Below are 55983 nucleotides of genomic sequence, written 5' to 3' on the forward strand. Positions count from 1 at the left end.
GGCGTTGCATACTCCCGGTCATTCGCCGGGGTCGAGTTGTCTGTATCTGCCCGAGGCGGGTCAGTTGTTCTCGGGGGACACGTTGTTCTCCGGTGGGCCCGGTGCTACGGGTCGGTCGTATTCGGATTTCCCGACGATCATCGGCTCGATCCGGGATCGATTGTTCGCGTTGCCCGCCGAGACCCGAGTCAACACCGGGCACGGAGACGGAACGAGTATCGGGGACGAGTCCCCGCACCTCGAAGAATGGATAGCCCGCGGGAACTGAGGTTCGATGTTTCGCAGCACAGTGTCACCCATGCCCAGCAGCACAGTGTCAGCCATGCCCAGCTTGGGAGAAGTCTCTCCCGGCTGCCGGGGCGAGTCAGCCGGGGTTTGTCGGTGGCCCGAAGTAGGGTCCTGTCCGTGATCATCGTGAGTACGGACGGCTCTTGTCTGCGTAACCCCGGCGGAGCAATCGGGTGGGCGTGGGTCAATCACACGGGTCCGAGCAACTCCGGCGGCGAGCCCTCGGGCACCAACCAGGTAGCCGAGCTCCGCGCCTTGCTCGAGGCAGTGCTGGCCCACCCCGGCCCGGAGCCGTTGCTGATCGAATCGGACTCGCAGTACGCCATCAAGTGCGCGTCGGAGTGGCTGGCAGGCTGGAAGCGCAAGGGGTGGAAGACCGCGGGCGGCACTCCCGTGCGCAACCTCGATCTGGTGCAGAGCATCGAGCGAGCCATCACCGAACGCGAAGGGCCGGTGCGATTCCGGTGGGTTCGCGGCCACGTCGGCAATCACTTCAACGAAGCAGCCGACGCGCTGGCGGGCGAAGCCGCCCGCGCCATCGCGGCAGCCGGAGCGAACGCGGTGTCCGCACCGACCGAGGCTCGCAGCGGTCCCGTTCCACAGAAGGCATCCGTCCCCGCTGCGCCGCTCCCGTCCGAGCCGGAGATCGCCACCCTGTTCTGACGGCCGAGCCGCGCGCGGGCGTTCCGGATCAGCCGCGAGGTCTCATCCGTGCGTTGGGTAGTTCCGGTGCGTGCAACCTGGGCCCGGGGTAGCCCTCCACGGTGCCGAACTGACCGTTCTCGGCCTCGTACGCGGCCCGATACTCCACCACGTCCTCGTGGCTGCGGCCGACGAAGTTCCACCACATGACTATCTGTTCGCCGAACGGCGGACCGCCCAACAGGAGGATTCGAACCGGTTCGCGGGCGGGATTGTGGAGCTGCATCGACCGGTGCCCGGGTTCGAGGTAGCCGAGTTCGGCTGCGCCCAGATCGGTATCGTTCAGCGTCACCGCTCCCTGGTCGACGACAACTCCGTGTTCGTAGGACTCGTCGATCTCGACGCTGACCCGCGCCCCGGCGTCGAGCACGATCTCCGCTCCGAGCAGTGGCGTGTACGTCGACACCGGCGAGGTCTCGCCCAGAAGCGATCCGAGAAACACCCGAGCGGTCAGGCCGGGCCGGGTGATCGACTCGGGAACGTAGTGCTCGAAAGTCGGTGCCACGAAACGAGATACGGAGGGCAGTGCCACCCACAGCTGCATCCCGTGCAGGATGTCGGTGTCGGGTGTCGACACCTCGGAGTGGCTGATGCCCTGCCCGGCCGTCATCAGGTTGAGCTCCCCGGGCCGCACCATCGCATGAGATCCGACGCTGTCGCGATGTTCGATCTCACCGGAGAACAGCCAGCTGACGGTCTGTAGGCCGGTGTGCGGGTGCGGTGCGACGTCCATGCGCGAGTGCTCGGGCCCGTAGTGGTCTGCGAAACACCATGCGCCGATAAGGGATCGGTTCTTGTGCGGCAGGGTGCGGCGCACCTTCATGGCACGAGGGCCACCGAGTGGAACCTCGCGTGGGGTGAGGACCTGGATCATCAGTGCTCCCGAATGTCGGTCTGGGCGAGTCTGAGCTTGGTGCACAGACTGTCGAGTGTCCTGAGCTCGTCGGTGTTCAATGCATCGCCGACGTAGCGCCTGATGCGGGCGGCGTGTTTGCGTCCGATCGAGGCCTGCAGGTGCGATCCCGCGTCCGTCAGGCAGATCACGGTCCCGCGTTTGTCCGACGGATCATGTTCTCGGACAACGTAACCCATCGCTTCGAGCCGGTCGCACATCCGGCTCAGCGACGGTTGGCTGAGCAGGATCTCGTCGTTGAGTCGACGCAGTCGGAGTCTGCGGTCCGGGCTGGTGCTCAGGGTGAACAGCACGTCGTATTCGCGCATGCCGATCGGATCCCAGATGTCGTCGGCGGCGAACCGGCGCATCAGGGAGACCTGGGAGCGAAAGAGCGACTCCCAGGCTTTCACCGCCACCTCCGTGTCAGACGGCAACTGCTGGTTCCTTCGCAGCGCCCGCGGCCTTTTCTGCCAGCATCGAGGCGTGAGTCGGAGGATTCTCCGGAACGCCGGCCGGGCGTCGGGCAGCGAATTCCTTGCGCAGAACCGGTACGACGTCCTCGCCGAGGATGTCGAGTTGCTCGAGCACTGTCTTCAGCGGCAGGCCGGCGTGGTCCATCAGGAACAGCTGACGCTGGTAGTCGCCGAAGTAGTCTGCGAATGCGAGCGTCTTCTCGATGACCTGCTGCGGAGATCCGACGGTCAGCGGAGTCTGCTCGGTGAACTCCTCCATGCTCGGTCCGTGGCCGTAGACGGGTGCGTTGTCGAAGTACGGTCGGAATTCGTTCACCGCGTCCTGGCTGTTCTTGCGCATGAACACCTGACCGCCGAGACCGACGATGGCCTGGTCGGCGCGGCCGTGGCCGTAGTGCTCGTAGCGTTCCCGGTAGAGATCGATGAGCTGGATGTAGTGCTCTTTCGGCCAGAAGATGTTGTTCGCGAAGAAGCCGTCACCGTGGTAGGCGGCGATTTCTGCGATCTCCGGGCTACGGATCGACCCGTGCCAGACGAACGGCGCGATGTTGTCGAGCGGACGGGGAGTGGACGTGAACCGGTCGAGTGGCGTCCGGAAGTTTCCCTTCCACGTGACGACGTCCTCGGTCCACAGGCGTCGCAGCAGCTGGTAGTTCTCCAGAGCCAATGGGATGCCCTGACGGATGTCCTGTCCGAACCACGGGTAGACCGGGCCGGTGTTGCCGCGACCCATGATGAGGTCGACGCGTCCCTCGGACAGATGCTGAAGCATCGCGTAGTCCTCGGCGATCTTGACCGGGTCGTTCGTCGTGATCAGCGTCGTCGACGTCGACAGGATCAACTTCTCGGTGGTGGCCGCGATGTAGCCGAGCATGGTCGTCGGTGACGAGGGTACGAACGGCGGATTGTGATGCTCGCCGGTCGCGAAAACATCCAGGCCGACGTCCTCGGCATGCTTGGCGATGGCGACCATCGATCGAATGCGCTCGTGCTCGGAGGGCGTCGTCCCGGTGGTGGGGTCGGTGGTGACATCTCCGACGGTGAAGATTCCGAACTGCATTGCGTGCTCCTACCCGAACGACAAGTTCATGCGTTTGCATTGACTATGCCGTACAACCGGGGTGCGGTCCGGGTTATTTCCGTGGCGGTCACTGCACGAGCGACGCGGTTCCGGTGAGCAACCGCACGTCGTACGACTCGGTCGGGCCGTGCTGCTCGGTGGTTCCGCCGTGCACGGTGTACAGCACTGCGTACGAGGTGAACGTGACGTCCTGGCCGTCGTCCGTATCGATGTTGACGCAGGGCAGAACGACGAGCAGGTGGGTCCGGTTACCGTCCGAGAGGGTCTCGACGACGGTCCGCACCTCGAATCCCAGATCGGATCGGGTGACGTCGGTGGATTCCAGCGTCTCTCCACTGAGGACGAGCTGCGCCGCCCACACTCCGGCGGAGCGATGGGCGTCGACGGTTCCGGTGAGGTCGTCACCGCTGAAGTCGTAGTGGTTCGCTGCTGTGAAAGGCATGGTCACAGGCTATGCCTCGGTCGGTGAAAAAACTTCGAAAGAATTTCCCATCCGCTACCCATCCACCCGGCGACGGGCCCCGAATGGTCAATGAGACACCCGCTACTGCTGTCGCCCCCGACCGCCGTCAGTAGTGGGTGTCTCCCTTTGTGTTGCGTGGGTTTGTCGCATGGGTTTCAACGACACCGGTGACAGAGTCCCTTACCCCCTTGCTCCCCAGGAGCACGAAGTTGTGATGACCAAACTGCCTGCTGCGCGACCGTAGGCCCGTATTCGAGTTCGTTGGATGCACCGACGTGCCGCAGTTCGAATCGAGCGCGCGTCTAGGATTCGGAGATGCCGGCATCCAAGACCGAACTGTCCGCCGAACTTCGAGCGCTGCTGGGGCGAGACCGTCGCGATCTTGCTGCGGCACTGCTCACCTCCGCCTTCACGCCGGTCCTGGACGACATGTATCCGTGGGTGACCGGATCTCGGCTGGGTGAGGCGCTCGCCCGAGACGCCGGAATCCGAGTCAGTAACTGGTCGTGGAGCATCGGCCGCAATCCCGACGCCACTCTCGCGCGGCTGATTCTCGAGCTCGTTCTGCTGTGGGAAGGAGCCGGCCTGGCGTGCCGTGGGCTCGCGCTCGACGGTAACGAGGTCGTTCTCCTCGCTCGCGGTGAAGAGCTACTGCGAGCCGGGGATCCTGACTCTGTCCGCCGCGCACTCGCGTGACCGAGAGCCCAGTTCGCTGAGTCGACTGATCAGTCTGTCGGTATCGAGTCCGCTACGTCCGACGGCGAATTCGGTCAGCGGCACCACGCTGTGGAATTCGGTACGCACATCGCGGTCGTACAGGACATCTACGAGATTCGCGAAGCGCTGAGCCGCGAAGTCGTCCACGCTCGCGAGAGCCGGAATGTCGGTGATCGTCAGCTGCGGTGCTTTCTGGAGCATCTCGAGGTAATCGCCCGTCGAGCGGGCAGCGCAACACAGCTCGGCAAACGTTCGACCACCCGAGACGGGCTCCACGGTCCATGTCCCCGAGGCGAAGCGCGATCCACTGGCGCCGGCGGCGCGGTAATCGACGGGGCCGTCGACACGGACCACGTCGAGGCACTGCTTCAGTTTCTCGATGGTCGGGACGAACGCCGGGTGGAACAGCGGATTCGGTAGCAATTCGTCGGGCGCGTAATTCGAGGTGACGACCAGGACGACGCCACGGGCAAAGAGTGCGTCGAGCATCCGCGTGATGAGGCGGGCGTCTCCGATGTCGTGGACGTGAAATTCGTCGAAGCACAGCAGTGCCGCCGGAGCCGATCCTGTCGACAGGACATCGTCGATGGCTGCGTCGATGGAAAACCCGTGGCGAAAGTACGCCGCGTGGAGATCGCGGAAGAAGCTGTGGAAGTGCACGCGCTTCTTCGCAGAAGTGTCGGCCGCGGCGAAGTAGCTGTCCAGCAGCCAGGTCTTGCCACGCCCGACCGGACCCCACAGGTAGACACCTCTGTCGCCGGGTGTCGACAGCATGTCTGCCGCTGCGGCCTGGGCGTCGTCGAGCGTGAATGCAGCGTCGAAGACGTGTCGCGATGCGGTCGGCCTCATGTAACGAACCGTACGCCCCGCGACTCTACATTTGTAGAGTGCGTGTGTAGGGTCACTGCTGTGGACCGCCGCACCGCCATCGCCGACGCCGCACTGGGTGTCATCGCCCGAGACGGCTTGCGCGTGTTGACGCACCGGTCGATCGATTCGGTGCTGGACTTTCCGGCAGGGTCCACGTCGTACTACTTCCGCACCAAGGCCGATCTGCTCGCCGCCGTGGCTACCCGCCTGATCGAGCTCTCGCGGGCATCGTTTCTGGAGATCGTCGGAACCGAAACCGATGTTGCGACGGTGATCGCACGCTATCTCGACGCTGCGATCACCCATCGCATGGTCGAGCTCCGGGCCCGCTACGCGCTGATGCTCGATCCTGCGGTCCCGGCCGACATCAGGGCCGACTTGGCCCGTTCGTTCTTCTCACTCGAACGGGCCAGAGAACTGTTCGACGATCCAGCCCACGGAGACGGCTTGGTCTCGCTGTGCGAGGGACTGATGGCCGACGCGATTTTCGGCCGTGGAACCGCGAAAGGGGCTGCGGGACTATGGCTTCCGATATCGGTCTATCTCGCCGGGATTGCGTCTCAGAACGGGTAGCCGACTCCGGTGAGTTTCTCGCTGGCGTCCCACAGCTGGGCTGCGAGTGCGGGATCCTGGGCCATCTTGGTCATGCTCGCCGGGCCCGGCTTGCCGCGGGACTCGAACAGTGATGTGGGACCGCTGTAGGTACCGCCGCCTGCGACGTCGACTGCATAGAGTGTGGGAAGCGCTCCGGCACGGGCGGATTGAGATATGAACTTCAGTCCGATCGGTGCCAGGGCTGCCAGGATCTTGTTGCTGCCCAACCCGTCCGGGCTCGAGTAGAGCTCGGTCGACGAGATGCCGGGGTGTGCCGCATTGCTGGTGACCTTGGATCCGGCCTTGTCGATCCGACGCTGCAGTTCCAGCGCGAACAGGATGTTCGCGAGCTTGGAGTTCGCGTATCCACGTTGCGCGTTGTAGCCACGCTCGAGCTGGAGGTCGTCGAAGTCGAGCTTGGGGCGCTGACGGTGCGCGACCGAGGCGACGGTCGTGATCTTCGCGTCAGCGGCGAGCTTGGGGAACAGCAACCCGGTCAGCGCGAAGTGGCCGAGGTGGTTGGTGCCGATCTGGAGCTCGAACCCATCCTTCGTTTCGGTTCGCTTCGCCGGCATCATGACGCCCGCATTGTTGATCAGAATGTCGATCGATTCGGGAGCCGACTCGGCGTACTTGCGGACCGAACCGAGGTCGGCCAGGTCGAGGGTGGCCGTGTCGACAGTTCCGTTCGGGGCCTCCGCGCGGATCTTCGCCGCTGCGGCATCGGCCTTGTCCTGGTTGCGGCAGGCAAGCGTCACGTGATCGCCGCGCTTGGCCAGCTCCAAAGCTGTGTAGTAGCCGATACCGGTATTCGCTCCGGTGATGACAACGCGTTTCTGCTTGGTTTCGGGCACGGCAACAGGCTACCGGTCTGTTTTAGAATGCGCCGGTGAGTACAACAGAACCCGTTTTTCCGACGGGGATCGGAAACCCCGCGATGCGGGCATTGCGAGCTGCGGGATATACCGGTCTCGACGACCTGGCCGGGTTGCCCGCTGCCGAGCTCGCATCACTGCACGGAGTCGGACCGAAGGCAGTGAGGATCGTTCAGGAAGCGCTCGAGCGCACCGGCAGGTCACTGAGCTGAACGGTCACGTCCAATGTCCGGGACGGGTCAACGCCTCGGGTAGCTGTGTCGATCTGTCACCGAGCGCCGCATTGATCTGGAATTGCGTCGCGAAGATCGTCTCGCGCAGATTCGCACCGCGGAGATCGGCACCGCGAAAATCGGCCCCGATCAGGTCGGCCCAGCGCAAGTCGGCACCGCGCAGATTCGCCCCGATCAGGTACGTGCCCCGCAAGCTCGCACCGCGGAGGTCCGCACCGGCCAGCTTGGCCCCGATCATGTCGCGTCCGCGGTAGTTCTTCTTCTTGCCCGACACCTCTGCGCGCACCAGATCGCTTGCATCGAGCAGCGCCTCGTTGACCCGCGAGCGCACTGCGAAGACGTCGACCGACAACAGGACCTCGGGAGTCTCCGACGTGAGAGCGTCCAGCTCCTCGTACTCGTGGGTAAGCCGGCTGTGCAGGGATGCGGTCGATGTCCGGCCACGTGCATCTGCCAGGTACCAGAGCAACTCGTGCAGATCCCGCATGATCGGGAACACCGCGAACATCTCCGACGAGTTCGACGGCGTTTCTCGCCAGTCCCGTCCCGCGAACGTCGATTGCGACACTTTCTGCCCCGCACCGAAACAGTCGTACACCGTGCATCCGGGAAAGCCCTTCTCCCGAAGCGACGAGTGGATGCCGCAGCGCGAGTCCTGCTGAAGGTTGCGGCACGGTTCCCCGGCGGCTTTGTCGACGGCGAAATCCGACGACTTGGCGAAGGGCAGAGCAACGCAACAGAGTCCGAAGCAGCTGCCGCAATCGGCGAGCAGATTTTCGGGTGGGCTCATGTGCTCACTCTGTCCTTCGGGCGGCCGCAGCGTCAAACGAGAATCGTCACTCCGGACGTCGGAGGAGTGCGACGAGCTTCTTCGGGGCCCGGGTGCAGTAGCTCTCCGTGATCAACTCGCCGAGTTCCGTTCGATCCACCGACTCGTCGAGCAGCATGCCGATGATCTCGGGTCCCCAGCCGGGAGCGAAGAAGCCATCCCGCTTCGACAACGCGTCGAGTTCTATTCCGGAGGAACGGAATACGAGGACATGCGCCGGTCCGTCGGTCCCCGCCGCTGTTGCGAATGCCGGAGGAGTGCCGTCGACAATGTCGAGGACGTGGGCGAAGGTGCGGCCACGTACCCGCCATCGAGTACCGACCCACGCCTGCTCCTCGTAGGTCTCGGGCAACGCCAGACACATCTGTCGGACCTCGGGTTCCCAGTTCATTCGACTCCCTGTGACACATGCCGGGCTACAGTATTTCAGCGCGGGGCAGTTGGGCGCAGGCACTTGGAGGAGGCTCCATCCATGGTGAGACCCGAGTACGACGAGGTCGTGTCCGGTCTGCGCGGGGCCGGCTGCGTGTTCGCCGAAGAAGAAGCCGGCATTCTGATCGAATCTGCATCGGACAGCGACGATCTCGCCGCCCTGCTCGCTCGCCGTGTCGCAGGGGAACCGCTCGAACACATCGTCGGCTGGGTGTGGTTCTGTGGTCGACGCGTCGCCGTCGAACCGGGGGTATTCGTGCCCCGTCGGAGAACCGAATTCCTGGTGAATTGCGCTGCAGCACTTCAGCCGTCGCGACTACTGGACATGTGCTGCGGATCCGGTGCGGTCGGGCTGTCGGTCGGTGGCGTCACCGAACTACATGCCGCCGATCTCGACGAGGCGGCCGTGGAATGCGCCACGCGCAACCTGGCTCCCGTCGGGGGCGCGGTGTACCGCGGCGATCTGTACGACGCCTTACCACCGGAGTTGCTCGGATCCTTCGATGCGATAGTGGTCAACGCGCCGTACGTCCCGACGGCCCACATCGAACTGATGCCGCGGGAAGCGCGACTGCACGAGCCACGCATCGCGCTCGACGGCGGCGAAGACGGTGCCCGATTCCACCGTCTCGTGGCCGAGGGGGCGCCTGCATGGTTGGCCCCCGGCGGTCACTTGCTGATCGAAAGCAGTGCAGCACTGGCTGATTCGACTCTGCGGGCAGTGCGCGACTGCGGATTCCACGCGCGGGTGAACGCATCGGACGAATTCGACGCGGTGGTCGTGATCGCTTCGCGTACGTGACGAGACGAGTGCCATACACGGCCGGTTTCGGAGGCGCGTTTCGACTGTGCGTTTCGACTGTGCGTTTCGACTGGGGCGTTTCGTGGCATTCCCGAACGGATCCCGATAGAGAAAAGAGGCTGTTCGACCATGACTACTTTGCTGTTCGCGGTAACCGCTGCCGACCATTGGACCCTGAACGACGGAAGCAAGCACCCCACCGGGTACTGGGCCGAGGAGCTCGTCGAGTCCCATCGCACATTCGTCGAGGCCGGGTGGGACATCACGGTGGCGACGCCGGGTGGCAAGGCTCCGGTCGTCGACGAGGGCAGCTTGGCCGTCGACGCGAACGGCGGCGACGAGCAGAAGGTGGCGGACCAGAAGAGCTACCTGGCCTCGATCGAGTCGATCCTGTCCTCGCCCGCGAAGCTGGAAGACCAGAAGGCCTCCGACTTCGACGTCGTGTTCGTCCCCGGCGGCCACGGGCCCATGGAGGATCTCGCCGTCTCGACGAGCTTCGGTGCGCTCGTGGTCGACTTCCTCGATGCGAACAAGGTGGTCTCGGCGGTGTGCCACGCACCGGCGGCCCTGCTGCCTGCCGTCCGTACCGACGGCTCCTGGGCTTTCGACGGGTACGAGCTCACCGGCTTCACCGACGAGGAAGAGACCCAGGCTGGGCTCGCAGACAAGGCCCCATGGCTCCTCGAGACCCGGCTGCGCGAGAACGGCGCCAAGTTCGAGAACGCCGACGCCTGGTCGCCGCATGTGGTCGTCGACCGCAACCTCTACACGGGCCAGAACCCCGCATCGACGCGTCCTCTCGCGGAGAAGCTGGTCAGCGCCCTGAAGTAAGACGCCGTGGACGGTCGGTGTTCTGCCCACGGAGAACATCGACCGCTCGGGGAACATCACTACTCCTTTCGAAGTTGAGCCCCTATAGCTCAATCCTTTGGAGGAGAAGTGACCGAAACCGTTCGTGTCCCCGTACTGTTCCTGACCGACCCGATCGTCCTGCCCGGAATGGTGGTGCCCGTCGAACTCGACGAGGCCGCACGCGCCGCCGTCGACGCAGCGAAGGCAAGCAACGACGGCACGCTGCTAGTTGCACCGCGTCTCGAAGACCGCTATGCCGCTTACGGCGTTCTCGCCACCATCGTGCAGATGGGACGGCTCGCTGACGGCCGGCCGGCCGCCGTCATCAAGGCAACTCGTCGTGCGCACATCGGCCACGGGGTCAGTGGCCCCGGGGCGGCCCTGTGGGTCGAGGCCGAACCCGTCGCCGATACAACCCCGAACGACGACCTCAAAGCGCTTGCAGCCGAATACAAGCAACTCGTCGTCGCGATGCTGCAGCGCCGCGACGCGTGGCAGGTGATCGATTCGGTCAACAAGCTCACCGACCCCGGCGCGATCGCCGATACCGCGGGTTACGCGTCGTACTTGACCGACGTGCAGAAGCGGGATCTGCTCGAAACACCTGACGTGGCAACGCGTCTGACATCGCTGATCGAGTGGACCAAGGCTCACTTGGCCGAGGTCGAGGTGAACGACAAGATCTCCGGCGACGTCCGAGAGGGCATGGAGAAGACGCAGAAGGAGTTCCTCCTGCGCCAGCAGCTCGCTGCTATCCGAAAAGAACTGGGCGAGGACGAACCCGACGGTGCGGATGATTACCGCGGCCGTGTCGAGGCTGCGGACCTGCCCGAGAAGGTGCGCGAACAGGCGCTCCGTGAAGTGGGCAAGTTGGAGCGGGCCAGTGATCAGAGCCCCGAGTCGGGGTGGATTCGCACCTGGCTCGACACCGTGCTGGACCTGCCGTGGAACAACACCACGACCGACAACACCGACATCGATTCGGCGCGAGCCGTTCTCGATGCCGACCACCACGGCCTCGACGACGTGAAGGACCGCATCGTCGAATATCTGGCCGTTCGTGCACGGCGCTCCGAGCGCGGTATGCAGTCCGTCGGCGGACGCGGCTCCGGTGCCGTCATGGTGCTCGCCGGACCTCCCGGTGTCGGTAAGACCTCGTTGGGCGAATCGGTGGCCCGCGCTCTCGGGCGTACCTTCGTCCGTGTTGCCCTCGGTGGGGTTCGCGACGAGGCCGAGATCCGCGGCCACCGTCGCACCTACGTCGGCGCACTGCCGGGCCGCATCGTGCGGGCGATCGGCGAGGCGGGATCGATGAATCCCGTTGTGCTGCTGGACGAGATCGACAAGGTCGGTTCGGACTACCGTGGTGATCCCAGCGCCGCACTGCTCGAGGTACTGGACCCGGCGCAGAACCACACGTTCCGCGACCACTACCTCGATCTGGATCTCGACCTGTCCGACGTCGTGTTCCTTGCCACCGCCAACGTGATCGATCAGATTCCCGGCCCACTGCTCGATCGTATGGAGCTGGTGACCATCGATGGATACACCGAGGACGACAAGGTCGTCATCGCTCGGAACTACCTGCTTCCGCGTCAGATGGAGAGGGCGGCAGTCACATCCGACGAGGTGACCGTCACCGACGCCGCACTGCGCAAGATCGCTGCCGACTACACCCGTGAGCCCGGGGTGCGGCAACTCGAACGCTTGCTGGCCAAGGCTCTACGTAAGGTGGCGACGAAACTTGCGGGCACCACGGACGTGCTCGAGATCGACGAGCCGGATCTGGTGACCTACCTCGGTCGTCCGCGCTTCACCCCCGAGGCGCACGAGCGAACCGAAGTGCCCGGTGTCGCAACGGGTCTGGCAGTGACCGGGCTCGGCGGCGACGTGCTGTTCATCGAGGCGGCCTCCACCGAGGGCGACGCGGGCCTCACGCTCACCGGCCAGCTCGGCGACGTGATGAAGGAGTCGGCGCAGATCGCGCTGTCCTACGTGCGAGCGCACGCAGCTCGATTCGGCGTCACTGCCGAATCACTGGATCGCAGTATCCATGTGCACGTTCCGGCCGGGGCAGTGCCCAAGGACGGTCCTTCGGCGGGCGTGACGATGGTGACGGCCCTGGTGTCGATGGCCACCGGGCGTCCGGTGCGGTCGGACGTGGGAATGACCGGAGAGGTGACGCTCAACGGACGTGTGCTGCCGATCGGTGGAGTGAAGCAGAAGCTGCTGGCGGCTCAGCGCGCCGGGCTGAAGACGGTGTTCATTCCGGCACGCAACGAACCCGATCTGGACGACGTCCCTGCGGAGGTCCTGGAGGCGTTGGACGTTCGGCCGATGACCGACGTGGCCGACATCCTGGCGCTCGCGCTGGAACCGGCGGAAGCTGCCGCGGCAGCGTGAGGTGACGGCGACCGTTCTCGGGCTCTGCTTGACCTCGAGTTCGGTCGAGGTTCTACGTTGGTGTCATGAGCATGGAGATGACCGCGTGGAACCAGATGTATCGCACGATGAACAGCTCCGGCGCGCAGTCTTCGTTCTCCAAGGAGACTGCGCGTCGGATCCTGTCGTTCGCAGCACCGCATCGACGCGCCCTCGGCGGCTTCCTGGTGCTCAGCGTCGCGCTGGCGGTGCTTGCGGTGGCAACTCCGGTATTGGCCGGGCGGGTGGTCAACGCGATCGTCGACGGGCGAGAGCTACGCGTGGTGGTGCTGTTGGCCCTGGCTATCGCGGTGATCGCCATCGTGGACGCAGGCTTCGGTCTGATCAACCGGTGGCTTTCGTCCAACATCGGTGAGAGTCTGATTCTGGATCTGCGCACCGCAGTGTTCGACCATGTGCAGCGGATGCCGATCGCCTTCTTCACTCGCACCCGAACCGGCGCTCTGGTCAGTCGCCTCAACAACGACGTCATCGGTGCCCAACGCGCATTCAGCACCACGTTGTCCGGAGTCGTCAGCAACGTGGTGACGCTGGCTCTGACGCTGGTGGTGATGATCGGAATCTCCTGGCAGATCACTCTGCTCGCGCTGATCCTGTTGCCGGTGTTCGTGCTGCCGGCCCGTCGCATGGGTCGACGCCTCGCACGTCTGCAACGCGAAGCGGCAGCACACAATTCGGCGATGAGCACCCAGATGACCGAGCGTTTCTCGGCGCCGGGAGCGACACTGGTCAAACTGTTCGGGCACCCTGACCAGGAATCCGTCGAGTTCGCGGTTCGAGCCGCCCGAGTCCGCGACATCGGGGTACGGAGCGCGATGGTGCAGACCGTGTTCGTCACGGCGCTCACCCTGGTGTCGGCTCTGGCCCTCGCCGTGGTCTACGGACTCGGCGGCTTCTACGCACTCAGTGGTCGACTGGACCCGGGTTCGGTTGTCGCACTGTCCCTTCTGCTGACCAGGCTCTATGCGCCGCTGACCGCACTGGCGAGTGCCCGTGTCGAGGTCATGAGCGCGCTGGTCAGTTTCGAGCGCGTGTTCGAGGTGCTCGATCTCGTTCCTCTGATCGCCGACAAGCCCGACGCGACGGTGCTGACCCCGGGGCCGGTGGCCGTCGAACTCGACGACGTCCGGTTCGCATACCCGTCGGCCGACAAGGTGTCGCTCGCGTCCCTGGAGGAGGTCGCAACTCTGGATTCCCGTGGCGGCGAGGAGGTTCTGCACGGTGTGTCGTTCCGGGCCGAACCCGGTCAGATGGTCGCCCTGGTGGGTACCTCCGGTGCGGGCAAGTCCACGATCGCGCAACTGATCGCTCGGTTGTACGACGTCGACAGCGGCGCAGTGCGTCTCGGCGATGTCGACGTGCGGGACCTGACCGCCGAATCCGTCCGCAACACAGTGGGAATGGTGACTCAGGACGGTCATCTGTTCCACGAAAGCATTCGCTCGAATCTGCTGCTGCCGCGCCCCGACGCCACCGAGGACGAACTGTGGGACGCACTGTCGCGGGCCAGGCTCGCCGATCTCGTGCGTTCCCTGCCCGACGGGCTCGAGACAATCGTCGGCGAGCGCGGCTACCGCCTGTCCGGCGGGGAGCGTCAACGCCTGACGATCGCCCGGCTGCTGATCGCGCAGCCGCGGGTGGTGATTCTCGACGAGGCCACGGCTTCACTGGATTCGACGTCCGAGGCCGCCGTGCAGGCAGCGCTGGCCGAGGCGCTCGAGGGCAAGACGTCGGTGGTGATCGCGCACCGGCTCTCGACCATCCGAGCAGCGGACGCCATCCTGGTGATCGAGAACGGACAGGTCATCGAGCGCGGAACACACGACGAGCTCCTCGCAGCGGGCGGCCGCTACGAGGAGCTGCATCGAACACAGTTCGCGCACACCGTGCCAGCGGAGTGACCTAGGAAGGCCGGGAGCGCAGCCTGCGGAGTGACCTATGAAGGCCGGGAGCGCAGCCTGCGGAGTGAGCTATGAAGGCCGGGAGCGCAGCCTGCGGAGTGACCTATGACATCGGATCTGGGACCACGGTGGCCGGGTCGTTGTCGGTTGCGGCGGCCAGCATCGGGGTGAATCCGTCGATTGCGTAGTCGAGGGACAGTGGGCTCGAGTAGCCGAGAGCCGACGGTAGGTCGGTGCTGAACGATCCGATGTAGACGGTGCGGTCCTGCTTCACGACGTCGAGTGCGGCGATCAGCGGGTTTGCCTGCAGTTGTTCGCGGCTCTGCCCGGCGATGACGAGGACGTCGGTGTCGAGTCGACTGAGGTTTTCGGGACTGACCGTTTCGCTGGCGTCGGGGATCTCGAAGCCGAGGTCGGTGAAGAACAGTGCTCGGATGTCGTCTTTACCGAGGACGAGGTAGCTGCCGTCGTCCATGACGAACGCGAGTGTCAGTGCCTTGCCAGCGAACTGAGGGTTGTCGGTCTGGGTGGTCTCGAACTTCTGCTCGAGCTGGGCCGTTCGCTCGTCGGATTCCTGCTTCTTGCCCAGTGCCTCGCCGACCACGGCGAATTCCTGCTGCCACGTGGCCGCGGGGACGTCGTCGTATCCACCGATGTCTGCGATCGTCGGGGCCATCGCCGAAAGTTGGTCGTACTGGCCTTGATCGATGAACGAGTACGGTCCAAGGATCAGATCGGGTGACTGCGCTGCAATCTGCTCGAGGTTCAGGTCGGTGCTGCCGACCTCGGGGATCTCGGTGCCGCCCAATGCTTCTTGGGCCCACGGGCGCTGGCGGTAGTCGTAACTGAGATTTCCACGGGTGGCGACGGGCTTGACTCCGAGCGCCAGCGCGAAGTCCTGCTCGTTGAATCCGATGGTCACGACGCGGGAGGGTGCGGCGTCGATGACCGTCTCACCGAAGTGGTGCTCGATGGTGACGGGAAAGTTGGCACTGTTCTCGGAGTTACCTCTGGCAGTGGATTCGTCGCTGGACGAACAGCCGACCGCCAGTGCCATGACTGCGGCACCGGCGGCGACTACGTGGACGGTCTTCTTCATGGGGACTCCTCGCGCGTGTATTTGCGAGGTTAGCCTAACCGACCCATGTGCTCGTCCAGCACGCACCGGGTCGGACAATACGGTCAGCAGTTGGAAACGGCGGGCACTCCGGCGAACCGCTGATCGATCCATTCCAGAGCCTGCGGCAGGCCGAGTACGGCAGCGGTCAGGTGATCGTTGCTGGGTACCTGGACCTCGGTGACGTTGACCCCGGCCCGGCAGTAGCGTGCGATCGTGTTGTCGATCGAGCTGACCGGGATGAGCGCATCGGTGGGACTGTGCCACTCGAAGTACGGAGCTTTCGGCACACCGGGGTACATCTCGACGCTGTTCTCGTTGACGGCCGCGATCATCTCCGGGCTGTTCATCAGGTCCAACGTGCCCGCGACCTCCATCGCGCTCTTACCGGCTCCGGCGGCGATGATGTCGTTGGTGCATCCGTTCTGGATCTCGCTTTCGATCTGCTTGCCCAACGGGTTCAACTGGGAGCTGATCGGAATGCGTGTGGGGTACTCGCGCTCGAGGCCGAGCGCAGCGGCGAAGGCGAGACCGAACACCGGGTGGGGTGCGAAACCGAGATCGCGAGCCATGCGCTCGAGGTTCATCGGCGCACCGCCCGCGGCGCTGCCGACGATGTTCAGCTCGGGCGCGTAGTCGTTCTGCAACGCTGCTGCCCACGCCGTCGCCATGCCGCCACCGGAGTATCCGGCCAACGCAACCGGGCTCTGCCGCAGCTGCAGCGGATCGAAACGCTGGGTGGCGCGGATGCTGTCGAGCACGATCTGTCCGCCGAGCTTGGCTGCACCGTAGGCACTGTTGGGGCCGAGGTGATCGGCGATGACAACCGTCCAGCCACGCTGCAGAACGGCGTTCAGCGCGGGTGCCTCGCGGATCGCCAGATTGGGATCGTTGGACCAGAGCGCTTGTGACGGTGCACATTCGAGACCGAGTGCGTTGATGATGTGTTGGTAAGACAGCACCGGCCCGTTGGGGGCTTTGTTGCGCGGGACCAGCACGGTGTTGATCGCCGCGATGGGATTACCCGCCGAATTCGTGGAGCGGAACTTCAGCTGCCACACGTCGACGTCGAAGAAGCCGGGAGGTGGCGGCATCGGCCGGCTGGAGATCACGTCCCCCGGTGCCATAGCGGCGAGGTCGGCGGGCGGAGCGTAGAAACCGTCCGATATCGGCGTCGGAAACAAGGGCGCCGCAGCGGCCTGAGCTGGGCCGACAAGCGTCGAACAGAGAACGGCAACCGCCGTTATGCTGACAGCGCCTGCCAATTTGAGAACCCGCATCTGGTAAACCCCTCCATGCCTGAATCGAAACGGCGCGCGTTTCGACGATTCGGCAAGCCCCCGTAGAGCTGGCCCGCAACTCGATATAGCTATTGAACTGTGACTCGTTACGCTCCCCGGGCGACGATGAGCGCAACGGTACGCACCCGGTGATTCTATGGCAACCAAAGAACGGTTTTTCTGCCGGTTTCTGGGATTCGACAAAATTCGCCGCTGAAATACCGGCGTGGGCTACTCGGGAACGACGTCCGTCGGCGACTTGTCCGGGCGCAGTCCGCGCCAGCTCGGGTGACGCAGGTGGCCGGATTCGGTGGCCTCGTAGAACCGCACTTCTCCGACGAGAACCGGCTCCACCCATACGGCACCGCGCCTGTCGGCAGTGGGAAGCGTCGTGGAGAAAGGACTGTCCGACGTTTCCAGCGGAGCCAGCAGACCGGCGAGTGAATCGAGCGCGCGATCGTCGAAACCGGTGCCGACGCGACCGACGTAGCGAAGACCGTCGCCGTCGGGGATCCCCATCAGCAGTGAGCCGAATCCGCCGGAACGACGCCCCTGGCCGCGTCGCCAACCGCCGATCACCACTTCTTGCGTGCGCCAGTTCTTGTACTTGATCCAGGTGTGGGCGCGCTTGCCCGGCTGGTAGATCGAATCGGTGCGCTTGGCGACGACTCCCTCCCACCCCCGTTCCCGGCTCTCGGCGATGGCGTCGGCAGCCGAACCCGTCAACAACGGCGGCACCAGAACCGAGTCGAGGCCGGTGGTGAGCAGTTCCAACAATCGTCTCCGGTCGGAGTACTTCTTGCGCACGAGGGACGTGCCGTCGAGATGGAGCAGGTCGAAGGCGATGAACCGGATGTCGTCGCGGGCGGCGTTCTGTAGCTTCTCGAAGCTGCTGATGCCGTTGCTGTCGAAGACGACCACTTCACCGTCGATGACGGCGTCGTGATCGGCCAGGTCCTCGGCGAGAGACCCGATGGCTCCGAACTTCTCGGTGTAGTCGTTTCCGCTTCGGGTGCGCAGGGTCATCGAACCGTGAGTCAATTCCGCGACGATGCGGAAGCCGTCCCATTTACCCTCGAACGACCACTCGTCCTCGGGTAGATCGAGTATGTCGCCCGCGGTTGCAAGCATCGGTGAGATGTTCTTCAGCACCGGCTTGTCCGTCGGCGGGCTGTCCTTTTTTGTCGAGTGCTCTCCGGGTTGGTCCTTCATCAGGTGCATGAGCCATTGGTTGCCCTTGGTGCGGATGAGGGCGAACCTGCCGCGTGCTTTGGCTCCGTGCAGAACGACGATGACTTCGTCGTCTCTCCACTTCTCGAGTTCGTACGTTCCGCTGTCCCAGATCGAGACGTCACCGCCGCCGTACTCGCCCTTGGGGATTCGTCCGGAGAACGTCGCATATTCCAGCGGGTGGTCCTCGGTGTGGACTGCGAGACGGTTCTGCCCGGTCTCGACCGGGATGTTCTTGGGGACGGCCCACGACACCAGGACACCGTCGTGTTCGAGCCTGAAGTCGTAGTGCAGGCGTCGCGCATGGTGTTCCTGAATCACGAACGTATCGTCGTTACCCTGGGGCTCGGCGGTTTTCGGGATAGGCTCTGGAGTTCGGTCCGCGCTACGCATGCTGCGGTACTTGCCGAGCTTGTCCGTGTCGGAGGTGTCGTGCTCTTCCGCTGCCGGTTTCGGGTCGAGATCGGCCAATAGGTCTCCGGTGTCGTGGAACCGTTCCAGAACTTCCTCGAATCGAAGTTGTTGCAGCCCTGGCGATTCGAGCTCCTCCCAGGTTCGGGGGGCCGCGACGGTGGGTAGGGATCGGCCCCGAAGTGAGTACGGCGCAACGGTTGTCTTCTTTCCGTTGTTCTGACTCCAATCGACGAACACTCGACCCGTGCGCTTCGCTTTCGCCATCGTGGCGGTCACCCGATCCGGTGACCGTTCTTCGAGCAGGGTGGCGACGCGTTTGGCGACGGTGGATGCGCCGGACGTCGACAGCGGTTTGTCCAGCGGTACGTACAGGTGAATTCCCTTGCTGCCGCTGGTGACCGGGTACGCGGTCATGCCTATGTCTGCAATGAGGTCACGTATTTCGCAGGCCACCTCAGCGCATCGGGCGAGGTCGACGTCGTCGCCGGGATCGAGGTCGAAGACCATGCGGGTGGCAGGGCCGGGTTCGGTGCCGTCGAATCGCCATTGCGGCACGTGCGCTTCGATGGCCGCCTGCTGCCCGAGCCACACCAGATCCGCTGCGGTGGAGAACAACGGGTAGGTGACGACTCGGTCGGAGTGCTGCATGGATCGGCGGTCGAGCCAGTCGGGTGCGGATGCGGCGAGATTCTTCTCGAAGAACGAGGATTGTTCGACGCCGTTCGGCCATCGCTTGCGGGTCACGGCGCGTCCTGCGACGTGCGGCAGCATCGCCGGGGCGATGGCAGCGTAGTACTCGATGATGTCGCTTTTGGTGGTGCTGGTTTCTGGGAACAGCACCTTGTCGAGGTTGGTGACGGAGACCTTTCGGCCTTCGATCTCGAGCGTGGCCATCGTCTCAGGTTAGTGCTCGCCGTCTGAACCTGCGAGCAAGTTGTGACAGGCTCGAATGCATGGCAACGATCAGTGTCTCGGTACAGATGCCCGAGAACCCGCAGGGCGCGTGGGACAAGGCTTCCGCGCTCGACCGGTTCGACGAGTGGATGACCATCCACGGTGGTTGGTGCAGTCCGCCGCCGAACAAGGTCGGCAAGGGCACGAAGGTCGAGTCGCTGGTGAAGGTGAAGGGTTTCAAGAACACGATCAACTGGGAGTTCACCGAGTACGAAGAGCCGAAGCTGATCGAGATGTCGGGCCGCGGCAAAGGTGGAGTGAGGATCTCGCTGACCGTCCACGTGCGTGAGGCCGAGGGCGGTTCGGAGCTGACACTCGACGCGAAATTCGGTGGGGGCGTGCTGTTCGGCCCGGTGGGTTCGGTGGTCGCCCGTGCACTCGATACCGATGTGAAGCAGTCGGTGGCGAACCTGGCTGCATTGAAGTGACGGCATCTCGGGATTCCCGAAGCAGCTGTCGGACAATCTCTTCCAGCCCCGCACCGTGTTCTCGGTGCGGGGCTGGTGTGCGTTCGAGGGGCCTATGCGATGTGGGGGCCTGCTCGTGCGTGGGATTGTCTCGGTTGTCGGTAGGGGTCGACGGATGCCGGGGGTACGAACCAGGGGTGTTGATCGCTGCCGATGAACACTTCCCAGTCGCTGTGGTGGATGAGTCGGTGGTGGAATCCGCAGAGGAGGACGAGGTTGTCCATGTCGGTGGGGCCGCCGTCGGTCCAGTGCCAGATGTGGTGACCTTCGGTCCAGGCGGCGGGTTTGCCGCAGCCCGGGAACGCGCAGCCGTGATCGCGGGCCGTCAAGGCGCGTTTCTGTTTCGCGGTGACGGTACGGGCGGTGCGGGCGAGGTTGAGTGGGTTGCCGTTCTCGTCCATGACGATGGCGGTGAGAAGGCAATCGCAGGCGAGTTGGCGAGAGGTGTTGCGGGAGAGTGGTCCCATCCACGGCAGCCAGCCGACGGTGGTGCCGTCGCCGAACAGGTCCCGATATGCACCGCGATCCTGGCTTGGTCCGGCAGCGCTGTCGGTCTCGAGTTCATCCGCCGCGTCCCACTCGGTCGGGTCGGATCGTATTGGGTCGGAGTGGATCGGGTTGCCGGCGTCGATGTCCACCGGGTTGGCTGGATCGGCGTTGTCGGATTCTGCTGCAGCGCGGGTGGTTTCGTCGTCGGTGATGTCGTCGCTGTTCTGACCGCTCAGGCTCTGGAGGTCCTGCAACCGGATGTGCAGGTTGACGTGCGGCCTCTCACCGCCCTCGGTGGGGCGGTCACTGGAGGCGAGGTAGCGGTCGAGGATGTGCCCGAAGGCGTCGGCTCTGCGCTTGGCGGGGCTGCGGTCGTCGGGGGTGCCGTCGGCGGCGGGTCGGGGTTCGGTCAACGGCGAAAGCGCGGTGAGCAGCTTTTCTCCGGTGATCGCATCGAAATCCATCTTCGCCACGAGACGTCCGTTGAGGGTTTTCGAGGCGAAGAGTTCGTTGCGGTCGGTGTCCTCAGGGGGCGGCTTGTCGCTGCCGTAGGTGTCTTCGAGTTTGGTGATCGCTTCACGGATCTTGTCGGTGCGTGCCCCAGGCCCGGTTGCGGCGGTGATCATGGCTTTGCGGGCGATGTCGCGACCCTCTTGCGGGAGGTTCTTCGGGGGTGTTTCGGCGAAGGTGAGAATCAGGGCGGCGTGGTCGACGGACATGACGCCGGTGTTGACGGCGTCGGCGATGTCGGGGAAGTTCTTCAACCCGCGAGCGAGGGCCACGATCTTGTTCGCTTTGCTCGGGGTGAGGAGGGTGGTGGAGGTCAGCCAGCCTGCGGGTCCGGGGAAGCCGAGTTTCTCCCGGCTCACGCGGGTGTCGATGTCGGCGACGAGAGCGATGCGCCGTGCTTCGAGCAGTTGGATCTGGTGGGAGACATCAGCAGCGTCGGCGAGGAGTTCGCTTTCGCTCAGTTGCCAGATCTCCGTGGTCATGGACCAAGTGTATCGAACGTGTGTTCGATGCGCAATGATGGTGCAATCGAAAACTATTGCCGTGCACAAGGATTCGGGATACGAAACTTGTCGGTGGCCCGTGATATGGCCGCAACGTCAGTCGAGTGAGGATCGCCCGGGACCGCTGAACTCGAACGGGGCGGCGCGCAGTGGCTTCGATGTAGGGGTCGGACTGCAATGCACGAGATGTAGAGCAGACCTCTACTGCTGTCGTGTCTTTCGCAGCCACCACAGTCCTGCGATGGGTAGCACCACAGGGATGAAGACGTAACCGGATCCGAAGTGCGACCACACCGTCGGCTCCGGGAAGTCCTGGGGCTGGATGTAGCTGAGGGTGCCGATGCCGAGGACTCCGACGAGTTCGATGATGCAGGAGACCGTCACCACTCGTCGCGATGCCTCGGTTGCTCGTGCCAGGCCGACCGTCGCGATGATGTAGACCACGGCTGCAAATGCCGACAGCAGGTACGCGACCGGGGCGTTGTCGAATCGGGTGGTGAGTTGCACGATCGATCGCGATGTCGCGGCAACGGCGAACACGGCGTAGACGGCGATGAGGAAGCGTCCGAATCCGGTGCGCGTGGCTTGCTGAAGTTTGTCAGGCATATCCGGCCCAAATCTGGCTCAGTCGCAACACCATGGCTGCGAGGGTGAGGACGGCTACGAGGAGCACCGCGGTGCCGCCGCGGGAACGGTCGCCCAGAGACCACCACGTTCCGAGTGGGAGCAGGAACAGCAGTCCGACGAGGTACGACCCGAACGTGAGGCGGTGAATGTCGCGATCGGAGGCGAACATCATCACGAACCCGATCACGGCCTGCAGTGCAACGACGCCTTCGGTAGCCGCGATCGTCCAGAACAGCGCGCGGTCGGCCTTGTTCTTCAACAGAACGGGCCTGTTCGTGGCGAGCTTCACGAGCACCCAGATCCCCACTACCAGGGACAACACGTACAACAAGCCGGTGACGGCGCCGATCATCGAGTTCCTCGTCATGCTGCGGTGGGTGGATGGACTTCCCTTCACAGTAACCGCGTAACACCACGTCAACACTGTGAGGCCCTTGAAACACGACGTTGTTCCGAGCGTGACCAATCGGAAATCGACGAGGCCTGTACTTGTTCCATGGCCGCAGAGGATCTGCCCTCTCGTCGGACATGACGGTTTCTCGGGTGGACATCGGTGTCCACCGCATCCAGCCCGCTCTGCGAACCTCAGGAGACGCACGTGTCAGATCTCGACCAGTCCATCGCCGAGAACATCAAGAAGTCCCTCGAGGAGATTCCGCATCCCTCACTTCCCAAGGGCAGCAACATCTACGGCTCCACCAAGATCTTCCCCGACTACAAGGCGGAGAACGGCGAAAGCTACTTCACGCTGGTGCACGGCATCGCCCACGAGTCGTCGGTATCGTTCGTCGCGGTGCTGCAGGCCACCCGCGCTCTGCGCAAGGGTTTCGAGTCGGCGATGTACTTCTACGGACCCGGTGCCATCAATTGCCTTGCCACACGCGGTTTCCCGACCACCGGAGACTCGGGCTTCCCGGGTGAACAGAACATCAACGACTCCCTCGCGACGTTCATCGCCGAGGGCGGCACCGTGTTCTGCTGCCGCTTCGGACTGGCCCTGCACGGGGGTCGTGAAGAAGACCTCATCGAGGGCGTCATACCCGCCCACCCCCTGGACGTGCAGGACGCATTGATCCATTACGCGCGCAAGGGTGCCATCATCAATTCGACCTACATGGTCTAGGGGACGGTTATGTCCATCTCTACACGTGTGGATCTGGCGTTGCTCGGGATTCGAGGAGCAACGCCGGTGTCCAGAACTGCCGGTGCCGGCCCGAGTGACGATGGACATGTCCGCATCGATGGTCTCGGCGCAGCAATCCCGCGCAACCCGCTCAGTCCGTACGTACTCGAAGAAGGGCGAGTTCTGTTCGACGGCAACGACATCGGACTCGATGTTCAGGCCGTCGATCGCCCGAAGTTCTACGACCTCTCCACCGCCGACGGCGTCGCCTACGAGAAGATCGCCAAGCTGCACGGCACCAGTGTTCTGGCCACGACCGTGGTCCAGACGTGCATTCGCTACGACGCCGATCAACGGTGCCGCTTCTGTTCCATCGAAGCGTCTCTGGACGCGGGCGACACCATAGCCGTCAAGACGCCCGCGCAACTTGCGGAGGTGGCGGAGGCCGCTGTCCGGCTGGACGGGGTGACGCAGATGGTCATGACGACGGGCACTTCGGCCGCGAAGGATCGCGGTGCCCGTCATCTGGCCCGGTGCGTACGTGCCATCAAGGCCGTGGTCCCGGAACTGCCGATCCAGGTGCAGTGCGAACCTCCGGGTGACCTGCAGACCATCCAGGACCTGTACGACGCCGGAGCCGAGTCCATCGGAATTCACGTCGAATCGCTCGACGACGACGTGCGCCGCCGATGGATGCCGGGCAAGGCATCGGTCTCGATGGACGAGTACCGCGCGGCATGGAAAGAAGCGGTCCGGGTTTTCGGGCGCAACCAGGTTTCGACGTACATACTGGTCGGTCTCGGCGAGGATCCCGACGAATTGGTCTCGGGTGCAGCGGAACTGATCGAGATGGGTGTGTATCCCTTCGTCGTTCCGTTTCGGCCGCTCGCAGGCACGTTGGCGGTGGATGTCGACCGGGCGACGGCTCCCGCTGCCGACGTCCTCGAAAGCGTCACCCGACGCGTCGCCAAGGAACTTCAGGCAGCGGCGATGCTCGGGTCCGATCAGAAAGCAGGCTGCGCGGCCTGCGGTGCGTGCAGCGTTCTGCAGAACGCGGGAGGGTGATATGTACGGCGTCGTGGAGGGTAACGATCTCGCCGGATTATCCGGCGCTGCAATCGCTGTCGTGCAACCGGAGTTCATCGTCCAGCCGTGCAGCGGCACAGCAGAACTGAACGCGTATCGGGCACTGCGCAGAGAGACGTTCGTCGCCGAACAGGGCTTGTTCGCCGGCACCGATCACGACGACGTCGACGACGATGCTCGCTGCGTCGTTCTCGTGGCCACCGACCGAGACGGCACCGTGCTCGGCGGCGTGCGCTTGGCACCCTGCACGGCAACGGATCTGGGGTGGTGGGCCGGCAGTCGCCTGGTGGTCACCACCTCTGCACGCACTTCCGGTGTGGGCCCAGCGCTGGTGCGTGCGGCCTGTGCTCATGCCGAAAGTCGTGGCGTTTTGCGCTTCGACGCGACGGTGCAGAAGCGCAACGAGACACTGTTCACCCGTCTCGGCTGGATCAGGCGTGGAGACGTCGAGGTGGCGAATACTCCACACGTGGCGATGTACTGGCCGATCGACAGGATCGAACGGCTGGTGTCGTCGACCAAGGCGATGCTCGCCGGCGTCCTCGCACCGCTGAAAGCGCAGCCACTCGGGCTCGGTGCCAAAGGCTTTCGAGGTGACGACGGTGTCCCGGTTCCGGGGAGCGACATGATCGCCGCCTGCGATGCGATCATTCCCTCGATGGTCGACCGCGACCCGGAGTGGGCCGGCTGGTGCGCGGCCTTGGTCAACCTGAACGACCTCTCGGCGATGGGCGCTAACGCAGTCGGCATGCTCGACTCCGTCGGAGCACCGACGCAATCTCGACTGACCCGCATCATCCGCGGCCTCGCCAATGCGTCTGCGGCCTGGCAGGTTCCGGTACTCGGTGGCCACACCCAGGCCGGGGTGCCATCGTCGCTGTCGGTCACCGCGCTGGGCCGCACGACGAACCCGGTACGGGCCGGCGGGGGAAGCGTCGGCGATCGGTTGACGCTGACGGCGGACGTCGAGGGTGGCTGGCGTCGTGGATATCAGGGCCAGCAATGGGATTCGACGTCACGGCGCAACTCCGCCGAACTGACGACCATGGCATCGTTCGTCGCCCGTACCGCGCCCAAGGCCGCCAAGGACGTCTCGATGGCCGGCCTGGCGGGCACTACCGGGATGCTGGCCGAGGCAAGCGGAACCGGTGCCGTATTGGACATCTTCTCGATTCCGAAGCCCGACTCGGCGTCGATGGGCGAATGGATCACGTGTTTTCCCGGGTTCGCGATGATCACCGCGGACCGTCCCGGTGCACCGACTGCACCGTCCGGACCTGCCCTGTCCGCAGAATGCGGAGAGCTCACCGACATTCCGGGCGTCGCCTTGCGATGGCCCGATGGAATCACCACGCGCGCGGTCACTTCCACGGTGACCGGATTGGGAGAAGCATGAACGACATCACGATCTCCGTGGCCGCAGCCGAGTTCGGCCGCGACATGGAACAGGGTTACGCCACCATCGCCGCCCTGCTCGAGGAATCGCGTAATCGCGGTAGCCAACTGCTGGTGCTGCCTGAAGCGTGCCTGGGTGGGTACCTGCCCAGCCTCGGTGGCGGCGACGAGACCGAAGAATCGAGACAGCGTCGACTGAAGGCACTTCCGCCGGCTCTGGAACTCGACGGCCCCGAGATCAGGCGGGTCATCGACATGGCAGGCGATACCGTCGTCACGTTCGGATTCTGCGAGAAGGACGGCGATACCCGCTACAACGCCGCAGTGACGGTCGACGGCAGCGGCATCCTCGGGTCGTATCGCAAGGTGCACCAGCCACTCGGCGAAAACCTCTGCTACGCAGCGGGAGAGAGCTACTCCGCCTTCGACACTCCGGTCGGCCGGATGGGCATGCAGATCTGCTACGACAAGGGGTTCCCCGAGGCGGCCCGCGAACTCGCGCTCGACGGAGCCGAGATCGTCGCGTCCATCTCCGCGTGGCCGACTGCACGTACCGCGACGACCCCGAACATGGAAGAAGATCGGTGGAAGCAACGCTTCGACATCTACGATCGCGCTCGTGCACTGGAGAATCAGATCATCTGGGTCGCGGCGAATCAGGCCGGCACGTTCGGGTCTCTGAGGTTCGTCTGCAGCGCCAAGATCGTCGGGCCCGGCGGTGAGATCCTCGCGGGCACAGGCGTCGAGCCGGGCTTGGCCACAGCCACCGTCGATGTCGAGGCGCTCATCGGCGCGGCACGTGGCGGTGGCATGTACAACCTGCGCGACCGACGGCCCTCGGTCTATCGCACCATCACCAAGGAGACCGTTCATGCCTGAGATGTCGTTCGTGGTGCGGTGGCCCGACGGACGCGAACAGTCCTGCTACTCGCCCTCTTTGGTGATGCACGACTATCTGAGCCCCGGGCAGGAATACCCGGTGGCCGAGTTCGTTCAGCGAACGTCCGAGGCATTGACCGTGGCGAGCGATCGAGTTCTCGCCAAATTCGGGATGCGGTGCACGTCGGCCGCGCAGCAGATGGAAGAGATTCACGGTGTCAGCGCGTCGTATCAGGCCGGTGCCGTTCGCGTACTGAGCATGTCGGGAGCTGAATTGCTATGACAGAGAACCACAGTGCAACAGAACACTACTCGGTGATCGTCATCGGCGGCGGTCAGGCCGGACTGTCCATCAGCTGGCATCTGACGCAGCGAGGCATCGACCACGTCGTCCTCGAACGCGACACCATCGCGCACGAGTGGAAGGATTCGCGCTGGGACAACTTCACCCTCGTCACCCCCAACTGGCAGTGCGCGCTGCCCGGGTACTCCTACGACGGTGACGATCCCGACGGGTTCATGCAGCGCGACGAGGTCTACGCCTTCGTTCGACGCTACGCCGAGAGCTTCGATGCACCGGTTCGAGAGTATGTTTCGGTGAATCAGGCCTTGCAATCTGCGGCAGGCGGCTTCGACCTACAGACCTCCGCCGGCCCCATGCACGCGGATCAGATCGTCGTTGCCGTCGGCGGGTACCACATCCCGACCATTCCGCGCTTCGCCGAGAAGCTTCCCCGCGACATCGTCCAGATCCACTCGTCCGAATACCGCGGCTCGCACCAGTTCCCGAACGGCGACGTACTGGTTGTCGGCACCGGCCAGTCCGGAGCGCAGATCGCCGAGGATCTCCACCTCGACGGCCGCCGGGTTCATCTCGTCGCCGGCACCGCACCTCGCGTCGCACGCTTCTATCGGGGGCGAGACTGTGTCGCCTGGCTGCACGACATGGGCGTCTACGATGTCTCCATCGAAGATCAACCCGGTGGCGTCGGCAAACGCGAGAACACGAACCACTACGTCACCGGCCGTGACGGTGGTCGAGACATCGACCTGCGCGCGTTCGCCACCGAGGGCATGCAGCTGTACGGCCGTCTGCTGGGCGTGGAGGACGGCGTCCTGCAGTTCGCCCCGACCCTCGAAGCGTCGCTCGACGCTGCCGATCGGGTGGCCGAGAGCATCAAGGACAACATCGACGCGTACATCGAGCGCGAGGGCATCACTGCCCCCACCGAGGACCGCTACGTGCCGGTGTGGCGTCCGGAATTCGAGACGACCGAACTCGATCTCGCCACCACCGACATCGCCGCGGTCGTCTGGTCGGTCGGGTTCCGTACCGACTACCGCTGGCTGAAGGTCGGGGCGTTCGACGGCGAGGGCCACCCGACGCACAACCGCGGCGTCACATCGGTTCCCGGCCTGTACTTCCTGGGCCTGCCCTGGCAGCACACCTGGGGTTCGGGACGCTTCGCCTCGGTGGCCCGCGACGCCGCATTCCTGGCCGATCAAATCGGCCTCGAGATCAGTGCTGTGCAGTCCCGAAACTCGACGCAGTCCCGAAACCCAGCGCAACCGCAGAGCCAGATGGTCTGATCTCGACGTGGCTCCCATCAAGATCGGTGCATTGGCAGCACATTTCGGTAGAGACGTCGATCGGGCCGTACTGAAGATCACGACGATCATCTCCAGTGCGGCCCGCGAGGGCATCGATCTCTTGGTGCTGCCCGACGCATCCCTCGGGGGTTACATCAACAGCCTGAGCAACCCGGACCCGTCCGAGTTGCCGCCCACTCTCGATCCGGACGGACCGGAGTTGGCCGCGATCATCGCAGCGGCGGGTGCGATGACGGTGTGTATCGGGTACACCGAGTTGTCGAAGGGGCTGCGGTACAACGCGGCTGCGTGCCTGACGGGCGACGGGATCCTCGGCAGTCACCGTAAGGTGCATCAGCCGCTCGGGGAATCCTTGGCCTACGCCGCCGGAGATCGGTTCGAGGCCTTCGATACTCCGGTCGGACGGATGGGCATGCTGATCGACTACGACAAGACGTTCCCGGAGTCGGCCCGCACGCTCGCATTGGATGGTGCGAGAATCATTGCGGCGCTGTCGGCGTGGCCGGCCAGCGTCACCGATCGAGCGTCGTCGCTACCCAACGATCGGCAGTCGCGACTGTTCGATCTGTACGACGCTGCGCGTGCCGCCGAGAACCAGGTGGTGCTCGTCTCGTCCAACCAGACCGGGGTGATGGGATCCCTGCGGTTCCTCGGCCAGGCGAAAATTGTCGGGCCCGGCGGAGATGTGTTGGCCAAGACGTGGTCCAAAGGCGGTTTGGCCGTGCACGAGATCGACGTCGATGCCGAGGTGGATCGGGCCCGGAGAGGTCTGCATCACCTGGCCGAGCGACGCGTCGACGCCTATCCGAACTTGTTGCAGGAGAAGCCGGATCGATGAAGATCGCGCTGTTGACCTATTCGTCCAAACCGCGCGGAGGCGTGGTGCATACGTTGGCTCTGGCCGAAGCGCTGGCACGCGCCGGCCAGGATGTGTCGGTGTGGTCGCTGGGCCGCGGGGGCGACAGTGAGTTCTTCCGCAAGGTCGACCCGGCTGTCACCGTGCGGATGGTCCCGTTTTCCCACCGCGAGAACGAGAGCGTCGGCGAGCGGATTCTGCGATCGATAGGCGTTCTGCGGCAGGCCTTCACGCCCGACGAGTACGACATCGTCCATGCTCAGGACTGCATCTCGGCCAACGCCGTCGGCCGGTGCATCAGGACCATCCACCATCTCGACGAGTTCACCACTCCCGAGCTCGCGGCATGTCACGAACGAGCGATCACCGCGCCGTACGCGCGAATCTGTGTGTCCACTGCGGTGGCCGACGACGTCCGACGCGGCTGGGGGTTCGATCCGGTCGTCATTCCCAATGGAGTCGATGCCGGAAGGTTCTCGGCAGCAGCCGAATCGGGCCGATCGCACTGGAGCGGGAAGTTCGGCAGGTACGTGCTCGCCGTCGGCGGCATCGAGCCACGCAAGGGCAGTCTCGATCTACTCGACGCCTTCGCAGGGCTGTCCGATCGCACCGTGCAACTGGTGTTCGCCGGCGGCGAGACCCTGTTCGACTACCGTGACTATCGAGCCGAATTCAACCGTCGAGCAGTAGAACTGGGCATCGAGCCGGTGATACTCGGAACCGTCGACGACGACGAGCTGCCGCATCTCGTGGCGCAGGCTGCGGTGCTGCCGTTCTTCTCCACCAAGGAAGGCTTCGGCCTGGCCGCGATGGAGGCGCTCGCCGCATCGACTCCGGTGGTGGCGCGTGATCTGCCGGTACTGCGGGAGGTGTTCGGAGACAGCGTCACCTACGCATCGTCGGTGGAGACCATGACCAGCGAATTGGACCGTGCGTTGCACGAGCCGCAGGATCCGTCACCGGGGCTGGCGCTGGCGCACAGCCTCACCTGGGACGAGGCTGCGCGTCGACACTTGGAGTTCTACTCCTCGCTACGCTGACTAGTTCGCTTGTTGCGTTTGAGCCGGTGAGGCTTGAGCTTGTGGAACCCTTTGACCCGTAGTGAGCGAACCGATTTGAGGTAGAACTCGGAGTCGTGGCGCAGTTCATCCGTCATGACGGTATCGACCAGGATCGTTCCGGGATTGGCCGAACTGGTCAGGCGCGCAGCGATATTGACCACCGACCCGTACAGGTCGCCGTACCGGGCCAGTACCGGGCCCCACGCCAGCCCGACCCGCAGGTCCGGCATGTCCTCCTGCTCGTCGAAGGCGTCCTGGAGGTCGAGGGCGATGTGGGCGGCATCCTCGGGGGTCTGCGCGCTGAACATCACCTCGTCGCCGACGTTCTTGATCACCGAACCACGCCCTCGCGCAATGATATTGGTGGCCAGTGACTCGAACTCCTCGAGTAGCGTCGTCAACTCGCCGATGTCGAGTCGACGCGTCAGGCTCGTGTAGCCGACCATGTCGGCGAACCCGACGGCCATCGTGGGACTGTCGGCGGCGTCGTCGGGAGCGGCGATGGATCGACCGGCCGCTGCTGCCAGGTGGCGTCGCCAGGTGTATCCCTGGAGCGCTTCGAGGGTGGGGACGGTTTCGGCGGCGATGGCACGGGCGTTCCGTCGTATCGCGTCGATGTCGTTCGTGTCTTCTTGGCTGTCGATGATGCGTTCGAGTATGTGAGAGTTCACAACGCCCACTTGCCATTCCGCGAGCCGGGACATCGACTGCCCGAGGGTGCGTGCGATCGCAACCTCCATCTCGGGCTTGATCACCTTCTGCGCGGTCAGTGCGGTGATCAGCTTCAGAGCTTCGAGATCGGCGTCGGTGTAGACGAGCGCGTCGGTATCGGTGTGGACGGGGAAGCCCATGCCGATCCACAGGGCGATGACCCGCTCGAGCGGAATCCCGGACTTCTCGACGATGTCGGCGCGGTTGTACTTGGGCTCGCCGCCCAATAGATTCCGCTCGATCTCCGTCTGTACTACCGAGTTGATCTGATTCTCAGGCATATCCCAACGTTCTGTCGAAATAGGAACGGACGGCGTCCACGTACTCGTCGATCTTGTCGGGATCCCAATCCGTGGTGGGTATGGGCTCGCCGACGGTGACCTTGACCGTACCGGAGTGAACGGTGAAGTCCTTCTTCCACATCACGTCACCGGCGTTGTGAATGACGATCGGAACGATCGGCACGCCGGCCTGCATCGCCAGGTGAAAGCCGCCCTTCTTGAATCGGCCGAGACGGGACGTCGGCATGCGAGTGCCCTCGGGGGCGATGGCTACCGAGATGCCGCTGTGCAGCTTCTCGATCGCGGGTCGCATGGCCTCTCGCGCTTGCGCAGGATCTCCGCGGTCGACATAGGCGACGTCGAAGATCCTGCCCAACAATGCGAAGCGCGGGTCGCGTTCGAGTTCCCGCTTGGCGACGGCGGTGATGTCGCGTCGCAGGATGGAAGTGACGATGACCGAGTCGGCGGTGCTCTGATGGTTGAACATGAAGACGGCTGGCCGGGCCGACCACGCATTTTCGGTTCCGGTGACGTCGAGCTTGACCCCGGCGAGGGTCAGCGCGATGTCCGGGGCGATGGTGCTGGTGATATTGGCACCGGTGCGGCGACTGCGGGTGAGCAACCCCAGACCGAGCCCGATCGACGCACTCGCAAGCACCGATCCGAGCGCCGCCGTGCTGCGTACGGCCGACGTGATATCCGTGCCACGCTTCGGGCTGTCCAGCGTCAGGGCCGGCCAATTCTTCTTGGCGGCATAGCGCGCGAGATCAGGATCGGGGTTGAGGGCGATGGGACGGCCCACGGCTTCGAGCAGTGGCACGTCCTCACCGCCGTTCGAGTATGCGAAACAGCCTGCCAGAGCGATGCCTTCACGTTCGGCGTAGTCGATCGCCGCCTGTGCTTTGCGGGGTCCCCAGAGCGAATCGCCGACGAGCTCACCGGTGAGAATCCCGTCGGTGACCACCGGAGTCGTGCACAGCAACTCCTCGAACATCATGTCCTGCTGCACCGGCAGTGCCTGGTACGGCGTGGCCGAGGTAGCCATCACGAGACGATGCCCTGCGTGCCGGTGAGCCTCGACGAGGGCCCGGGCCTGCGGGTAGATCATCGGCGCGATCTCGTTGCGGAACAGGGTGTATGCCTGTTCCATCAGGTCCTCTTCGCGACGGCCTTCGAGGCCGCGGACGGCCTTGCCCATCAGATTGTCGACGGGGGAGTTACGCATCCGCATCTCGACGACGGCACTGGAGATCTCCCACAGTTCCTTGACCGTGACGTCGAGGGTCTTGAGGCGTTCGAGAAACACTGCGCGAGCAGAGAATCCGTTGATGAGGGTGCCGTCGAGATCGAAGAAGGCGATGGTGTCTCGGCCGGGTGGGGCGGCGGCGATCGCTATCAGTCGATCGTCGAAGTCGGTCATGGATTGTTCTCCTCGGGGGCAGAGATCGGTTCCACCTCACGGAGCATTCGGTGCGCCATATCCCGGATGGTACGTACCTTGCGGGCCCATTCGTCGATCTCCAGCGCGAAGTCCCTGCGGCGGCGGGCGATGCCGTCCGAGCTGGAATCGATCAGGTCGCGGTTTTCGGCCAGTTGCAGTGCAGTGTCGAACAGTTCGCCCGAGATGGACTCACTGTGATCGAGCTGCTGGCGGAGCCGCCTGGCCTGGGCAGCGCCGAGGCATTCCGAGATGAACTTCGGTTTGTCGAATTCTCCGCTCTGCGGCAGCAGCATCAGCTGGTCGGCCACTACCTGGTAGGCCTCGAAGATCGGCTGCAGTACGCGGTGCGCCAGGTGCAGATCCTGCGATTCAAGCTGTCGCGCAGCATAATCGGGGTCGCTGATGCTGGTGCGCCATTCCGGGTCGATGAGATCGACCTCGGATTCGAGACGCTCCCCGAAGTCCTTCTTGTCGCCGAAGAAGAACTCGAACTTGAGTAGATCTCGCAATTGCAGGGCCGATGTCCACAACGATTCCTGAGTCAGCGGCGTCGAGTCACCCTCGGTCGGTAGCACCACCAGTTCGCCGATGGCGCGCATCACGAAGAAGTGAATGGCGTTGTTGCGGAAGAACGCTGCCACCAGATGCTTGTCCTGCGCCAGGTAGAACAGCGGTTCGGGGCCGTCGTCGAAACGCTTGACGACGTTGGCGTTGACCTGTGCGATGACGGCCGAGCGGACGACGTCGACGTCGGCGATGTCCACCCCGCCCGCAGTGGGTAGGTTTCTGCGTTTGATGTAGCCGGCCAACGGCGAGATGATGGCCCACATTTCGTTGACGTTGAGTGCGCGATCCTCGATACCCAACAGCGCCATCGTGACCAGTGCTGCCGGGGTCACCGGCGTCGCATCGTTGATCGCATGGGAGACACCGAGCGCGATCTTCTGCACCGCGACGCGCTTGTCGGTGTTCTCGGCGACGATCGCCGCCACCGACATCGGCTCTCCGAAGTTCAGATAGACGTTGCCGCGCAACGTGCCCTGAGCGCGGATGTACCCGATGGCCATGCGAATGCCTTCGGCTTGCTTCTTCGCCCCGTGCGATTCTTCGGCCATCGCGCCGACCTCGTGCAGTCGGTCGTAGGTGATGGACGTCGGAATCAAATAGACGTCCTCCGCGTCGCTCGACTCGAGGGCGTCGACGAGGTAGGTCAGCAGACCGAACCGCGGCGGGCGGAGCTTTCCGGTGCGGCTGCGTCCGCCCTCGATGTACCACTCGAGGTTGAACCGCTTGCTGAGCAGAAAACTCATGTACTGACGCAGCGTCCATTTGTAGATCGCGTCCGAGAACTTGCGCTGAATGAGCACCACGCCACTGCGTTTGGCTATCGGGCCCAACGGCCAGAAGCCGACATTGATGCCGCCCATGACGTGATTGAGCGGCAGTCCCTCGGCGAGAAGCGCGGGACGCAGCACGAGTGGGTCGAGGTAGGAACGGTGATTGGGCAGGAACACCAACGGATAGTTCTTGTTGAGTTCGCGAACCTTCTGCAGCTGATCGCGATCGACGTCGACCTTGTACGCCCGCGAGAAGTACGCGCCGAGGGTGCCCCACATCTCGACGGCGCGCCTGGTTTCGGTCGCCACCATCTCGCCGAGGATGTCCTGAACCCTCTTGTCGACGGTGTCGCGATCCTGGCCGACGTGGTCTGCGAGCTCGGTGATGCCGTCCCTGAACTTCTTCTGCTCCGTCATGTCCTCGACGACGAAGCGCGGAATCTTGTACTCCGAGCCGATGACTCCGCGTTCGGCCTTGTCCAGTGCGAGACTCGCCTGCCGCAGGATGAACGACGACAACGACGTGCCGCCCCCGCGCTCGAACCGATCCTGCAGATCGCTCAGGGTTGCGGGTTCACCGACCAGCACTGCGGAGTGATCGGGATCGTCGTTGGCCACCCACCGCTGCCACACCCGTGTCGGCTTCGAGCGGCCTCTCGGGGCGAAGATGCGGTGCAGAATGCCGGTGCTGCGATCGGTCAACGTGACCCGCAGCGGAATGAGCAGCGGATCGTCGGCGTACCCGCGGACGGTGTCCGACAGTGATGTCCTGGCCTCACCGGACAGAACGACCGACGGAGGCCGACGTTCTCCGTCCGGGGTGGTGGCGTCGATCCACTGATTCAGGGCCTGAACCTCGAGAGTGCTTCTGGCATCGAGCAAGTACACGTGCGGACCGTCGCTGAGCGATTGCTGGTCCGCGTCGAGGTGGTACATCGAAGCTCCTGTTCCGTACCTGCGCAAGAAGGTACGCCGTCAGGCTACGCGGGAGAATCCCGGCGCGAGGGCGGTTCGGCGAGGTGGTCGACGGCACTCGACGGGCGCTCGAACGGCCTGTCGGTTAGAGTCGTGTCATCGGCCTTCTCTGGCCAAGCCTCTTGAGTGTTAATCGTAGTAACTGTTACTTGCGGTTACAGTTACTCGGGGTTACACATACTTGGGATCGACGTCATCCTCGCGACCGATACTCGATGTCGTGCTGCCTGCGCACGTGAATCTGTGCGACAGTATTCGCAAACACTTTCGAGAAAGGCCGGTAGTCGATGCCACCCCGTGGGCGCGCCGTGAACGATTCGCTGACTCCCGAGAACCTGACGACGCTGGCAGCAGCGCTCGCCGAGGGGCGTCGCGCCACCGTGTATCTCCGCGAGCCGAATCCGAGCCTCGGCCTGCCCGACGGTACGTCGGCCAAGGTGGTGTCCATCGACGGCAACACCGTCACCATCAGCCCGAAGGGCGTCAACGACGAATTGCCCTACGAGGCCGAGGAACTGCGCATCACCCGCAACCCGGCGACCCCACCCGCGCCTGCCAAGCGCATCCCCGCGAAGAAGACGGCATCGACTGCGCCGGTATCGAAGCCGGTCGCTGCCTCCGAGCCGGTCGCTGTCTCGAAAACGAGCCCTACTTCTACATCGGTCACGGCTTCGACATCGAGCGCTGCTCCGAAGGCGGTACCGGCGACCGACGTTGCCGCCAAGCCCGCCGGTGCGGGGTCTGGGTCGACCGGCTCGGCCCCACGTCGTCCGAAGAAGGCGCCGGGCGGAGTGAGCGTGACCATTCATGCCGGTGCCGACAACGATTGGTCGGTCACCGTCACGCAGGGCGCGAAGAGGCCGACCAAGGCGCAGCCGGTGAGTCCGGAAGCGGTCGGTCGGGCCGTTCGTGAACTGGGCGATGTCACTGCACGCGATGCCGTCGAGGCTGTCATCTCCCATGCACGTGAAGAGGCGGCACGCCGCGTGGCCGAACTGAGTCGTCAACTCGACGAAGCTCGGACGACTCTTGCGGCCCTCGAGCAGGACGTATGAGCGACTAGCTCGTGTTACGACACGTTCTGTTGCTAGGGTTCTGCCGACACCGCTGAGAGGGAGTACATGTTCAAGAAATTCATGCTCGTCGTCGTGGGGGCGGCTGCAATCGTAGCCAGCGTCGGCGTGGGGACCGCATCCGCGGCCGCTCCTGCAGCTCTCGGCGGTGGGTCCGGAATCATCGTCGGAGGCCAGGCGGAGTGCACGCTGACGACAATCGGCAACGACCGCAACGGAAATCTCGTGGGCTTCACCGCCGGTCACTGTGGCCAAGCGGGTGCCTCCATCGTCCCGGAGTACGACACCTCCCTCGGTGAGGTGGGCCGTATCGCATTCTCCAACCCGGAGTACGACTACGCCCTCATCGAATTTCAGCGTGACAAGGTTGCCCCGATCAGCCGCGTGGGCAACGTGACCATCTCTCAGGTCGGCCCGCCGACGGCGTTCCCGAACATCGTCTGCAAGGAAGGCCGCACCACCGGCAACACCTGCGGCCTCGCGTACGGAGACGTTCTGCAGTCGCAGGAGACCTGGGCGCAGCTGTGCGTCGTCGAGGGTGACTCGGGTAGCCCGGTCGTCGTCGGCAACACCCTCGTCGGCATGGTCAACGCCTACCTGGGCGTCGCGTGCTTCGGCCCCGAGGTCGGCACCAACTTCGACGCTATTCTTCGCAACGTCGATCAGGGCAACGGACTCGGCGCAGGGTTCGTCCCCGCCCCCTGACCCGCACTCGTAGACCGATGCCCCGTCGGCGCAATCACATTGCGCAGGCGGGGCATTCGTCGTTTCAGGGGTGGGGTTCGGCTGGCGCGTCCGCGGCACGGACACCGCTCACGATGCGTTCGGCTTCGTCCGGTGCGATTCCGAGCAGGACCAGACTCGACGTGGTGGCCGCACCTGTGGGGTCGGTGAGCAGCCCGGCATTGGTGGCCTCGAGGATCGACAGCGCGATGGCTTCGATGTTGAGGATCAGCACCTCGGCTGGCAGATAGGTGGAGAACACACCCTCGCGCTGTCCACGTCGTATGACAGCCGCAGCCGACTCCCGCATCGGTCCCAGTAGGTCGTGAAGACCGTTGTGTCCCAGGTCGGTACGGGCAACCGCAAGTAGAAGCCGGTACTGATCGCCGACGCGCGCCAGTGCCAGCGTCTGGCGCACGAACACGGTGACGGCGGATTCGTCGACGGCCGGATCACGTTCGAGCGCGGCCGAGATGCGTTCTGCGGCTTCGAGTGCGATGCCGTCGATCAGGGCTTCGCGAGAGGCGAAGTGCGAGTACACCGTTCGTCGGACCACCCCGGCCGCGGACGCGACGTCGTTGATGGTCGCGTCCGGATTGTTCGCCAGTACCCCCTGCGCGACATCGAGAATTCGCGCTCTGTTCGAGCGGGCGTCACTTCGCTGCACGGGCGATCGGTCTGTCCGTGCGCTCGGTCTCGACTCCGTCGTCTTCGGCACACGTCCACTTCTAGCACGATCGCGTCGACGCAGTGTGGTTGCCGCCACAAAAGATTGCCGATCCTAGCGCGAATTTCTTAAGCTGCACAGCACTGTGCAAGGTGTGTCGCACTTTGCCAACGGGGGGAACACATGACACTGCTTGCGATGACACCTGTCCAAGAAATGCACAAACCCTATGCCCGACGATGGTCGGCCTTGGTGGTGTTGTGCCTGAGCCTGCTGATCGTGGTCATGGCCAACACGTCCCTGCTCGTCGCAGCGCCATCGATGACGATGGATCTGGGCTTGACCAGCAGTGATCTTCAATGGGTGATCGACGGATACACCGTCCCGTACGCGGCGTTGATGCTGTTGTGCGGAGTGATCGGCGACCGGTACAGCCGACGCGGCGCGCTGATCATCGGACTGATCATCTTCGTGGCGGGGTCGGTGGCGGGGGCGCTGACCGATGCCACGCTCGGCGTGATCCTGGCTCGAATCGTCATGGGTGTCGCTGCCGCGATCGTCATGCCTGCGACGTTGTCTCTGCTGGTGGCCACGTTCCCCAAGCATGAGCGGGCCACAGCCGTCACCGTGTGGGCGGCCACGTCCGGCCTCGCCATCGCCGCCGGGCCGTTGCTGGCCGGGTGGCTTCTCGAGAGCTTCACGTGGAGTTCGACATTTCTGATCAACGTCCCGATTGCGCTGGCCGCCATAGCCGGAGCCGTCGTACTCGTCCCGCCGTCGCGAGCCGTCGATGCCGGTGCGATCGATTGGATCGGCGGGTTGCTGTCGGTTCTGGCCGTCTCGACCATCGTCTACTCCATCATCGAGGGCATGCACTTCGGGTGGACCGTCGGGCCGCTGTACTTCGGCCTCGTCGGACTGCTGTCGGTGCTGGGTTTCGTGGGCTGGGAACTACGACACCCCAATCCGTTGCTGGACGTGCGGATGTTCTCCTCGCGTGTCCTCGGGGGTGCCACCCTTGCGGTACTGGTGTTTTTCCTGGTGACGTTCGGGGCGATCTACCTCGTGGCGCAGTACCTCCAGTTCGCTCTCGGGTACGGCCCGGTCTCCACCGGAGTGCATCTGCTGCCGCTGGCCGGCGCAGTGTTCGTCGGGTCCGGAATCACGATGTGGCTGACCCCCAAGATGGGGCCGCGTGTCACCGTCACCGCGGGCATGATCGTGGGCACGCTGTCGGTCGTCTCCCTCGTCGGAATCGATTCGACGGCAACGTATATCGATTTCCTGCCCGTACTGACGCTGCTCGGACTCGCCATCGGACTGTCCGTCTCGCCCTGCACCGACGCCATCATGGGTGAGTTCCCGGACGACAAGCTCGGTGTCGGCGGCGGCCTGAACGACACTGCACTCGAACTGGGCGGGTCTCTCGGCATCGCTGTATTGGGTTCGGTTCTGGCGGCGTCGTATCGACAGGGAATCGAGGGGTTTCTGCAGACCTTCCCCGGTAAGCAACCCAACGGCCAGTACACCGGTCCGGCCGCAGAAGGGCTTGCGGCATCGCAGGATTCGCTGGCCGGTGCGGTGATCGTCTCCGACATCATTCGCGAGCAGAATGCATTTCTGAGCGGCTTCGCAGACAATCTCGAAGCGAATGCCATCTCTGCCTTCGGCAGTGCCGTCGTGCACACCAGTGTCGTTGCGGCCGTGGTGTTCGGAACCGGAACCGTGATCGTGGCGTTCCTCATCCCGGCCAAGAACAAGGCGCTCGCGTCGTCGTCGGACATGATCGCGTTCGAGCCGATCGTGCCCTTCGTTGCGCCGCCGGCCACTCGTGCAGCGGCCGTCCGTGAGGTCGCCGAGCTCGAGCAGCTACTCGAACGCCCGTCGGCAGCCAAGCCCGAACCGAGTGCGCCGCATATACCTCGAACCGTGAAGCCGCACAACGCTGCCGCGCCGGCACTGGTCGACGCCGAACTCGAACGCCCCAGCATCTATCAGTTGGCGCTCGAACTCGGCGAACTGCCCGTCACACCGACACCGCCGGACGTGGAGCCGACCGAACCGTTGCAGACGTTCTACCAACGAGCCAGCCGACAACACGCGACGTGCACCGAGCTGAACGAACGCTCGAGCCCTATCTGGGCGATGCCGTTGTAGACCTCCCGAACGCGTGAATGGACCACTGCACTGCCGCCGGGTTGGGATCAATGCGCCTTTGTTGCAGTCCAACTGACTGAAACCCACATTGATCCCAACCGGGGGGGCTAGGGCCGGGGGCTAGGGCTAGGGCGGGCGGCTAGATCAGCACCGCACCGTTCGAGGCCGAACCGACCAGCTTCGAGTATTTGGCCAGTACTCCGCGGGTGTAGCGAGGAGGAAGCGGTGCCCAACCCTCCTGGCGTGCTTGCATTTCGGCTGCGTCGACGAGGACGTCGAGGGTGCCCTTGCCGACGTCGAGGCGGATCTGGTCGCCGTCGCGGACGAAGGCGATGGGTCCGCCGTCGACTGCCTCGGGTGCCACGTGTCCGACGCAGAGGCCGGTGGTTCCGCCGGAGAATCGGCCGTCGGTGAGCAGCAGGACGTCTTTGCCCAGGCCCGCGCCCTTGATGGCTCCGGTGATCGCGAGCATTTCGCGCATTCCGGGTCCGCCCTTGGGTCCCTCGTAGCGGATGACGACGACGTCGCCTGCCGCGATGGTGCCGTCTTCGAGAGCATCCATGGCCGCGCGTTCACGCTCGAAAACTCGTGCGGTACCGACGAATACGTCGGAATCGAAACCGGCGGACTTGACGACGGCTCCGCCCGGGGCGAGTGATCCTTCGAGAATGGTGATGCCGCCGGTCGGGTGGATCGGCTTGTCCAGTGCGCGCAGCACTTTGCCGTCGGGGTCCGGGGGAGCGATGTGAGCGAGGTTCTCCGCCACGGTCTTTCCGGTGACGGTCATGCAGTCGCCGTGCATGAGGCCCGCGTCGAGCAGGGCCTTCATGACCACGGGGACACCGCCGATGGCGTCGACGTCGGTCATGACGTGCTTGCCGAAGGGCTTGACGTCGGCGAGGTGCGGAACTTTCGCTCCGACGCGGGTGAAGTCGGCGAGAGTCAGTTCGACCTGAGCTTCGTGCGCGATGGCCAGCAGGTGCAGCACGGCGTTGGTGGATCCGCCGAAAGCCATGACGACGGCGATCGCGTTCTCGAAGGCTTCCTTGGTGAGGATGTCGCTGGTGCGGATGCCGCGTCGCAGCAATTCGACGACGGCCTCGCCGCTGGCGTGCGCGAAGCCGTCCCGGCGACGATCCGGTGCCGGCGGAGAAGCGCTGCCGGGCAACGACATTCCCATGGCCTCGGCGGCGCTGGCCATGGTGTTCGCGGTGTACATGCCGCCGCAGGCACCTTCGCCGGGGCAGATGGCGCGTTCGATGGTGTCGACGTCGGCGCGCGACATCAGTCCACGCGAGCAGGCACCGACGGCCTCGAAAGCGTCGATGATCGTCACCTGGTGTTCGCTGCCGTCGGACAGGGTGGCGAAACCGGGCAGGGTGGATCCGGCGTAGAGGAAGACGCTGGCGAGGTCGAGGCGCGCAGCAGCCATCAACATTCCGGGCAGCGACTTGTCGCAACCGGCGAGCAGCACGGAGCCGTCGAGACGTTCGGCGCTGATGACGGTTTCGACGCTGTCGGCGATGACCTCACGCGAGACCAACGAGAAGTGCATGCCCTCGTGGCCCATCGAGATGCCGTCGGACACCGAGATGGTGCCGAATTCCAACGGATACCCGCCGGCCGCGTGGACGCCCTTCTTGACTTCCTTCGCCAGTCGTTCGAGCGAGAGGTTGCAGGGAGTGATCTCGTTCCACGACGACGCGACGCCGATCTGGGACTTGACCCAGTCGTCGTCGCCCATCCCGACGGCGCGGAGCATGCCGCGGGCGGCAGTCTTCTCCAGCCCGTCGGTGACGTCCCGGCTACGTGGCTTGACGTCGACTTCGGGTGGATTGTGCGGGGTCGTCATGACACTCCTGAACGGTCGGCGATGGTGGCTCCTCGGTCGCGTCCTCAGGTTCCGCCCCGAGTCGCATTCACCGTCAACACTAAACCTGTGGCGCTGCGCTCTTTCGGCATGCACCGGAATGCCCTCCATCGAGTGACGAACGGCCCTGTCGAGCACCGCGACCTCGGGGCGACAGTGGGGGCGGATCCACCGCATCGCGGTGGGAGGTCGAGGAGAGACGATGAGCGATCAGCCGGATACGGCCGTGGTGGAAATGCTGGTGGAGCTCGCGTGCCGCGCGCCGTCGGTGCACAACAGCCAGCCGTGGAGGTGGACCTACTCCGAACACGGACTCGATCTGTATACCGACACCTCCCGCGTGCTGGGGGTGATCGACCCGACCGAACGGCAGATGGTGATGAGCTGCGGGGCCGCGTTGGACCATCTCGAGAAGGCTGCCGCGGCGTTTCGGTGGAAGACCGAGATCGACCTGTTGCCCACCCCGGGCACGCCGGATCATCTTGCGCGTATCCGCCTCGTGCACGACGCGCATCCTCGGTCGCGTGAGTTCGACATGTTGAGTGCGATCAACCGCAGGCACTCGGATCGGCGGGCGTTCGGACCGGTGCCGACCGATCGCGTTCTGACGCGATATCTCGGTCGGCAGCACTACGGCACCGAGATGACCGTGTTGTCGGCAGAGTCGAAACAGACGTTGGCGAGGGCCTCGACGCTGAGCGCGGGCATCCGGAAGTACGACGCGACGTACCAGGCCGAGATCAGATGGTGGGCCGGGCATTCGTTCCGCTCCGGAGGAATTCCGCCCGAGGCTCTGACGACCCGCGCGGACTCGTCGAGGGTCCAGGTGGGGCGAGCATTCCCCGAACCGCACCGCGTCGGCACGGTGGTTCCGCGGGAGACGGTCGAAGACGAGTCCACGGTGGTGCTGCTCGGCACACCGTCGGACGAACGACTGGATTGGCTGAACTGTGGCCGTGCCATGTCGACGTTTCTGCTGGCAGCGACCGCGGACGGCTTGGCGACGTGCCCGTTGACTCACATGACCGAGCAGGCCGGCAGCAGGCGACTCGTCCAGTCGTTGGCACCGCACATCGGCATGGCACAGGTGCTGATTCGAGTCGGTACACCGATGATCGGTGCCCCGGCGCCTCGAACCCCACGACATGCGGTGGCCTCGGTGCTGTCTGCTCCCACACGCGCAACGAACAGGAGACGATCGTGATTCTCGCAGCACATCAGAAAATCGTGGTGGGGGTGGATGGTTCGGCCGGCAGTATCGGCGCTGCGCTCTGGGCGGCGACATTGGCAGAAAGGGTGGACTCTCCCCTGCTCATCGCCACTGCAGTACAGCAGCCTGTGATCTACATGGGCGAGCCCGCATATGTTGTGCCGAGGGAGGTGTGGGACGAGCAGCGCCGAGCGTCCGAACACATGGTGACCGACGTCGCTGCCGCAGTGCTGGCCCGTCATCCCGACCTTGCCGTCTCCACCTCGGTGGAGGAGGCGACGGCGTGCACGATGATGGTCGAACTCTCCTCCACCGCGCGGATGCTCGTCGTCGGCAATTCGGGTTCCGGTCCGATCGTGTCCGCATTGTTCGGCAGTACGGCGCAGGAGACCTCGAATGCGGCCCTGTGCCCGGTGATCGTGTGGCGGGAGGGCGACGCCGGCTTCGACGCGCCGGTCCTCGTCGGTATCGACGGCAGTGCAACGAGTGAGGCTGCCGTCGAACAGGCCTTCGATCTGGCCTCGTTGTTCGGTGTACCGATGATCGCAGCGCTCGCCTGGAACTCGTGGTCTCACGGCGCGGCACTCTCTCCGCCGGGGCCGCATGACAGCATCGAGATCGAGCGTGAGCAGCAGATGCTGCTCTCCGAATGTCTGGCCGGGTGGGCCGAGAAATATCCGGATGTCAGTGTCGAACATGTAGTGCGACAGGGTAACCCGGCGCATCTCCTTGTCGATCTGTCCAAGCGAGCCGGCCTCGTGGTGGTCGGCAGTCACGGGCGAGGAGTAGTTGCCCGAGCACTGTTCGGATCGACCAGTAGCAACCTCACCCGCCACGCCCACTGCCCGGTGATGATCTGCAGAGACCTATGACCAACCGCACCGTACCGAATCGTGTGCGCGGGAGTGAGGATCGACGACGAGTTCTGGACTCCGACAACGCTCATCGGCTTGCGCGACGGGCGACCGTCGCACGGCTGATCGGCCACGACCACTTCGGGCCCACCATCGACCCGGTCTCCATCGTGTGGAGCGGTAGTCGGTTGTATTTCTACGCCGAGGGGCGGTCGCGGTTGGGGTGGAGTGCGCTCGATTCCTCCGTCGTCCTGGAAGTGGACGCCGAGGACGACGCTCACCTGACCGTATCGACTGTCGTGATTCACGGAATCGCCCGTGCGGTCGTGGATGCTCGACTCGAAGTCCTCGAACAGCTACTGCCCCGGCCTCATTCGGACGGCCCGCCGATGCACCGACTCGTCGAAGTGACCCCGACGTCGGTGTCGGGGGTCGAGCTGATGCGTGGACCGACTGCGGGCGAAACGAATTCACGAGGGTGAAGGCCGGGCCTCATGGCGGCAGGATCGGGACTTTCGACCCTGCCGTCGGCATCGAGAATTCGGCAATGTCGGTTCTACCGATTCGTCGACTTCGAGGAGTTCGAGATGAAGCAGCAAGTACACGACGGGCAGGCCGTGTTGGCCGAGGCCGAAAATGTCCTCGCCGAAGTGCTACTGGTGTGTGCCGTCGCCGCGGTAGGCCTTTTCCTGACGTTGCTCGCGTCCGGTGTGACCGGCTGGGCTGCGGTCTGCGGAGGTGCGGCAGCAGCGATGTTCGTGATGGCCGCAGTGAGCCTTCGTGCAGGGCAGCACGCCGCGCAAAGATCGCATACGCCTTCGGGTTCCGATTCTGTGGCGGGGTCGATGTGATGCCGACTTCTGGCGGACGTGAGCCCGCGAGAGCAGGAACGACGAGGAGGACCGACAGTGAAAGGCCACAGGTGACGGGCTCGATGCGGGTCGATTCCGACTCCTTAGTCGTCGAGATTCCGACGCAATCGGTACCGATGGTGTTTCCGGTGACCACTGCATCGATCGACGGTGTCGTCCATTCGGTGGTGATCGCCGAGTACGGGCCGCTCAGCGGGGTCTCGCCCGACGGACACATCCTCAGAACAGCCGTGCTCGAACGGTGGCCGGACGCACGAGTGTTCGAGCGGCGCAGCACGGGTGAGCGAGGTGCAGACCCGCGCGGCTACGAGAGTTTCTACGTCGAATTGGAGCCGAGCGGTTGCCGAACCGACATCGACCTCGACGAGGTGTCCGCGCTCTTCGGCCGCTGACCGGACGCGAGCGCGGACTGCCAATTCGACTGCAACGCAATTCATCATGTCATGGCGACTGTGCCGTGGCCGTCGACACCGAGACAGGAAGATCACATGAGTAATTCCATCGCCCGCACACTTCCCATCGTCGTGGGTATCGACGGCTCGGCCGAGGCCGAGGCTGCAGCCCGATGGGCCGGCACCTACGCGGACAAGGTCCACGCGACCGTACGTCTCGTTCATGCAGTCCCCGTGGGGGATTGGTACGGGTCGGCGGCATTCGTCGACGGTGGCGCGCTGGAGAGGGACCTTCGCGCCATGGGCCGCAAACACCTCGTCCGAGCAGAGGCAGAAGTACGCGTCGCCGCACCCGGGGTGTCCGTGGACACCGTCAGTGTGGACGGCACCATAGCGTCGTACGTGGCCGACGTGGGAGCAGACATGGTGGTGCTGGGATCCAGGAAGTCGAGCGCGATCCGCGACTTGACCCTCGGTAGCAACACGCTGCGCGTCATGACGCACGCCCAGTGCCCAGTGCTGTTGCTCCGCAACGAAAACGACAAGGCCGACGTGGTCCGTCCGATAGTGGTCGGGATCGACGGCAGCGAACAGTCCGATCGAGCGCTGGGTGCCGCGCTCGAGATGGCCGACAACCTGGGCGCACCCGTGATCGCGGTCAACTACTGGGGGTTCGCGGCTCAGGCCGGCATCGGGATGAGCGCCGGCTACATCGACTGGCAGGCGGTGCAGGAAGACGAGAAGCGTTGGCTGGAAACGCATGTGGAGAAGATGCACGAGAAGTATCCGGCTGTGCAGCTCACGACCGTCAGTGCCCAATCGAGCCCGACACGAGGCTTGCGAGCGCTGTCTGCGTCTGCATCGATGCTCGTGGTCGGGTGCCGAGGTAGAGGTGCCCTCCGCGGTGCGATCCTGGGGTCGGTCAGTCAGAACCTCGTGCACCATGCCGAATGCTCGGTGTTGATCGTGCGGTGAGCAGTCAGTCGACGCTGCGTCTGTCGACCGGCGGGGCACCCAGATCGCAGTGCGGTGGGCAGTCGGAGGTGTCGCCAGTGCTCTTGATCAGCGCCGCCGCGATGACGGCACCGAGTACCAAGAGCCCGGCGCACATCAGCATCGCCGAGTGGAATCCGGCCGAGAACACCTGTGGCGCGGAGTAATCGGACCCGGCAATGCCTGCCAATGCGGGCAGCGCAGCAACGGCGAGCAGTTGACTGGTTCTGGCGACAGCATTGTTGACGCCCGATGCGATTCCGGCGCGGTCGTCCGGTGCCGCGCTCAGGACGGCTCCGGTCAACGGGGCCACCAGAGCGGACAGGCCGAGGCCGAACACGACGACGGCGGGGAGAACATCGGCGACATAGGTGGATCCGGGCCCGATGCGCAGCATCAGCAGCAGCCCCGCCGCCGACAGCAGCGGCCCGACCGTCATCGGGATACGCGGGCCGATGCGCCCCGCGAGCCGGCCCGCACGGGCCGACAGTACGAGCATCAGCACGGTGATCGGGATGGTGGCCAATCCGGCTGCGACAGGGGAGAACCCGACCGCGAACTGCAGCTGTAACACCAGCAGGAAGAACACCCCGCCCAGGGCGGCGTACACGGCGAAGGTCACGAGATTGGCTGCCAGGAACACGCGCGAGGCGAACAGTGACGGCGGTACCAGCGGATCGTGGGTGCGGCGCTCGATCACCACGAACAAACCGACCGCGACGATCCCCAACGCGAGCGCAAGAACGTGGGACTCGATCAGGCCGTACGTCAGCAGCCCGAGGGCAGCGGCGACCGTCACCGCGCCCGGGACGTCCAGGCGACCGGCGGCGTGCGGATCACGGCTCTCCGGAACATGTTTCATCGCCACCCACACGACCACCACGGCCAGTGGAACATTGATCAGGAACACCGCGCGCCAGCCGACGGCGTCGACGAGCCAGCCACCGAGCAGCGGACCGATCGCCGACGCCACTCCGCCCAGCCCCGACCACAGCCCGATCGCAGCCCCGCGATCGTCGGACCTGATGGACGCCGAGATGAGCGCAAGTGAACCGGGGGTCAGCAACGCGGCACCGATGCCCTGGAGCAGCCGCGCCGCGATCAACACCTCGATGCTGGGGGCAAGACCGCACAGAACCGAGGCCGCCGTGAACCAGACGGTGCCCCAGACGAACACCCGCCTGCGGCCGAGCCGGTCACCGAGCGAGCCGCCGAGCAGGATCAGCGACGCCAGCGCCAACGTGTAACCGCTGAGCGTCCACTGCAGCCCGGTGACACCCGATCCCAGATCCCGACCGATCGCCGGCAGCGCGATGTTGACCACGGTGGCGTCGAGCATCGCCAGAGACGACCCGAGCACGGTGGCCGCGACGATCCATCGGCCCCGCGCACTGGACAGGGAAATGGTTACATCGTGCCGCTCTGCAGGCTGCTCGGTCACAACTTCTCGACGCAGACGACGAAGTTGCGGGAGTCCTTCTCGAATCCGTACAACGCGGGGTCGGGGCAGTCGTCGACCGACGTGGTGCCCTGCAGGATGGTCACCACCCGGCGGGTGTCGGCACCCGGGGTGGCGCAGTCGACGCGTTGCGCGAACTCGCCCACCAGGTCCATGCAGCCACCGACGATCCAGTCGATGTCGAGGCACAGGGCCCCTTGCTCGATGTCGAAGTACGTCTCGTAGTAGTACTGGTCGGCGTCGGGCGGGCATTCGGCCGAGGTCGGAGTCTTGGCGAACACGACGTAGTTGGACTGTGGGGATCCGCAGGTCGCATTGGCCACGGTGGCGTTCTCGACCGTCCCACCGAGTTCGACGCATTGGCCGATCTCGACGTCGATGTCGACGCTGCCGCCCTCGTCGATGTCAGGGGTCGGGGAACTGGTGGTGGTGCGAGGCGGCGTCGTGGTGGTGGGAATGCTGGCACCGGAGATGGCGACGGCGGTCCCGGATACTTCCGAGGCGCATCCGCTCAGTAGCACCGCCGCGCAGGCGGACAGAGCGACGACGAAAGCGCGGACCGAACGAGTGGGTGACGCCATGGTGAGTCCTGCTCTCGACGAAAGAAGCGTGCTGGGTGCATCGACCGTATGTGTGTAGAAAATATCGGACTCGGTTGTCGGCCGCATGAGGCAGGATGAAGTGCGTGGATCTTCCTCTCGCCGTTCCGGTTGCGCCGATGCTCGCCAAAGCCGCGAAAGTGGTGCCTCCTCAGCCCGAGGACGGGCCGCCGGTGTGGTCGTACGAGCCCAAATGGGACGGTTTTCGTGCCATCGTGTTCCGCGACGGCGACGAGGTGGTGCTGGGATCGCGCGGCGGCAAGGACCTCGCTCGCTACTTTCCCGAGCTCGTCGAGGCCGTCAAGGCCGAACTACCCGAGAAGATCGTGATCGACGGAGAGATCGTGGTGCCGCGCGAGAAGAACGGTTCCACGCGCCTGGACTGGGAGTCGTTGTCCGAGCGCATCCATCCCGCGGCGAGCCGAGTGACGATGCTGGCGGAGAAGACACCGGCGCAGTTCATCGGCTTCGATCTGTTGGCCGTCGGCGACGAGGATCTGACGGGTGAGCCGTTCTCGACCCGGCGGACGCGATTGCTCGACGCGGTGGGCACGGGCGGGCCGAGTTGCTTCGTCACCTCGGCCACCGACGATGCGGCCGTGGCCGAGGACTGGTTCGAGCGGTTCGAGGGAGCAGGCCTCGACGGCGTCGTAGCGAAGAAGCTCGACGGGCCGTACCTGCCCAACAAGCGCGAGATGATCAAGATCAAGCATGCCCGTACCGCCGACTGCGTGTTGATCGGCTATCGAATTCACAAGTCCGGCAACGGCATCGGATCACTGCTGCTCGGCCTGTACGACGGCGAGGATCTGCGCATGATCGGCGGAGCGTCGGCGTTCACCGACAAGCGGCGGCTGGAGTTGCTCGAAGAACTCGAACCGCTCCGGCTCGGTGACGACGTCACCTACGACGGCGAGGCGACGCGTTGGAATTCGTCCAACGATCGCAATTGGATTCCGGTGCGCATCGAGCGGGTCATCGAAGTGGCCTACGACCAGATGGAAGGCGCGCGGCTGCGGCACGTGGCCAGGTTCCTGCGCTGGCGACCGGATCGCGATCCGCGCTCGTGCGCTTACGACCAGCTCGAGGTGCCGGTGCGCTACGACGTCGCCGATGTGATTGCTGGAGGGCGATAGGTATGGCCGCGAAAACACCACCGGCGTTCGTGCAGGCGGGCGAGCGCGAAGTGCGAGTGTCGAGTCCCGACCGCGTGATCTACGAAGCGACCGAACGCACCCCGGAGATCACCAAACTTCAGGTGTGCGAGTACTTCGCCGCGGTGGGCGAACCGCTGATGCGGGCGATCGGCGACCGCCCGACCGCGATGGAGCGGTGGCCCGACGGCTACCGCGAGGGCATGCGATTGGCGCTCGGCCCGCAGGACAAGGAGGGCGACGGTTTCTATCAGAAGCGGTTGCCCAAGGGTGCGCCCGAGTGGATCGAGACCGTGAAGATCGCGTTCCCGAGCAAGCGCACTGCCGAGGAACTGTGTCCCTCCGAAACTGCGTCTCTGGTGTGGGCAGCCCAGATGGGCACGCTGACCTTCCATCCGTGGCCGGTGCGACGACCGGACGTCGACCATCCCGACGAGCTGCGGCTCGATCTCGATCCGCAGCCGGGGACGACGTTCGCGGACGCCCTTCGCGTCGCCGATGTGACGCGAGAGTTGCTGGAGGAGTTGGGCTTACGCGGCTATCCGAAGACCAGTGGCAATCGGGGCATTCACATCTACGTGCGCATCGAGCCCGAGTACACGTTCGAGCAGGTGCGCCATGCGGCCATCGGCCTGGGCCGAGAACTCGAACGTCGCGACAACGGGGTGACCACCAACTGGTGGAAAGAAGAACGCGGAGAACGCATCTTCATCGATTACAACCAGAACAACCGTGACCGCACCATCGCCAGCGCGTGGAGTCTGCGAGCCCGTCCCGGAGCGACGGTGGGTACGCCGATGACGTGGTCGCAGTTGGCGGACGTCACCGATCCGCGTGACTTCAACCTCGTCACAGTGCCGGACCTTGTGCGGGACGGTGACCCGTGGGCCGACATGGACACGAAGGCCTATTCGCTGGAACCGCTTCTGCACCTGTGGGAAACACTGCCGGGTGGTGAGCTGAACTTCCCGCCCGACTACCCCAAGATGCCGGGCGAACCGCCCCGAGTGCAGCCGTCGAAGAAGGTCGCCGAGCACTGGGATGCCGAAGGAAACCGCACCGAGAGCTGACAGAGACGGGCAAGGTTGCACACTACGTAGCGTTGTCGACGGGATCCGGTCGATCGAGCCGTGTTCTGTGCAACCCGGCCCACCCTCACATGGATTCGAGTTCCCGGATCAGCGTCGCCGCGTCGTACGGCCCCACGTGGCGGGTGAGGTTCTTGTCGCCGCGACCCAGGTAGAACGTCGGAGTGCCGCCCACATCGGAGGACGTGGCGTCGAGTTCGTCGTCCTCGACGCGCACCACGTAGTCGCCGGTGCGGATGTCGTCCTCGAATCTGTCCATGTCGAGGCCGAGTTCGCGTGCGTACCCGTCGATGTCGTCGGGTTCGAGGGCGTCGCTGTTGCGGAACAACACGTCGGCCATCTCCCAGAACTTGCCCTGCGCCGCGGCGGCCTCGCTGGCGTACGCGGCGTAGCGGGCATGGGGGTGGTAGTCGTCCAGCGGCAGGTGTCGGTAGACGTACCGGAGGTCGTCACCGAAGTGCTTGCGTACCTCGGCGACGCTGCCGGTTGCTTTGCTGCAGAACGGGCATTCGAAATCGGCGTATTCGACGATCGTCAGCGGAGCGTCGACGGGCCCGCGGATGTGATCGCGCTTGGCGCTGACCGGACGCAGAATGCGCAGCGATGCTTCGGCTTTCGGCGGGTGGATCTTCGCGTCGATGCGGAACAGAATCCAGCCGAGCAGGGCAGCGATGACCGAGGCGGCCAGCACACCGACGCGGGCCTCGTCGGCCAGCAGCGGATCGTCGAGCGCGAGATCGATGATGAACAGCGAGATCGTGAATCCGATTCCGGACATCGCGGCACCACCCGCGATGTGCGACATGGTCAGTCCGGGAGCCAGAGCCGAGGGTCGCAACTTCGCGAAAATGGCCGAGGCCCCGGTGATTCCGATGAGCTTGCCGAGCACCAGGCCGGCGATGATGCCCCAGGTGAGAGTCGACGTGGAGGCAGCCTTCAGGGTGTCGGAGCTGAGCACCACCCCGGCATTGGCGAGCGCGAAGATCGGCACGATGATGAACGCGGTGTACGGCTGATACAGGCGCATCAGTCTCTCGTTGACCGAGACAGCTTGATCCAGGCCGAGTCTCGCGGCTCGCGCGTATTCGGGATTCGGCGATTGACGGAAGGCGCGGGTGAGGTCCGATGCTCGTTCCACCTCGGAGCGGCGCGGCGGGTACACCGGAAGAATCAGTGCGATCATCACGCCGGCGAGCGTGGGGTGAACGCCCGACTCGTACATCGCGACCCACGTGAACAGTGCGACGACGAAGTACCCGACACCGCGCCACACTTCGAGCCGACGCAACAGGAAGATCAGTCCGAGCCCGATGAACGCCAACACCAGCGGAACCACGTCGAGATCGTCGGTGTAGAAGAACGCGATGATCGCCAGCGCGCCCACGTCGTCGGCCACGGCCAGCGTCAACAAGAAGATCCGCAGCCGCGCGGCCTTCTTCGGGCCGAGTACCGCCAGGGCACCGAGCAGGAACGCGGTGTCGGTGGAGATGACCACGCCCCAGGCCTGGGCGGCGGGGCCGGAGGGGTTGAAGGCGAGGAACAGCAGCGCGGGTGCGGCCAGACCGGCGAGTGCAGCCACGATGGGAATCGCTGCGCGCGATCTGTCGGTGAGCTCACCCATCGCGAACTCGCGTTTGACCTCGAGACCGACGACGAAGAAGAACAGCGCCATCAGCCCGTCGTTGACCCAGTGGGCGAGGTCGAGGGAGATGCCGTGCTCACCCACGGTGATGGACAGCTCGGTGTGCCAGAACGACTGATAGGTGTCACCGAGTGGTGAGTTCGCCCAGATCAGGGCGATCAACGTGGCCGCCAGCAGGAAGCCCGCGGCCAAGGTTTCACTGTTCTTCTCGCCGCGAGCCCGCGAGATCCGTTCGACGAATCGTGCCATCGGCCGGTCCGTCGGCGTGATCTGATCTGCCATCTGCAGCCCGGGTCCTTCCTCGGAGGTGTTGTGAAGCAGTCTGTACCAACACGGCGGTCGACGCTTTACTTCCACGCAGGTCAGTACCCTGGATGGTTCTCTTGCCGGGAAGCGTTGTCGAAGAGATGTGCGCGACATATTCGGCGAACGGCATTAGTCCGCCGAGAATCGGGAATACAAGCCCGACTCACCCCTGCCACTAAGGAACATCCATGCGTGATTTCATCTGCCGCAAGTGCGGACAGAAGCTGTCGTTCGAGAACTCACTGTGTCTGAGCTGCTCGAGCGCACTCGGCTTCCATCTGCCGAGCAGAGCCCTCCTGGTGCTCCCGGACAAGGAAGACGGTATTTCCGAGGCCGAGGTGGACGGTGCCATCTGGAAGACGTGTGCCAATCTCAACACCGCACGCTGCAACTGGCTGGTCGACGCATCCGATTCCGACGACCTCTGCCTGTCCTGCCGGCTGACGCGGACTCGCCCGGCCGACGACGACCTGGACGCGATGGCCGCCTACGCGGACGCGGAGACCAACAAGCGTCGCGTCATCCTCGAGCTCACCGAGCTGGGCCTCCCGATCGTCGGCCGGGACGAGGACGCGTCCACGGGTCTGATGTTCGATCTGCTCTCCAGCGCCAACCAGCAGGTGATGACCGGGCACAACAACGGTCTGATCACCCTGGACCTCGCCGAGGGCGACGACGTGCACCGCGAGCAGCTCCGCGTGGAGATGTCGGAGCCCTACCGCACGCTGGTCGGGCACTTCCGTCACGAGATCGGCCATTACTACCAGATGGTGCTGGTCGGAGACGGTGAACACCGCGCGGCGTTCGAGGAACTGTTCGGCGATCCGGATTCGAGCTACCAGGATGCGCTCGATCGCCACTACAGCGAGGGCGCACCGGAGGGCTGGGAGGACACCTACGTCTCGTCCTACGCCACCATGCACCCCGCCGAGGACTGGGCCGAGACCTTCGCCCACTACCTGCACATCCGCGACACCCTCGACACGGCCGCGGCCTTCGGGATGGCACCGGCCGGATCCACCCTCGAAAGCCCGCTGCCCGGCGAGGTCGGCTTCGATCAGATCATCGACTGGTGGCTGCCGTTGTCGTGGGCACTCAACCAGATCAACCGATCGATGGGTCACCAGGACCTGTACCCGTTCGTGCTGCCGGCGACCGTCGTGAAGAAGATCGGCTTCGTGCACTCTCTGGTGGCACCCAGCGCTCTGTGAGCCTCGCTTACGGTCGTTGAGCTCAGCGCCCAGGGGCGTATCCTGTGTTGTCGGCATCCGCCGATACCGGGTACGCCCCCTGCGCATTAGTGGGCAGAGTGCAGTCGCGGGCAGAGTGCAGCAGTAGGACGAGGTGACCACCATCAGCGAGCAGACACTGAACGCGTCGGGCGCCCTCCCGCGGGTTAGCGACTTCCAGCTGAGTCGCCGGCTGGCCGAGGTGGCCGAGAAGCTGCGGCGTCAGCATTCCGATCCCGATCGCGTCCTGGCCATGATCACCGAGGCCGCGGTCGCTCAGGTCCCCAATGCCGAGTACGCATCCATCACGACGGTCATGCAGGGCAAGTTCGTGCACAGCGCCGCTCTGTCGGGAGAAATTGCCGGGCACTGCGACAAGATTCAGGAGCAGCTGGGCGAGGGGCCGTGCCTCGAGTCGGCGATCGAACAGACGACCATCCGTATCGACGACATGGACAGCGAGACCCGCTGGCCACAGTTCACCGATGCAGCGTCTGCGCTCGGGGTCAAGAGCATGATCTGCTTTCAGCTCTACGTCGAAGGGTTCAACTTCGGCGCACTCAACCTGCATTCGACGCGAACCGGCGCGTTCTCGGCCGAGGCCGAATCCATTGGTTCGTTGTTCGCTGCGCACGCGGCCATCGCGTTCTCCAGCGCCAGGGAAGAACAGCAGATCAGGGCCGCGCTGACCAGCCGGGATCTGATCGGGCAGGCCAAGGGCATGCTGATGGAACGCTACAACCTCAATTCGCAGGCGGCATTCGCGTTGCTGGCCAAGCTCTCTCAGGACACCAACGTCAAACTGGCCGATCTCGCCGTGCAGTTGGTCGACGACGCGGCGAAGTCCACCGAATAGCGACCGGGGCCTCGGGCCTCATCGCACGTCGAGTCCGTCGGTGCTGGCAACCGATACGGCGGGAACATCGGTGGCGATGAACACCTCGATCCGCACGTCCTCGTCCAGATAGCGGCTCAGTGCAGCCAGTCCGGTTGTGGCAGCGATGATCTCGTGAACCCGGTCGCCCGAGATGGGATAGTCGTCCACGTTGTGACGCCAATGCGCGGCCACCAGTGTGCCTCCGGCCTCCAGCCGCCCGACGATGCGGCTCATGGCGGCCGCCAGGTCGTCGGCGTCGAGGTAATAGCCCACCTCGCTGACGACGATCAGATCGAACTTCTCGTGGGGGTTCGGCAACGCAGATACGTCGTCGGAGAGGGACCACAGTGCGAAATCGACTGCAGCACTCTCGCCTACGCGCGCGCGAGCCGTATCCAGTGCGCTCTGCACCACGTCGGTCGACACCATGTGCTCACAGCGGGCAGCGAGCTGTTCGGTGAGCACGCCGATGGAGCAACCGGGTTCGAGGCCGCGTCGATAGTGCGGCTTGGGCAGCGATGCCAGGGTGAGGGCATACTTGCGACGCTCGTACCACTTGCTGTCGAGCATGAACGGATCCTCGTGCGCGGCATACACATCGCGGAAGTATTCCGGACTCAAGCTCATGCGGACAGCCTACTCATGCGAAGACGACTTCGAACGGACGTCGGAACCGCGTCAGGATGTGCGGTGGCAACACTGCGCGATCTGCCGGGTGATCGGACAGCGGTCGAATCTGAGATTCGAAACGCTCGATCGACGCCCGTTTCGCCTCGACGGCGTGCGCGGGCAGGTCGATGCGGCGACTGCGTGACCACGGCACCGCCCGGTGTTCGGGAGTTGCCCAGTGCCACATCCAGATCGGATATTCCACCACCGGTATCCCCACGACGGCGGCCGCGGTGAGGCAGGCACGCGCCGTGGCTTCGTGATCGGGGTGGCCGTCCCCGCGCCACGGTGTCAGGCACCAGGTACCCGGAGTGGCGTCGAGCAGCGGTACCAGCGCGCGGGCCAGAGCGTCCTCGTGCCGCTCGACCTCGCCGTCGGTGAACTGCAGCCGCGTCGGCGGCTGAACGATGCCCAGTTCGGCGAGGGCACGCTCGGACTCGACGGGCCGCAGGGCGCGCAGGCCCTCGGCCGACACCGTCGGAGATCCCGGATGCGAACCGTCGCCGTCGGTGACCGCGACGACCCGCACGTCGACGCCCGCAGCTGCGGCCATCGACAGCAATCCGCCGACGCCCAGCACTTCGTCGTCGGGATGGGGTGCCACGACGACCATGGTGACGACGTCGCTCCAGTGCAGACCGGGAATGGACCAATCTGCGGACAGCCAGTCCGATTCGGCGGTACCGAGGTCGACTTCGGCGTCGAATGCGTTCTCTACCAAGGGTTGTCTTCCTGTGCGATGTCGTGTCCGAGGGCTTCGAGGTCGCGTTCGGCGTGGCTCTGTCGTAGATAGACGGTGAGGTCGGCGACGCGTCGAGCATGCTCTGCGTCTGCGCACAGCGGGCCGGCACCGAGCGCTCGCCCGACGCGGTCGATGCACTGCGTTGCGGCATCCTCGACGACGGCGCGCACGATGCGAGCACGGATCCGAGCGCGGCCGGAGCGGTCGAACGGATCTGCGTCGACCTCGGCCGCCGCGGTGGTCAGGGCACTCGACGCGGCTCCGAGAGCCGATGCGATGGCACCGAGGTGAGCGGCGCGATGTGGGTCGGGACGCGAGCGCACGGCCGCATGCAGGGTGTCGGCCACAGCGCAGGCGCTACCGAACCAGACGGCCGACACTCCGATCGCGCCATGCCAGAAGCCCGGCCGGGTCAGGTAGTCCGTCGGTCCACCGACCACGACAGCGGGGACACGATCGAATTCGACCGAGCCCGAGTCGCTCTCGCGCATTCCGACGGCATGCCACGTGTTCGGCACCGGGGCAGCACCCGGATGAGTCAGGTCCACTGCGAACAATCGCGGCTCGCCGTCGACGCGAGCGGTCACGAGAGCGTGGGTGCAGACGGACGC

Annotated in this window: 56 protein-coding genes (1 of these 56 only partly in view); 31 read left to right on the forward strand and 25 right to left on the reverse strand. The window is 64.7% G+C overall.

Annotated elements, in window-relative coordinates; all coding sequences use genetic code 11:
• Both CH268_RS00250 and CH268_RS00255 read left to right on the forward strand, forming a co-directional pair.
• Positions 1-268, forward strand: a 268-nt coding sequence (locus CH268_RS00250; protein WP_141215057.1) for an MBL fold metallo-hydrolase, incomplete at its 5' end; no start/stop codon positions are given.
• Between the two features lie 137 nt (positions 269-405).
• The gene (locus CH268_RS00255) at positions 406-951 is read left to right on the forward strand and encodes a ribonuclease H family protein (RefSeq protein WP_094661848.1); all 546 of its coding nucleotides are present in this window, start codon (positions 406-408) and stop codon (positions 949-951) included.
• 28 nt (positions 952-979) lie between these two features.
• On the opposite strand, the gene CH268_RS00260 is transcribed toward CH268_RS00255, so the two are convergent.
• The 4 genes from CH268_RS00260 to CH268_RS00275 all read right to left on the reverse strand — a co-directional run bounded on the left by CH268_RS00260 (position 980) and on the right by CH268_RS00275 (position 3881).
• Positions 980-1864 (reverse strand): pirin family protein, encoded by an 885-nt coding sequence (locus CH268_RS00260; RefSeq protein WP_094661850.1) that lies wholly within the window; start codon positions 1862-1864, stop codon positions 980-982.
• Positions 1864-2319, reverse strand: a complete 456-nt coding sequence (locus tag CH268_RS00265; RefSeq protein ID WP_176457800.1) for a MarR family winged helix-turn-helix transcriptional regulator — start codon at positions 2317-2319, stop codon at positions 1864-1866. Before CH268_RS00265 ends, CH268_RS00260 begins: the two co-directional genes overlap by 1 nt.
• Positions 2309-3418, reverse strand: a complete 1110-nt coding sequence (locus CH268_RS00270; RefSeq protein ID WP_094661852.1) for an LLM class flavin-dependent oxidoreductase — start codon at positions 3416-3418, stop codon at positions 2309-2311. Before CH268_RS00270 ends, CH268_RS00265 begins: the two co-directional genes overlap by 11 nt.
• An 88-nt stretch (positions 3419-3506) precedes the next feature.
• Positions 3507-3881, reverse strand: a complete 375-nt coding sequence (locus tag CH268_RS00275) for a hypothetical protein (RefSeq protein ID WP_141215058.1) — start codon at positions 3879-3881, stop codon at positions 3507-3509.
• 336 nt (positions 3882-4217) lie between these two features.
• Here CH268_RS00275 and CH268_RS00280 point away from each other — a divergent pair, with 336 nt between their 5' ends.
• Positions 4218-4598 (forward strand): hypothetical protein, encoded by a 381-nt coding sequence (locus CH268_RS00280; protein ID WP_032369575.1) that lies wholly within the window; start codon positions 4218-4220, stop codon positions 4596-4598.
• Here CH268_RS00280 and zapE read toward each other — a convergent pair.
• A complete protein-coding gene (zapE, locus tag CH268_RS00285; RefSeq protein WP_094661856.1) occupies positions 4551-5468 on the reverse strand; it encodes a cell division protein ZapE in 918 nt (305 codons plus the stop codon). The two genes, CH268_RS00280 and zapE, sit on opposite strands and share 48 nt — an antisense overlap.
• Positions 5469-5528: 60 nt before the next feature.
• Here zapE and CH268_RS00290 point away from each other — a divergent pair, with 60 nt between their 5' ends.
• Positions 5529-6062: a TetR/AcrR family transcriptional regulator gene (locus tag CH268_RS00290; protein ID WP_094661858.1), complete on the forward strand. Its 534-nt coding sequence runs from the start codon at positions 5529-5531 to the stop codon at positions 6060-6062.
• Here the strand turns inward: CH268_RS00290 and CH268_RS00295 are convergent.
• Positions 6050-6937 (reverse strand): oxidoreductase, encoded by an 888-nt coding sequence (locus CH268_RS00295; protein ID WP_032382327.1) that lies wholly within the window; start codon positions 6935-6937, stop codon positions 6050-6052. The genes CH268_RS00290 and CH268_RS00295 overlap by 13 nt on opposite strands.
• A 35-nt stretch (positions 6938-6972) precedes the next feature.
• On the opposite strand from CH268_RS00295, the gene CH268_RS27500 reads away from it, so the two are divergent.
• Positions 6973-7170, forward strand: a complete 198-nt coding sequence (locus CH268_RS27500; protein ID WP_032392717.1) for a helix-hairpin-helix domain-containing protein — start codon at positions 6973-6975, stop codon at positions 7168-7170.
• Positions 7171-7174: 4 nt separating this feature from the next.
• Here CH268_RS27500 and CH268_RS00300 read toward each other — a convergent pair whose 3' ends face one another.
• Positions 7175-7981: a pentapeptide repeat-containing protein gene (locus CH268_RS00300; RefSeq protein WP_094661860.1), complete on the reverse strand. Its 807-nt coding sequence runs from the start codon at positions 7979-7981 to the stop codon at positions 7175-7177.
• Between the two features lie 46 nt (positions 7982-8027).
• Positions 8028-8411: an MmcQ/YjbR family DNA-binding protein gene (locus CH268_RS00305; protein WP_032389341.1), complete on the reverse strand. Its 384-nt coding sequence runs from the start codon at positions 8409-8411 to the stop codon at positions 8028-8030.
• A gap of 81 nt (positions 8412-8492) precedes the next feature.
• Here CH268_RS00305 and CH268_RS00310 point away from each other — a divergent pair, with 81 nt between their 5' ends.
• From CH268_RS00310 to CH268_RS00325, 4 genes are all read left to right on the forward strand, one after another.
• Complete coding sequence (locus CH268_RS00310; RefSeq protein WP_094661862.1) at positions 8493-9254, forward strand: putative protein N(5)-glutamine methyltransferase; 762 nt, start codon at positions 8493-8495, stop codon at positions 9252-9254.
• Between the two features lie 129 nt (positions 9255-9383).
• Positions 9384-10085, forward strand: a complete 702-nt coding sequence (locus CH268_RS00315; RefSeq protein ID WP_027495228.1) for a type 1 glutamine amidotransferase domain-containing protein — start codon at positions 9384-9386, stop codon at positions 10083-10085.
• Between the two features lie 108 nt (positions 10086-10193).
• Positions 10194-12509 (forward strand): endopeptidase La, encoded by a 2316-nt coding sequence (gene lon / locus CH268_RS00320; RefSeq protein WP_032389338.1) that lies wholly within the window; start codon positions 10194-10196, stop codon positions 12507-12509.
• Between the two features lie 65 nt (positions 12510-12574).
• Positions 12575-14449 carry an ABC transporter ATP-binding protein gene (locus CH268_RS00325; RefSeq protein ID WP_094661864.1) on the forward strand — a complete coding sequence of 625 codons (1875 nt, stop codon included), beginning with the start codon at positions 12575-12577 and terminating at the stop codon, positions 14447-14449.
• A gap of 103 nt (positions 14450-14552) precedes the next feature.
• Here the strand turns inward: CH268_RS00325 and CH268_RS00330 are convergent, their stop codons facing one another.
• The 3 genes from CH268_RS00330 to CH268_RS00340 form a co-directional block, all read right to left on the reverse strand.
• The gene (locus CH268_RS00330; protein WP_094661866.1) at positions 14553-15548 is read right to left on the reverse strand and encodes an ABC transporter substrate-binding protein; all 996 of its coding nucleotides are present in this window, start codon (positions 15546-15548) and stop codon (positions 14553-14555) included.
• An 83-nt stretch (positions 15549-15631) separates the two neighbouring features.
• Entirely contained in the window at positions 15632-16846 is a 1215-nt protein-coding gene (locus tag CH268_RS00335) for a lipase family protein (protein ID WP_094661868.1), read from the reverse strand.
• Between the two features lie 231 nt (positions 16847-17077).
• Positions 17078-19384 (reverse strand): ATP-dependent DNA ligase, encoded by a 2307-nt coding sequence (locus CH268_RS00340; RefSeq protein WP_094661870.1) that lies wholly within the window; start codon positions 19382-19384, stop codon positions 17078-17080.
• A gap of 59 nt (positions 19385-19443) precedes the next feature.
• Here CH268_RS00340 and CH268_RS00345 point away from each other — a divergent pair, with 59 nt between their 5' ends.
• Complete coding sequence (locus CH268_RS00345) at positions 19444-19872, forward strand: type II toxin-antitoxin system Rv0910 family toxin (RefSeq protein ID WP_027495234.1); 429 nt, start codon at positions 19444-19446, stop codon at positions 19870-19872.
• 92 nt (positions 19873-19964) lie between these two features.
• On the opposite strand, the gene CH268_RS00350 is transcribed toward CH268_RS00345, so the two are convergent.
• The 3 genes from CH268_RS00350 to CH268_RS00360 all read right to left on the reverse strand — a co-directional run bounded on the left by CH268_RS00350 (position 19965) and on the right by CH268_RS00360 (position 22407).
• Complete coding sequence (locus CH268_RS00350) at positions 19965-21392, reverse strand: HNH endonuclease signature motif containing protein (protein ID WP_094661872.1); 1428 nt, start codon at positions 21390-21392, stop codon at positions 19965-19967.
• Between the two features lie 222 nt (positions 21393-21614).
• A complete protein-coding gene (locus CH268_RS00355; protein ID WP_027495236.1) occupies positions 21615-22019 on the reverse strand; it encodes a hypothetical protein in 405 nt (134 codons plus the stop codon).
• Entirely contained in the window at positions 22012-22407 is a 396-nt protein-coding gene (locus tag CH268_RS00360; RefSeq protein ID WP_230074147.1) for a hypothetical protein, read from the reverse strand. The genes CH268_RS00355 and CH268_RS00360 overlap by 8 nt, the downstream gene beginning before the upstream one ends.
• Before the next feature lie 231 nt (positions 22408-22638).
• Here CH268_RS00360 and CH268_RS00365 point away from each other — a divergent pair, with 231 nt between their 5' ends.
• The 8 genes from CH268_RS00365 to CH268_RS00400 are packed head-to-tail and all read left to right on the forward strand — an operon-like array spanning position 22639 to position 30030.
• On the forward strand, positions 22639-23163 hold the full coding sequence (locus CH268_RS00365; protein WP_027495238.1) for an MSMEG_0572/Sll0783 family nitrogen starvation response protein: 525 nt from the start codon (positions 22639-22641) through the stop codon (positions 23161-23163).
• A 9-nt stretch (positions 23164-23172) separates the two neighbouring features.
• Positions 23173-24228 carry an MSMEG_0568 family radical SAM protein gene (locus tag CH268_RS00370; protein ID WP_032369567.1) on the forward strand — a complete coding sequence of 352 codons (1056 nt, stop codon included), beginning with the start codon at positions 23173-23175 and terminating at the stop codon, positions 24226-24228.
• A 1-nt stretch (position 24229) separates the two neighbouring features.
• Positions 24230-25645: an MSMEG_0567/sll0787 family protein gene (locus CH268_RS00375; RefSeq protein ID WP_094661874.1), complete on the forward strand. Its 1416-nt coding sequence runs from the start codon at positions 24230-24232 to the stop codon at positions 25643-25645.
• Positions 25642-26523, forward strand: a complete 882-nt coding sequence (locus tag CH268_RS00380; protein ID WP_027495241.1) for a carbon-nitrogen hydrolase family protein — start codon at positions 25642-25644, stop codon at positions 26521-26523. The genes CH268_RS00375 and CH268_RS00380 overlap by 4 nt, the downstream gene beginning before the upstream one ends.
• The gene (locus CH268_RS00385; RefSeq protein ID WP_027495242.1) at positions 26516-26806 is read left to right on the forward strand and encodes an MSMEG_0570 family nitrogen starvation response protein; all 291 of its coding nucleotides are present in this window, start codon (positions 26516-26518) and stop codon (positions 26804-26806) included. The genes CH268_RS00380 and CH268_RS00385 overlap by 8 nt, the downstream gene beginning before the upstream one ends.
• Positions 26803-28113 (forward strand): MSMEG_0569 family flavin-dependent oxidoreductase, encoded by a 1311-nt coding sequence (locus tag CH268_RS00390; protein ID WP_255182253.1) that lies wholly within the window; start codon positions 26803-26805, stop codon positions 28111-28113. The genes CH268_RS00385 and CH268_RS00390 overlap by 4 nt, the downstream gene beginning before the upstream one ends.
• A gap of 7 nt (positions 28114-28120) precedes the next feature.
• On the forward strand, positions 28121-28972 hold the full coding sequence (locus CH268_RS00395) for a carbon-nitrogen hydrolase family protein (RefSeq protein ID WP_027495243.1): 852 nt from the start codon (positions 28121-28123) through the stop codon (positions 28970-28972).
• Positions 28969-30030 (forward strand): MSMEG_0565 family glycosyltransferase, encoded by a 1062-nt coding sequence (locus CH268_RS00400; RefSeq protein WP_094661876.1) that lies wholly within the window; start codon positions 28969-28971, stop codon positions 30028-30030. Before CH268_RS00395 ends, CH268_RS00400 begins: the two co-directional genes overlap by 4 nt.
• On the opposite strand, the gene CH268_RS00405 is transcribed toward CH268_RS00400, so the two are convergent.
• The 3 genes from CH268_RS00405 to CH268_RS00415 are packed head-to-tail and all read right to left on the reverse strand — an operon-like array spanning position 30012 to position 34757.
• Positions 30012-31043: an adenylate/guanylate cyclase domain-containing protein gene (locus CH268_RS00405; protein ID WP_094661878.1), complete on the reverse strand. Its 1032-nt coding sequence runs from the start codon at positions 31041-31043 to the stop codon at positions 30012-30014. The genes CH268_RS00400 and CH268_RS00405 overlap by 19 nt on opposite strands.
• On the reverse strand, positions 31036-32463 hold the full coding sequence (locus tag CH268_RS00410) for an HAD-IB family hydrolase (RefSeq protein WP_094661880.1): 1428 nt from the start codon (positions 32461-32463) through the stop codon (positions 31036-31038). Before CH268_RS00410 ends, CH268_RS00405 begins: the two co-directional genes overlap by 8 nt.
• On the reverse strand, positions 32460-34757 hold the full coding sequence (locus CH268_RS00415; RefSeq protein WP_032372537.1) for a glycerol-3-phosphate 1-O-acyltransferase: 2298 nt from the start codon (positions 34755-34757) through the stop codon (positions 32460-32462). The genes CH268_RS00410 and CH268_RS00415 overlap by 4 nt, the downstream gene beginning before the upstream one ends.
• Positions 34758-35083: 326 nt before the next feature.
• Between CH268_RS00415 and CH268_RS00420 the strand changes: the two genes are divergently transcribed.
• Both CH268_RS00420 and CH268_RS00425 read left to right on the forward strand, forming a co-directional pair.
• Positions 35084-35851, forward strand: coding sequence for a DUF6319 family protein (locus tag CH268_RS00420; protein WP_094661882.1), 768 nt, complete (start codon positions 35084-35086; stop codon positions 35849-35851).
• Between the two features lie 66 nt (positions 35852-35917).
• Positions 35918-36574 carry a hypothetical protein gene (locus CH268_RS00425; protein WP_027495249.1) on the forward strand — a complete coding sequence of 219 codons (657 nt, stop codon included), beginning with the start codon at positions 35918-35920 and terminating at the stop codon, positions 36572-36574.
• A 64-nt stretch (positions 36575-36638) separates the two neighbouring features.
• On the opposite strand, the gene CH268_RS00430 is transcribed toward CH268_RS00425, so the two are convergent.
• Positions 36639-37259: a TetR/AcrR family transcriptional regulator gene (locus CH268_RS00430; protein ID WP_176457801.1), complete on the reverse strand. Its 621-nt coding sequence runs from the start codon at positions 37257-37259 to the stop codon at positions 36639-36641.
• A 183-nt stretch (positions 37260-37442) separates the two neighbouring features.
• Between CH268_RS00430 and CH268_RS00435 the strand changes: the two genes are divergently transcribed.
• Positions 37443-39416: an MFS transporter gene (locus tag CH268_RS00435; RefSeq protein ID WP_094661886.1), complete on the forward strand. Its 1974-nt coding sequence runs from the start codon at positions 37443-37445 to the stop codon at positions 39414-39416.
• A 139-nt stretch (positions 39417-39555) separates the two neighbouring features.
• Here CH268_RS00435 and ilvD read toward each other — a convergent pair whose 3' ends face one another.
• Positions 39556-41268, reverse strand: a complete 1713-nt coding sequence (ilvD, locus tag CH268_RS00440; protein WP_027495252.1) for a dihydroxy-acid dehydratase — start codon at positions 41266-41268, stop codon at positions 39556-39558.
• Between the two features lie 220 nt (positions 41269-41488).
• Between ilvD and CH268_RS00445 the strand changes: the two genes are divergently transcribed.
• From CH268_RS00445 to CH268_RS00470, 6 genes are all read left to right on the forward strand, one after another.
• Positions 41489-42490 (forward strand): Acg family FMN-binding oxidoreductase, encoded by a 1002-nt coding sequence (locus CH268_RS00445; protein WP_094661888.1) that lies wholly within the window; start codon positions 41489-41491, stop codon positions 42488-42490.
• Positions 42487-43368 carry a universal stress protein gene (locus tag CH268_RS00450; RefSeq protein WP_048317967.1) on the forward strand — a complete coding sequence of 294 codons (882 nt, stop codon included), beginning with the start codon at positions 42487-42489 and terminating at the stop codon, positions 43366-43368. Before CH268_RS00445 ends, CH268_RS00450 begins: the two co-directional genes overlap by 4 nt.
• Positions 43365-43832: a pyridoxamine 5'-phosphate oxidase family protein gene (locus CH268_RS00455; protein WP_048317965.1), complete on the forward strand. Its 468-nt coding sequence runs from the start codon at positions 43365-43367 to the stop codon at positions 43830-43832. Before CH268_RS00450 ends, CH268_RS00455 begins: the two co-directional genes overlap by 4 nt.
• Before the next feature lie 105 nt (positions 43833-43937).
• Positions 43938-44201 (forward strand): hypothetical protein, encoded by a 264-nt coding sequence (locus CH268_RS00460; RefSeq protein WP_141215059.1) that lies wholly within the window; start codon positions 43938-43940, stop codon positions 44199-44201.
• Positions 44202-44350: 149 nt separating this feature from the next.
• Positions 44351-44614: a hypothetical protein gene (locus tag CH268_RS00465; RefSeq protein ID WP_141215060.1), complete on the forward strand. Its 264-nt coding sequence runs from the start codon at positions 44351-44353 to the stop codon at positions 44612-44614.
• 96 nt (positions 44615-44710) lie between these two features.
• The gene (locus CH268_RS00470; RefSeq protein ID WP_176457802.1) at positions 44711-45589 is read left to right on the forward strand and encodes a universal stress protein; all 879 of its coding nucleotides are present in this window, start codon (positions 44711-44713) and stop codon (positions 45587-45589) included.
• Between the two features lie 4 nt (positions 45590-45593).
• On the opposite strand, the gene CH268_RS00475 is transcribed toward CH268_RS00470, so the two are convergent.
• Both CH268_RS00475 and lppU read right to left on the reverse strand, forming a co-directional pair.
• Positions 45594-46946 (reverse strand): MFS transporter, encoded by a 1353-nt coding sequence (locus tag CH268_RS00475; protein WP_240935008.1) that lies wholly within the window; start codon positions 46944-46946, stop codon positions 45594-45596.
• 98 nt (positions 46947-47044) lie between these two features.
• Positions 47045-47647, reverse strand: a complete 603-nt coding sequence (lppU, locus tag CH268_RS00480) for an LppU family putative lipoprotein (protein ID WP_032406349.1) — start codon at positions 47645-47647, stop codon at positions 47045-47047.
• A 104-nt stretch (positions 47648-47751) separates the two neighbouring features.
• Between lppU and CH268_RS00485 the strand changes: the two genes are divergently transcribed.
• Entirely contained in the window at positions 47752-48801 is a 1050-nt protein-coding gene (locus CH268_RS00485; protein WP_032386724.1) for an ATP-dependent DNA ligase, read from the forward strand.
• Positions 48802-48803: 2 nt separating this feature from the next.
• The gene (locus CH268_RS00490; RefSeq protein ID WP_094661899.1) at positions 48804-49889 is read left to right on the forward strand and encodes a DNA polymerase domain-containing protein; all 1086 of its coding nucleotides are present in this window, start codon (positions 48804-48806) and stop codon (positions 49887-49889) included.
• Positions 49890-49974: 85 nt separating this feature from the next.
• Here CH268_RS00490 and nhaA read toward each other — a convergent pair whose 3' ends face one another.
• Positions 49975-51831, reverse strand: a complete 1857-nt coding sequence (gene nhaA, locus CH268_RS00495; RefSeq protein WP_032369555.1) for a Na+/H+ antiporter NhaA — start codon at positions 51829-51831, stop codon at positions 49975-49977.
• Between the two features lie 212 nt (positions 51832-52043).
• Between nhaA and CH268_RS00500 the strand changes: the two genes are divergently transcribed.
• Complete coding sequence (locus CH268_RS00500) at positions 52044-53066, forward strand: zinc-binding metallopeptidase family protein (RefSeq protein ID WP_027495263.1); 1023 nt, start codon at positions 52044-52046, stop codon at positions 53064-53066.
• A 133-nt stretch (positions 53067-53199) separates the two neighbouring features.
• Positions 53200-53940 (forward strand): GAF and ANTAR domain-containing protein, encoded by a 741-nt coding sequence (locus CH268_RS00505; protein ID WP_094661901.1) that lies wholly within the window; start codon positions 53200-53202, stop codon positions 53938-53940.
• 18 nt (positions 53941-53958) lie between these two features.
• Here the strand turns inward: CH268_RS00505 and CH268_RS00510 are convergent, their stop codons facing one another.
• The 3 genes in view from CH268_RS00510 to CH268_RS00520 are tightly spaced (at most 13 nt apart) and all read right to left on the reverse strand, a layout consistent with a single transcriptional unit that may run on beyond the window.
• On the reverse strand, positions 53959-54588 hold the full coding sequence (locus CH268_RS00510; protein WP_094661903.1) for a class I SAM-dependent DNA methyltransferase: 630 nt from the start codon (positions 54586-54588) through the stop codon (positions 53959-53961).
• Positions 54589-54601: 13 nt separating this feature from the next.
• On the reverse strand, positions 54602-55351 hold the full coding sequence (locus CH268_RS00515; RefSeq protein ID WP_176457803.1) for a PIG-L deacetylase family protein: 750 nt from the start codon (positions 55349-55351) through the stop codon (positions 54602-54604).
• A protein-coding gene (locus CH268_RS00520; protein ID WP_032382356.1) for an acyl-CoA dehydrogenase family protein crosses the window boundary here: on the reverse strand, positions 55345-55983 show its 3' portion. Its footprint extends 360 nt past the window's final position; 639 of the gene's 999 nt are visible here — the last part of the coding sequence; its start codon lies beyond the right edge, outside the window; its stop codon occupies positions 55345-55347. Before CH268_RS00520 ends, CH268_RS00515 begins: the two co-directional genes overlap by 7 nt.

This window comes from Rhodococcus sp. 06-1460-1B, assembly GCF_002258475.1.
Classification (GTDB): domain Bacteria; phylum Actinomycetota; class Actinomycetes; order Mycobacteriales; family Mycobacteriaceae; genus Rhodococcoides; species Rhodococcoides fascians.

What these genes read in the sequence shown, in the direction of transcription:
- CH268_RS00260 (WP_094661850.1), bottom strand. Translation starts at nt 1,864, where the DNA reads ATGATCCAGGTCCTCACCCCACGCGAGGTTCCACTCGGTGGCCCTCGT.
- CH268_RS00270 (WP_094661852.1), bottom strand. Translation starts at nt 3,418, where the DNA reads ATGCAGTTCGGAATCTTCACCGTCGGAGATGTCACCACCGACCCCACC.
- CH268_RS00275 (WP_141215058.1), bottom strand. Translation starts at nt 3,881, where the DNA reads ATGCCTTTCACAGCAGCGAACCACTACGACTTCAGCGGTGACGACCTC.
- CH268_RS00280 (WP_032369575.1), top strand. Translation starts at nt 4,218, where the DNA reads ATGCCGGCATCCAAGACCGAACTGTCCGCCGAACTTCGAGCGCTGCTG.
- zapE (WP_094661856.1), bottom strand. Translation starts at nt 5,468, where the DNA reads ATGAGGCCGACCGCATCGCGACACGTCTTCGACGCTGCATTCACGCTC.
- CH268_RS00300 (WP_094661860.1), bottom strand. Translation starts at nt 7,981, where the DNA reads ATGAGCCCACCCGAAAATCTGCTCGCCGATTGCGGCAGCTGCTTCGGA.
- CH268_RS00305 (WP_032389341.1), bottom strand. Translation starts at nt 8,411, where the DNA reads ATGAACTGGGAACCCGAGGTCCGACAGATGTGTCTGGCGTTGCCCGAG.
- CH268_RS00310 (WP_094661862.1), top strand. Translation starts at nt 8,493, where the DNA reads ATGGTGAGACCCGAGTACGACGAGGTCGTGTCCGGTCTGCGCGGGGCC.
- CH268_RS00315 (WP_027495228.1), top strand. Translation starts at nt 9,384, where the DNA reads ATGACTACTTTGCTGTTCGCGGTAACCGCTGCCGACCATTGGACCCTG.
- CH268_RS00325 (WP_094661864.1), top strand. Translation starts at nt 12,575, where the DNA reads ATGAGCATGGAGATGACCGCGTGGAACCAGATGTATCGCACGATGAAC.
- CH268_RS00330 (WP_094661866.1), bottom strand. Translation starts at nt 15,548, where the DNA reads ATGAAGAAGACCGTCCACGTAGTCGCCGCCGGTGCCGCAGTCATGGCA.
- CH268_RS00335 (WP_094661868.1), bottom strand. Translation starts at nt 16,846, where the DNA reads ATGCGGGTTCTCAAATTGGCAGGCGCTGTCAGCATAACGGCGGTTGCC.
- CH268_RS00340 (WP_094661870.1), bottom strand. Translation starts at nt 19,384, where the DNA reads ATGGCCACGCTCGAGATCGAAGGCCGAAAGGTCTCCGTCACCAACCTC.
- CH268_RS00345 (WP_027495234.1), top strand. Translation starts at nt 19,444, where the DNA reads ATGGCAACGATCAGTGTCTCGGTACAGATGCCCGAGAACCCGCAGGGC.
- CH268_RS00350 (WP_094661872.1), bottom strand. Translation starts at nt 21,392, where the DNA reads ATGACCACGGAGATCTGGCAACTGAGCGAAAGCGAACTCCTCGCCGAC.
- CH268_RS00355 (WP_027495236.1), bottom strand. Translation starts at nt 22,019, where the DNA reads ATGCCTGACAAACTTCAGCAAGCCACGCGCACCGGATTCGGACGCTTC.
- CH268_RS00360 (WP_230074147.1), bottom strand. Translation starts at nt 22,407, where the DNA reads ATGACGAGGAACTCGATGATCGGCGCCGTCACCGGCTTGTTGTACGTG.
- CH268_RS00370 (WP_032369567.1), top strand. Translation starts at nt 23,173, where the DNA reads ATGTCCATCTCTACACGTGTGGATCTGGCGTTGCTCGGGATTCGAGGA.
- CH268_RS00375 (WP_094661874.1), top strand. Translation starts at nt 24,230, where the DNA reads ATGTACGGCGTCGTGGAGGGTAACGATCTCGCCGGATTATCCGGCGCT.
- CH268_RS00380 (WP_027495241.1), top strand. Translation starts at nt 25,642, where the DNA reads ATGAACGACATCACGATCTCCGTGGCCGCAGCCGAGTTCGGCCGCGAC.
- CH268_RS00385 (WP_027495242.1), top strand. Translation starts at nt 26,516, where the DNA reads ATGCCTGAGATGTCGTTCGTGGTGCGGTGGCCCGACGGACGCGAACAG.
- CH268_RS00390 (WP_255182253.1), top strand. Translation starts at nt 26,803, where the DNA reads ATGACAGAGAACCACAGTGCAACAGAACACTACTCGGTGATCGTCATC.
- CH268_RS00400 (WP_094661876.1), top strand. Translation starts at nt 28,969, where the DNA reads ATGAAGATCGCGCTGTTGACCTATTCGTCCAAACCGCGCGGAGGCGTG.
- CH268_RS00405 (WP_094661878.1), bottom strand. Translation starts at nt 31,043, where the DNA reads ATGCCTGAGAATCAGATCAACTCGGTAGTACAGACGGAGATCGAGCGG.
- CH268_RS00410 (WP_094661880.1), bottom strand. Translation starts at nt 32,463, where the DNA reads ATGACCGACTTCGACGATCGACTGATAGCGATCGCCGCCGCCCCACCC.
- CH268_RS00415 (WP_032372537.1), bottom strand. Translation starts at nt 34,757, where the DNA reads ATGTACCACCTCGACGCGGACCAGCAATCGCTCAGCGACGGTCCGCAC.
- CH268_RS00420 (WP_094661882.1), top strand. Translation starts at nt 35,084, where the DNA reads ATGCCACCCCGTGGGCGCGCCGTGAACGATTCGCTGACTCCCGAGAAC.
- CH268_RS00425 (WP_027495249.1), top strand. Translation starts at nt 35,918, where the DNA reads ATGTTCAAGAAATTCATGCTCGTCGTCGTGGGGGCGGCTGCAATCGTA.
- CH268_RS00435 (WP_094661886.1), top strand. Translation starts at nt 37,443, where the DNA reads ATGACACTGCTTGCGATGACACCTGTCCAAGAAATGCACAAACCCTAT.
- ilvD (WP_027495252.1), bottom strand. Translation starts at nt 41,268, where the DNA reads ATGACGACCCCGCACAATCCACCCGAAGTCGACGTCAAGCCACGTAGC.
- CH268_RS00445 (WP_094661888.1), top strand. Translation starts at nt 41,489, where the DNA reads ATGAGCGATCAGCCGGATACGGCCGTGGTGGAAATGCTGGTGGAGCTC.
- CH268_RS00455 (WP_048317965.1), top strand. Translation starts at nt 43,365, where the DNA reads ATGACCAACCGCACCGTACCGAATCGTGTGCGCGGGAGTGAGGATCGA.
- CH268_RS00460 (WP_141215059.1), top strand. Translation starts at nt 43,938, where the DNA reads ATGAAGCAGCAAGTACACGACGGGCAGGCCGTGTTGGCCGAGGCCGAA.
- CH268_RS00470 (WP_176457802.1), top strand. Translation starts at nt 44,711, where the DNA reads ATGAGTAATTCCATCGCCCGCACACTTCCCATCGTCGTGGGTATCGAC.
- CH268_RS00475 (WP_240935008.1), bottom strand. Translation starts at nt 46,946, where the DNA reads ATGCTCGACGCCACCGTGGTCAACATCGCGCTGCCGGCGATCGGTCGG.
- lppU (WP_032406349.1), bottom strand. Translation starts at nt 47,647, where the DNA reads ATGGCGTCACCCACTCGTTCGGTCCGCGCTTTCGTCGTCGCTCTGTCC.
- CH268_RS00490 (WP_094661899.1), top strand. Translation starts at nt 48,804, where the DNA reads ATGGCCGCGAAAACACCACCGGCGTTCGTGCAGGCGGGCGAGCGCGAA.
- nhaA (WP_032369555.1), bottom strand. Translation starts at nt 51,831, where the DNA reads ATGGCAGATCAGATCACGCCGACGGACCGGCCGATGGCACGATTCGTC.
- CH268_RS00500 (WP_027495263.1), top strand. Translation starts at nt 52,044, where the DNA reads ATGCGTGATTTCATCTGCCGCAAGTGCGGACAGAAGCTGTCGTTCGAG.
- CH268_RS00510 (WP_094661903.1), bottom strand. Translation starts at nt 54,588, where the DNA reads ATGAGCTTGAGTCCGGAATACTTCCGCGATGTGTATGCCGCGCACGAG.